The sequence below is a fragment of the Neorhizobium galegae bv. orientalis str. HAMBI 540 genome, assembly GCF_000731315.1.
Classification (GTDB): Bacteria; Pseudomonadota; Alphaproteobacteria; order Rhizobiales; family Rhizobiaceae; genus Neorhizobium; species Neorhizobium galegae.
Genome location: NZ_HG938354.1, coordinates 911,247 through 966,510 on the forward strand (window position 1 = coordinate 911,247; position 55,264 = coordinate 966,510).

Annotated in this window: 57 protein-coding genes and 6 pseudogenes (2 of these 63 only partly in view); 38 read left to right on the forward strand and 25 right to left on the reverse strand. The window is 60.3% G+C overall.

What is annotated here, in order from left to right; translation table 11 throughout:
* Positions 1–101, reverse strand: the 5' portion of a protein-coding gene (locus tag RG540_RS26805) for a hypothetical protein (protein ID WP_244446782.1). Its footprint begins 82 nt before the window's first position; 101 of the gene's 183 nt are visible here — the first part of the coding sequence; the start codon lies at positions 99–101; the stop codon falls past the left edge of the window.
* A gap of 129 nt (positions 102–230) precedes the next feature.
* Positions 231–860, reverse strand: coding sequence for a GntR family transcriptional regulator (locus RG540_RS26810; RefSeq protein WP_041365044.1), 630 nt, complete (start codon positions 858–860; stop codon positions 231–233).
* Between the two features lie 119 nt (positions 861–979).
* On the opposite strand from RG540_RS26810, the gene RG540_RS26815 reads away from it, so the two are divergent.
* The 7 genes from RG540_RS26815 (at position 980) to RG540_RS26845 (ending at position 8,180) form a co-directional block, all read left to right on the forward strand.
* The gene (locus tag RG540_RS26815) at positions 980–2,404 is read left to right on the forward strand and encodes a M20 family metallopeptidase (RefSeq protein ID WP_155414810.1); all 1,425 of its coding nucleotides are present in this window, start codon (positions 980–982) and stop codon (positions 2,402–2,404) included.
* Positions 2,397–4,079, forward strand: a complete 1,683-nt coding sequence (locus tag RG540_RS26820) for a M28 family peptidase (protein WP_041365048.1) — start codon at positions 2,397–2,399, stop codon at positions 4,077–4,079. The genes RG540_RS26815 and RG540_RS26820 overlap by 8 nt, the downstream gene beginning before the upstream one ends.
* A 49-nt stretch (positions 4,080–4,128) precedes the next feature.
* Positions 4,129–4,974 carry a transporter substrate-binding domain-containing protein gene (locus RG540_RS26825; RefSeq protein ID WP_041365050.1) on the forward strand — a complete coding sequence of 282 codons (846 nt, stop codon included), beginning with the start codon at positions 4,129–4,131 and terminating at the stop codon, positions 4,972–4,974.
* Between the two features lie 93 nt (positions 4,975–5,067).
* Positions 5,068–5,787: an ABC transporter permease gene (locus RG540_RS26830; protein ID WP_041366421.1), complete on the forward strand. Its 720-nt coding sequence runs from the start codon at positions 5,068–5,070 to the stop codon at positions 5,785–5,787.
* A complete protein-coding gene (locus tag RG540_RS26835; RefSeq protein WP_041365052.1) occupies positions 5,787–6,509 on the forward strand; it encodes an ABC transporter permease in 723 nt (240 codons plus the stop codon). Before RG540_RS26830 ends, RG540_RS26835 begins: the two co-directional genes overlap by 1 nt.
* A complete protein-coding gene (locus tag RG540_RS26840) occupies positions 6,506–7,288 on the forward strand; it encodes an ABC transporter ATP-binding protein (RefSeq protein ID WP_041365054.1) in 783 nt (260 codons plus the stop codon). Before RG540_RS26835 ends, RG540_RS26840 begins: the two co-directional genes overlap by 4 nt.
* Before the next feature lie 43 nt (positions 7,289–7,331).
* Positions 7,332–8,180, forward strand: coding sequence for a transporter substrate-binding domain-containing protein (locus RG540_RS26845; protein WP_041365056.1), 849 nt, complete (start codon positions 7,332–7,334; stop codon positions 8,178–8,180).
* A gap of 54 nt (positions 8,181–8,234) precedes the next feature.
* Here RG540_RS26845 and RG540_RS26850 read toward each other — a convergent pair whose 3' ends face one another.
* A complete protein-coding gene (locus tag RG540_RS26850; RefSeq protein WP_041365058.1) occupies positions 8,235–8,672 on the reverse strand; it encodes an Lrp/AsnC family transcriptional regulator in 438 nt (145 codons plus the stop codon).
* Between the two features lie 116 nt (positions 8,673–8,788).
* Between RG540_RS26850 and rocF the strand changes: the two genes are divergently transcribed.
* From rocF to RG540_RS26870, 4 genes are all read left to right on the forward strand, one after another.
* Positions 8,789–9,709, forward strand: a complete 921-nt coding sequence (rocF, locus tag RG540_RS26855; RefSeq protein ID WP_041365060.1) for an arginase — start codon at positions 8,789–8,791, stop codon at positions 9,707–9,709.
* Complete coding sequence (locus tag RG540_RS26860) at positions 9,709–10,773, forward strand: ornithine cyclodeaminase (protein WP_041365062.1); 1,065 nt, start codon at positions 9,709–9,711, stop codon at positions 10,771–10,773. Before rocF ends, RG540_RS26860 begins: the two co-directional genes overlap by 1 nt.
* 116 nt (positions 10,774–10,889) lie before the next feature.
* On the forward strand, positions 10,890–11,093 hold the full coding sequence (locus RG540_RS26865; RefSeq protein ID WP_040125038.1) for a cold-shock protein: 204 nt from the start codon (positions 10,890–10,892) through the stop codon (positions 11,091–11,093).
* Between the two features lie 367 nt (positions 11,094–11,460).
* Positions 11,461–11,937 (forward strand): DUF4142 domain-containing protein, encoded by a 477-nt coding sequence (locus RG540_RS26870; RefSeq protein ID WP_157884695.1) that lies wholly within the window; start codon positions 11,461–11,463, stop codon positions 11,935–11,937.
* A 97-nt stretch (positions 11,938–12,034) separates the two neighbouring features.
* Here RG540_RS26870 and RG540_RS26875 read toward each other — a convergent pair whose 3' ends face one another.
* Entirely contained in the window at positions 12,035–12,361 is a 327-nt protein-coding gene (locus tag RG540_RS26875; protein ID WP_051909825.1) for a hypothetical protein, read from the reverse strand.
* A 201-nt stretch (positions 12,362–12,562) separates the two neighbouring features.
* Here RG540_RS26875 and RG540_RS33290 point away from each other — a divergent pair, with 201 nt between their 5' ends.
* Positions 12,563–12,781, forward strand: coding sequence for a hypothetical protein (locus tag RG540_RS33290; protein WP_041365066.1), 219 nt, complete (start codon positions 12,563–12,565; stop codon positions 12,779–12,781).
* 296 nt (positions 12,782–13,077) lie between these two features.
* On the opposite strand, the pseudogene RG540_RS26885 reads toward RG540_RS33290, so the two are convergent.
* The 5 genes and pseudogenes from RG540_RS26885 to RG540_RS26910 all read right to left on the reverse strand — a co-directional run.
* Positions 13,078–13,436 (reverse strand): annotated as a pseudogene (locus RG540_RS26885) (CBS domain-containing protein); the annotation flags it as partial.
* A 113-nt stretch (positions 13,437–13,549) separates the two neighbouring features.
* Positions 13,550–14,777: pseudogene (chrA, locus tag RG540_RS26890) on the reverse strand (chromate efflux transporter).
* Between the two features lie 516 nt (positions 14,778–15,293).
* A complete protein-coding gene (gene xth / locus RG540_RS26900) occupies positions 15,294–16,091 on the reverse strand; it encodes an exodeoxyribonuclease III (RefSeq protein WP_041365071.1) in 798 nt (265 codons plus the stop codon).
* Positions 16,088–16,297 carry a hypothetical protein gene (locus RG540_RS26905; protein ID WP_041365073.1) on the reverse strand — a complete coding sequence of 70 codons (210 nt, stop codon included), beginning with the start codon at positions 16,295–16,297 and terminating at the stop codon, positions 16,088–16,090. The genes xth and RG540_RS26905 overlap by 4 nt, the downstream gene beginning before the upstream one ends.
* Before the next feature lie 45 nt (positions 16,298–16,342).
* Positions 16,343–16,543: a DUF3606 domain-containing protein gene (locus tag RG540_RS26910; RefSeq protein ID WP_167551703.1), complete on the reverse strand. Its 201-nt coding sequence runs from the start codon at positions 16,541–16,543 to the stop codon at positions 16,343–16,345.
* Positions 16,544–16,784: 241 nt separating this feature from the next.
* Here RG540_RS26910 and RG540_RS26915 point away from each other — a divergent pair, with 241 nt between their 5' ends.
* Complete coding sequence (locus tag RG540_RS26915) at positions 16,785–17,045, forward strand: low affinity iron permease family protein (protein ID WP_244446709.1); 261 nt, start codon at positions 16,785–16,787, stop codon at positions 17,043–17,045.
* Positions 17,046–17,080: 35 nt separating this feature from the next.
* On the opposite strand, the gene RG540_RS26920 is transcribed toward RG540_RS26915, so the two are convergent.
* Positions 17,081–17,986, reverse strand: coding sequence for a LysR family transcriptional regulator (locus RG540_RS26920; protein WP_197995279.1), 906 nt, complete (start codon positions 17,984–17,986; stop codon positions 17,081–17,083).
* A gap of 171 nt (positions 17,987–18,157) precedes the next feature.
* On the opposite strand from RG540_RS26920, the gene RG540_RS26925 reads away from it, so the two are divergent.
* From RG540_RS26925 to RG540_RS26960, 9 genes and pseudogenes are all read left to right on the forward strand, one after another.
* A complete protein-coding gene (locus RG540_RS26925; protein WP_041365075.1) occupies positions 18,158–18,865 on the forward strand; it encodes a nitroreductase in 708 nt (235 codons plus the stop codon).
* A gap of 19 nt (positions 18,866–18,884) precedes the next feature.
* The gene (locus RG540_RS26930) at positions 18,885–19,454 is read left to right on the forward strand and encodes a 4-hydroxylaminobenzoate lyase (RefSeq protein WP_046601703.1); all 570 of its coding nucleotides are present in this window, start codon (positions 18,885–18,887) and stop codon (positions 19,452–19,454) included.
* Entirely contained in the window at positions 19,451–19,927 is a 477-nt protein-coding gene (locus tag RG540_RS26935; protein ID WP_041365078.1) for a carboxymuconolactone decarboxylase family protein, read from the forward strand. Before RG540_RS26930 ends, RG540_RS26935 begins: the two co-directional genes overlap by 4 nt.
* A 21-nt stretch (positions 19,928–19,948) precedes the next feature.
* Positions 19,949–20,584: an HD domain-containing protein gene (locus tag RG540_RS26940; RefSeq protein ID WP_041365079.1), complete on the forward strand. Its 636-nt coding sequence runs from the start codon at positions 19,949–19,951 to the stop codon at positions 20,582–20,584.
* A gap of 12 nt (positions 20,585–20,596) precedes the next feature.
* A pseudogene (locus RG540_RS26945) lies at positions 20,597–20,902 on the forward strand (YqaA family protein); the annotation flags it as partial.
* A pseudogene (locus RG540_RS26950) lies at positions 20,902–21,590 on the forward strand (HoxN/HupN/NixA family nickel/cobalt transporter). The pseudogenes RG540_RS26945 and RG540_RS26950, both read left to right, overlap by 1 nt.
* Entirely contained in the window at positions 21,587–22,150 is a 564-nt protein-coding gene (locus RG540_RS26955) for a hypothetical protein (protein ID WP_041365081.1), read from the forward strand. Before RG540_RS26950 ends, RG540_RS26955 begins: the two are co-directional and overlap by 4 nt.
* Positions 22,151–22,266: 116 nt before the next feature.
* Positions 22,267–22,419: a hypothetical protein gene (locus tag RG540_RS33295; RefSeq protein WP_244446710.1), complete on the forward strand. Its 153-nt coding sequence runs from the start codon at positions 22,267–22,269 to the stop codon at positions 22,417–22,419.
* Entirely contained in the window at positions 22,416–23,468 is a 1,053-nt protein-coding gene (locus RG540_RS26960; protein WP_041365083.1) for a Cj0069 family protein, read from the forward strand. The genes RG540_RS33295 and RG540_RS26960 overlap by 4 nt, the downstream gene beginning before the upstream one ends.
* 482 nt (positions 23,469–23,950) lie before the next feature.
* Here RG540_RS26960 and RG540_RS26965 read toward each other — a convergent pair.
* Positions 23,951–24,280 (reverse strand): annotated as a pseudogene (locus RG540_RS26965) (LysR substrate-binding domain-containing protein); the annotation flags it as partial.
* Positions 24,281–24,646: 366 nt separating this feature from the next.
* On the opposite strand from RG540_RS26965, the gene istA reads away from it, so the two are divergent.
* A complete protein-coding gene (istA, locus tag RG540_RS26970; RefSeq protein WP_041365085.1) occupies positions 24,647–26,167 on the forward strand; it encodes an IS21 family transposase in 1,521 nt (506 codons plus the stop codon).
* Entirely contained in the window at positions 26,157–26,951 is a 795-nt protein-coding gene (istB, locus tag RG540_RS26975; RefSeq protein WP_041365087.1) for an IS21-like element helper ATPase IstB, read from the forward strand. The genes istA and istB overlap by 11 nt, the downstream gene beginning before the upstream one ends.
* Before the next feature lie 353 nt (positions 26,952–27,304).
* Here the strand turns inward: istB and RG540_RS26980 are convergent, their stop codons facing one another.
* Genes RG540_RS26980 through RG540_RS26995 form a run of 4 tightly spaced genes read right to left on the reverse strand, consistent with a single transcriptional unit; the run spans position 27,305 to position 30,063 of the window.
* Complete coding sequence (locus RG540_RS26980) at positions 27,305–27,796, reverse strand: ester cyclase (protein ID WP_051909827.1); 492 nt, start codon at positions 27,794–27,796, stop codon at positions 27,305–27,307.
* A gap of 25 nt (positions 27,797–27,821) precedes the next feature.
* A complete protein-coding gene (locus RG540_RS26985) occupies positions 27,822–28,463 on the reverse strand; it encodes a LysE family translocator (RefSeq protein ID WP_080725087.1) in 642 nt (213 codons plus the stop codon).
* 51 nt (positions 28,464–28,514) lie between these two features.
* A complete protein-coding gene (locus RG540_RS26990; protein ID WP_041365089.1) occupies positions 28,515–29,417 on the reverse strand; it encodes a dihydrodipicolinate synthase family protein in 903 nt (300 codons plus the stop codon).
* A gap of 13 nt (positions 29,418–29,430) precedes the next feature.
* Positions 29,431–30,063 carry a LysE family translocator gene (locus RG540_RS26995; protein WP_041365094.1) on the reverse strand — a complete coding sequence of 211 codons (633 nt, stop codon included), beginning with the start codon at positions 30,061–30,063 and terminating at the stop codon, positions 29,431–29,433.
* 179 nt (positions 30,064–30,242) lie between these two features.
* On the opposite strand from RG540_RS26995, the gene pdxR reads away from it, so the two are divergent.
* A complete protein-coding gene (pdxR, locus tag RG540_RS27000; RefSeq protein ID WP_041365096.1) occupies positions 30,243–31,706 on the forward strand; it encodes a MocR-like pyridoxine biosynthesis transcription factor PdxR in 1,464 nt (487 codons plus the stop codon).
* 189 nt (positions 31,707–31,895) lie between these two features.
* On the opposite strand, the pseudogene RG540_RS31895 reads toward pdxR, so the two are convergent.
* Positions 31,896–32,653, reverse strand: a pseudogene (locus RG540_RS31895) (OB-fold nucleic acid binding domain-containing protein); the annotation flags it as partial.
* Positions 32,654–33,333: 680 nt separating this feature from the next.
* Entirely contained in the window at positions 33,334–34,566 is a 1,233-nt protein-coding gene (locus tag RG540_RS27015) for an endonuclease/exonuclease/phosphatase family protein (RefSeq protein ID WP_041366432.1), read from the reverse strand.
* Positions 34,567–35,208: 642 nt separating this feature from the next.
* Between RG540_RS27015 and RG540_RS32580 the strand changes: the two genes are divergently transcribed.
* Positions 35,209–35,385 (forward strand): hypothetical protein, encoded by a 177-nt coding sequence (locus RG540_RS32580; RefSeq protein WP_155414826.1) that lies wholly within the window; start codon positions 35,209–35,211, stop codon positions 35,383–35,385.
* A gap of 1,089 nt (positions 35,386–36,474) precedes the next feature.
* On the opposite strand, the gene RG540_RS27020 is transcribed toward RG540_RS32580, so the two are convergent.
* Complete coding sequence (locus tag RG540_RS27020; protein ID WP_041365101.1) at positions 36,475–36,789, reverse strand: hypothetical protein; 315 nt, start codon at positions 36,787–36,789, stop codon at positions 36,475–36,477.
* A gap of 268 nt (positions 36,790–37,057) precedes the next feature.
* On the opposite strand from RG540_RS27020, the gene RG540_RS32925 reads away from it, so the two are divergent.
* The 3 genes from RG540_RS32925 to RG540_RS27030 all read left to right on the forward strand — a co-directional run bounded on the left by RG540_RS32925 (position 37,058) and on the right by RG540_RS27030 (position 40,076).
* Positions 37,058–37,207, forward strand: coding sequence for a hypothetical protein (locus RG540_RS32925; RefSeq protein WP_167551697.1), 150 nt, complete (start codon positions 37,058–37,060; stop codon positions 37,205–37,207).
* A 102-nt stretch (positions 37,208–37,309) separates the two neighbouring features.
* Positions 37,310–38,464, forward strand: a complete 1,155-nt coding sequence (locus RG540_RS27025; RefSeq protein WP_244446711.1) for an HlyD family secretion protein — start codon at positions 37,310–37,312, stop codon at positions 38,462–38,464.
* A gap of 1 nt (position 38,465) precedes the next feature.
* Positions 38,466–40,076: a DHA2 family efflux MFS transporter permease subunit gene (locus tag RG540_RS27030; RefSeq protein ID WP_051909828.1), complete on the forward strand. Its 1,611-nt coding sequence runs from the start codon at positions 38,466–38,468 to the stop codon at positions 40,074–40,076.
* A gap of 146 nt (positions 40,077–40,222) precedes the next feature.
* Here the strand turns inward: RG540_RS27030 and RG540_RS27035 are convergent, their stop codons facing one another.
* Both RG540_RS27035 and RG540_RS27040 read right to left on the reverse strand, forming a co-directional pair.
* Positions 40,223–42,217: a protein-L-isoaspartate(D-aspartate) O-methyltransferase gene (locus tag RG540_RS27035; RefSeq protein WP_041365103.1), complete on the reverse strand. Its 1,995-nt coding sequence runs from the start codon at positions 42,215–42,217 to the stop codon at positions 40,223–40,225.
* Between the two features lie 100 nt (positions 42,218–42,317).
* Positions 42,318–42,569 (reverse strand): YMGG-like glycine zipper-containing protein, encoded by a 252-nt coding sequence (locus RG540_RS27040; protein WP_041365105.1) that lies wholly within the window; start codon positions 42,567–42,569, stop codon positions 42,318–42,320.
* 309 nt (positions 42,570–42,878) lie between these two features.
* On the opposite strand from RG540_RS27040, the gene RG540_RS27045 reads away from it, so the two are divergent.
* From RG540_RS27045 to RG540_RS27070, 6 genes are all read left to right on the forward strand, one after another.
* Positions 42,879–43,379, forward strand: a complete 501-nt coding sequence (locus RG540_RS27045; RefSeq protein WP_041365107.1) for a sigma-70 family RNA polymerase sigma factor — start codon at positions 42,879–42,881, stop codon at positions 43,377–43,379.
* A 198-nt stretch (positions 43,380–43,577) separates the two neighbouring features.
* Complete coding sequence (locus RG540_RS27050; RefSeq protein WP_244446783.1) at positions 43,578–44,030, forward strand: (2Fe-2S)-binding protein; 453 nt, start codon at positions 43,578–43,580, stop codon at positions 44,028–44,030.
* Positions 44,027–45,064 (forward strand): FAD binding domain-containing protein, encoded by a 1,038-nt coding sequence (locus RG540_RS27055; protein WP_041365111.1) that lies wholly within the window; start codon positions 44,027–44,029, stop codon positions 45,062–45,064. The genes RG540_RS27050 and RG540_RS27055 overlap by 4 nt, the downstream gene beginning before the upstream one ends.
* Positions 45,058–47,322, forward strand: a complete 2,265-nt coding sequence (locus RG540_RS27060) for a xanthine dehydrogenase family protein molybdopterin-binding subunit (protein ID WP_041365113.1) — start codon at positions 45,058–45,060, stop codon at positions 47,320–47,322. Before RG540_RS27055 ends, RG540_RS27060 begins: the two co-directional genes overlap by 7 nt.
* Before the next feature lie 74 nt (positions 47,323–47,396).
* On the forward strand, positions 47,397–47,702 hold the full coding sequence (locus RG540_RS27065) for a DUF982 domain-containing protein (RefSeq protein ID WP_051909830.1): 306 nt from the start codon (positions 47,397–47,399) through the stop codon (positions 47,700–47,702).
* A 247-nt stretch (positions 47,703–47,949) separates the two neighbouring features.
* Positions 47,950–48,252 (forward strand): hypothetical protein, encoded by a 303-nt coding sequence (locus tag RG540_RS27070; RefSeq protein WP_041365115.1) that lies wholly within the window; start codon positions 47,950–47,952, stop codon positions 48,250–48,252.
* Between the two features lie 78 nt (positions 48,253–48,330).
* Here the strand turns inward: RG540_RS27070 and RG540_RS27075 are convergent, their stop codons facing one another.
* Positions 48,331–48,729, reverse strand: a complete 399-nt coding sequence (locus tag RG540_RS27075) for a response regulator (protein ID WP_051909832.1) — start codon at positions 48,727–48,729, stop codon at positions 48,331–48,333.
* A gap of 183 nt (positions 48,730–48,912) precedes the next feature.
* Between RG540_RS27075 and RG540_RS27080 the strand changes: the two genes are divergently transcribed.
* Positions 48,913–49,626, forward strand: a complete 714-nt coding sequence (locus tag RG540_RS27080; protein WP_041365117.1) for a Crp/Fnr family transcriptional regulator — start codon at positions 48,913–48,915, stop codon at positions 49,624–49,626.
* A gap of 6 nt (positions 49,627–49,632) precedes the next feature.
* Here RG540_RS27080 and RG540_RS27085 read toward each other — a convergent pair whose 3' ends face one another.
* The 3 genes from RG540_RS27085 to RG540_RS32585 all read right to left on the reverse strand — a co-directional run bounded on the left by RG540_RS27085 (position 49,633) and on the right by RG540_RS32585 (position 51,551).
* Entirely contained in the window at positions 49,633–49,878 is a 246-nt protein-coding gene (locus RG540_RS27085) for a DUF6894 family protein (protein WP_051909834.1), read from the reverse strand.
* A 73-nt stretch (positions 49,879–49,951) separates the two neighbouring features.
* Positions 49,952–50,668, reverse strand: a complete 717-nt coding sequence (locus RG540_RS27090) for a Crp/Fnr family transcriptional regulator (RefSeq protein ID WP_157884697.1) — start codon at positions 50,666–50,668, stop codon at positions 49,952–49,954.
* A gap of 529 nt (positions 50,669–51,197) precedes the next feature.
* Positions 51,198–51,551, reverse strand: coding sequence for a hypothetical protein (locus RG540_RS32585; RefSeq protein ID WP_157884698.1), 354 nt, complete (start codon positions 51,549–51,551; stop codon positions 51,198–51,200).
* 300 nt (positions 51,552–51,851) lie between these two features.
* Between RG540_RS32585 and RG540_RS27105 the strand changes: the two genes are divergently transcribed.
* Positions 51,852–52,157, forward strand: coding sequence for a hypothetical protein (locus RG540_RS27105; protein ID WP_040125076.1), 306 nt, complete (start codon positions 51,852–51,854; stop codon positions 52,155–52,157).
* 24 nt (positions 52,158–52,181) lie between these two features.
* On the opposite strand, the gene RG540_RS27110 is transcribed toward RG540_RS27105, so the two are convergent.
* Complete coding sequence (locus RG540_RS27110; protein ID WP_041365125.1) at positions 52,182–53,090, reverse strand: LysR family transcriptional regulator; 909 nt, start codon at positions 53,088–53,090, stop codon at positions 52,182–52,184.
* 219 nt (positions 53,091–53,309) lie between these two features.
* On the opposite strand from RG540_RS27110, the gene RG540_RS27115 reads away from it, so the two are divergent.
* On the forward strand, positions 53,310–55,264 hold the 5' portion of the coding sequence (locus RG540_RS27115) for a hydantoinase/oxoprolinase family protein (protein ID WP_051909836.1). The gene runs 109 nt beyond the window's last position; only the first 1,955 of its 2,064 coding nucleotides appear in the window; it begins with the start codon at positions 53,310–53,312; its stop codon lies off the right edge, out of view.

Below are 55,264 nucleotides of genomic sequence, written 5' to 3' on the forward strand. Positions count from 1 at the left end.
GAAGGATCGACTTTGAACCGAATTTGATCGCCTCTTCGACCCTTGAACCGCGGTTCAGCTCTGGCTATGACAGTCTGATTGCCGATAATGGCCGTGACCATGGTGTCCGGGGCCGTCGGCTCCACGACGTCGATCACTCCCTCAAGAGACGTCGATCACTCCCTCAAGAAAAGCGTCCTCGGTCTCGACGACCTTGAGCTCCTCCGCGGTCTAGGATCTGCTAAAGACCTTTATCTCTGTCGGATGTGCCTTTCAATCAGCGCCTTCAGCTTGCTGGCGTTGCCCGCCTCCAGAAGATCGATCATCTCGTGATGCTCCCGAGCCGATTGCTCGATTCGCGCCCGCGTCTTCCACTGGGAAACGGGAGCGGAAGACGTGCGCTGGCGAAGTTCGGCGATAATCCCGTCCAGTTCGCCGTTACCGGACAGCTGGACGAAGGCGCGATGGAAGTTCAGGTTGGCTTCATATAGCTCCAGCACGGTGCCGTGCAGGATGAGACTTTCGAACCGCTCGGCCAGGACGCGCAGGTTGCTGATATCGTCGGCCGTCGCCGTGGCCACAGCTTTGGGGACCACCCCGGTTTCCAGTAGGATGCGGATCTCGGCAATGTCGTCCGCTTGCTTTCCGTCAGCCTTGTAAACGTGATAGCCGCGGTTCGGCACATGCTCGACGACACGCTTCTGTGCCAGGCGGTCGAGTGCGCGGCGGATCTCATTGCGCCCGCGCCCGTAGCGCGTCTCCAGATCGACCTGCTTCAGCCATGTGCCCGGCTGAAGTATTCCGGATTGGATATCCGTCAGGATAAGCTGGGTGGCATCGGGTTCGCCGTCTGCGATGGGTTCGTCGAGCAGGGTATTCATCCGTTTGACCTCAGGCGGCCGCGAGGCGATTTGCCTAATCACTAGCCACAAATTTCATTTGCCGAAAGAAGAATCTTCCCATAAATTGGTACCAATTTTGGATGAAATGTGTAGGCAAAATGAAAAATTTCGACAACGTCTGGGAGATCGTTGACGGCAAGGCACCCCGGTTTGCCGAGCTCAGCGACTATGTCTGGGAGGTTCCGGAGACCAATTACGAGGAGTTCCGCTCCTCCGCGGCGCATGCCGAACTGCTGGAAGCCGAGGGCTTCAGGGTCACGCGCAATGTCGCAAACATCCCGACGGCCGTGATGGGCGAGGCCGGCGAAGGCGGTCCGGTCATCGCCATTCTCGGCGAATATGACGCGCTGCCCGGCCTCAGTCAGGTCGCGGGCCTTGCCGAGGAAAAGGCGGTGGTCGAGGGCGGCCATGGCCATGGCTGCGGGCACAATCTTCTCGGTTCCGGCTCCATGCTGGCCGCCGCCGCCGTCAAGGATTACCTCAAGGCGAACAATCTTCCAGGTCGTGTTCGCTATTATGGCTGCCCGGCCGAAGAGGGCGGCTCCTCGAAGGGTTTCATGGTCCGTGCCGGCGTTTTCGACGATGTGGACATCGCCATTTCCTGGCACCCGGCCGCATTCGTCGGCGTCAACAATCCGGTCTCGCTTGCCTGCAACGAGCTCAATTTCCACTTCTCCGGCCGTGCGTCGCACGCCGCTGCGTCGCCGCATCTCGGACGCAGCGCACTCGACGCAGTCGAGCTGATGAATGTCGGCGTCAATTATCTGCGCGAGCATATGCCGTCCACGGCGCGGGTCCACTATGCCATTACCGATACGGGGGGCCACGCGCCGAACGTCGTGCAGGCGAAGGCCTCGGTACGTTATCTCGTCCGGTCGCGCACACTTCCGGAACTTTTGGAACTCGTGGCCCGAGTGAAGGATGTGGCGGCCGGCGCTGCCCTGATGACCGGTACCTCCGTGCGCAGCCAGATCGTCAGCGGCGATGCGAACCTGGTCGGCAACACGCCGCTCGAAGCGCTGATGCACAACCATATCGAGCGCGTTGGCCTGCCGCCTTTCGACGAGGCGGACAAGGCGACCGCCGCAAAATTCCAGCAAACCTTCAGCCAGGCGGATATCGCCACGTCCTTCGGACGGTTCGGGCTGAAGGTCCGCAAGGGCGTGTCCCTCTGCGATGTCATCTTCCCGCCGGAAAGCGGCGACGGAACGCTCGTCGGCTCCACCGATGTCGGGACGGTGAGCTGGGTCGTACCGACCGTCCAGATGCGCGGCGCCACCTATGCGATCGGCACGCCCGGCCATTCCTGGCAGCTCGTCGCCCAGGGCAAGCTGCCCGCCGCGCACAAGGGCATGACGCATGCGGCCAAGATAATGGCATCGACCGCGGTCGACCTCATCCTGAAGCCGGAACTGATCGCGGAAGCGAAAGCCGATTTTGCTGCACGGCTCGAAGGCACTCCCTTCATCAACCCGATCCCCGATGACGTCCAGCCTGACATTCGGGAGAAGCGGGATGTCTGAGGCGCCCCTCCAGCCCGACCGCCAGATCCTGATGGGCCACATCCACGAGTTTGGCAAACGGGTGAAACTTTCGGGCACGGCGGAAGAGCTGGAGAGCTTTCGATATCTGGAAAGGCAGATAGGCTCCTACGGCTATCGGACGCAGCTTATCCTGCACGATGCCTATGTTAGCCTACCGGGCAAGGCTGCTGTCGAAATCGATGGCAACGCCATCCGCTGCATTACCCATTCCATGTCGGTCTCGACGCCTGGAGAAGGCATATCGGCGGAGGTCATCTATGTCGCAGAAGGCACTGAAGCCGATTTTGAAGGTATCGACGTCAAGGGGCGCATCATCCTTGTCGATGGCATTGCGACCGAAGACGTCGCGGCCCTTGCAAGTACCCGCGGCGCGATCGGGCAGCTCCATGTCAGCCCCAACGAACACCTCTACGAAATGTGCGTGTCGCCCGTCTGGGGCAGCCCGTCACAATATACGCGCACGCAGCTGCCAAAGACGGCGATATGCACGATTTCCCGCGACGACGGCGAGCGGCTCCGTCAGGCCTGCCGCGCAGGTAAGGCGCCGATTGCCCGCCTGACGACGGAGGTCGATACGGGCTGGCGCAAGACGCCCATCCTGGTCGCGGAGCTTTTCCCGGACAATCGGCCGGATGCACCTTTCATCCTGTTTTCCGGCCATCACGATACCTGGCACTACGGCGTGATGGACAATGGCGGAGCCAATGCCACGATGCTGGAGGCCGCGCGCCTCCTGGCCGAGCGACGTGATACCTGGCAGCGGGGCCTGCGCATCTGCTTCTGGTCCGGCCATTCCCACGGCCGATATTCCGGGTCCGCCTGGTATGCGGACGAATATTGGGACGAGTTGGAACAGCGTTGCGTGGCGCATGTGAATGTCGATTCCACCGGCGGTGCAGGCGCGGACATTCTGACGAACTCGGCCGTCATCGATGAATTGAAGGCGGTCGCGGCAAGGGCCGTCGAAACGGTGACCGGCCAGGTGCATCGCGGTCGCCGTCACGGGCGCGCTGCCGACCAGTCCTTCTGGGGCGTCGGCATTCCCTCGATGTTCGGCAGCCTCAGCCATCAGCCCCCAGGGCCTGTGAAGATGCTGACGGCGCTCGGGTGGTGGTGGCACACGCCACACGATACGGAAGAGCATATCGATCCGGCCAATCTTCAGCGCGACACCGAGATCGTGTTGCGCGTGCTCGGTGAACTGCTCGATGCCCGCGTTCTGCCGCTCGACTACACCGCCTACGCAGCGTCTCTCAAACATGAACTCGACGGCCTGGCCGCGGATCTGGCGGGACGGATGGATATGAACGTCCTGACGTCGGTAGTGGATGAACTGCGCCAGCGTGCCGAGGCGATCAACCGTGTCGCGCAGCAGGAAACCGATCCTGTTCGCGCCGAGATCATCAACGACCGCCTTCGGCGGGCCTCCCGCCTCCTCGTTCCATTGAACTACACGTTCGGTGACCGTTTCCATCATGACAATGCGCTTCCGCATCCGGCCTGGCCGTCCCTATCAGGGCTTCGCGAACTGGCCGCCCTGCCGGAAGGGCATGCCGATATCCCGTTCTTCGCGGTTCATGCGCGCCAGACGCGCAACCGCATTCTCTCCGTCCTGAGACAGGCCTGCACGGTGCTTGCCCTCGGCGGAATATGACATCGCAACCGTCCTCTCCAACGCAACGAACAAATAAGGGAACAACCACATGAAAACCGGGAAACTCTGGGCGGCCGTGCTGGCCGCCAGTCTCACCATCATGGTGCCGGGCGCAGAAGCCAAGGACTGGACGCATGTGAAGGTTGGCATCGAAGGCGCCTTCCCCCCATGGAACGCACTGGATTCCAAGGGCAACCTGACCGGCCTCGATATCGACCTCATCAACGACCTGTGCCAGCGCGCCAAGGTGGAGTGCGAGCTGATCGCCGGTGAGTGGAGCGCCATGATCCCCAGCGTCAATGCGGGCAAGTTCGACCTTATCATGACGCTCGGCATCAATGAAAAGCGAAAGGAAGTCGTCGATTTCACGGTGCCTTATGCAAGCGGCGTGGCGACCTTCATCACACTGAAGGACAGCCCGGTCAGCAAGCTGCCGATGACCGGCGAACGGCTGAACCTCAACGACAAGGACAAGGCCGATCCCGTGATGAAGACGATCGGCGGTGTTCTTTCCGGCAAGACGATCGGCGTCGTGCAATCGACAAGCCAGGAGCAGCTGATCAACGCCTATTTCGGCAAAAGCGTCACCGTTCGCACCTACAAGAATTCCGGCGAGCGCGATCTCGATCTCAAGGCCGGCCGCATCGACGCCGGTTTCGATAGTGGCGTCTATGGCACCACCGCACTTGCCAAGCCGGGGAACGAGGATCTGACGATGGTCGGACCACTGATGAAGGGTGCGATGCTGGCGACGGAAGTCGCCATGGGCATGCGCAAGGGCGAGACCGATCTGAAGGAGAAGTTTGACGCAGCCATCAAGTCGGCGGCTGCGGACGGCGTCATCAAAAAGCTCTCCGAAAAGTGGAGCAAGCTGGACCTGACGCCATCGTTCTGACCCGGCGGACCCGGCGAAAGGTGCGCAAGTCGCGCCTCGTGCCGTGACGCCAGGATCTGGACACGAACAAACCTCCATATGGATGAGGTCTCCATGAACCAGCCGACAATACTGGATCTGATCGGAACCGGCCCGAATGGCTGGGGCATGGCGCTTGCCGCGGCCACCGTCATGACGGTCCTGATCGCCATTGCCGGTTTCGCGATCGGTGGCGTGATCGGCGTCTTCGGTGCCTGGGCGAAAGTCTCGGGCGGTCCGGTGACGCGCGGGATCGCGGGTTTTTACACCACCGTTCTGCGCGGCATTCCCGATCTTCTGGTCATTTATCTCTTCTATTTCGGCGGCAGCGCTGCGGTGACCGCGATCGGCAGGTTGTTCGGCGCTGACGGCTTCATCGGTTTTCCGGGCTTCCTGGCCGGCGCGCTCGCCGTCGGCATCACCTCCGGCGCCCAGCAGACGGAGGTCTTTCGCGGCGCCTATCGGGCGGTGCATTCGGGCGAGCTTGAGGCGGCGATCGCCTGCGGCATGTCACACTCCTTGCGGTTTCGCAGGATCCTGGCGCCGCTGACGCTCTGCCACGCAATTCCCGGCATGGGCAATGTCTGGCAGGTCGTATTGAAGGAATCCGCGCTGGTTTCGATCACGGGTGTCGTCGAACTCCTTCGGCAGTCGCAGATCGGCGCCGGCTCGACCGGCCTGCCCTTCGATTTCTACGTCATCGCCGCTGTCATCTACCTGGCCATCTCCACGGTTTCCGGCGGTTTCCTGCAACTCGGCGAAAAGCGCTTCACGCGCGGCGTCAGGAGGGGTTGATGGATCTGCCGTTTCTCTACGAGACCTTCCTCAGCCTGGTTGCAGCCGTGCCGCTGACGCTGCAGCTTGCCGCGAGCGCGATCGTATTCGGCGCATTCCTGGCCCTCGGCCTGGCGCTCTGCCGGCTGTCCGGCATCCTGCCGCTCGACTGGTTCGCGAGGGCCTATATCTTCGTCTTCCGCGGTACGCCGCTGCTCGTCCAGATCTTCCTGATCTATTACGGCCTTGGCCAGTTTCGCGAGGTCCGCCAGAGCATGTTGTGGGTCGTGCTGCGCGACCCTTACTGGTGCGCTGTCATTGCCCTGATGCTGAACACCGCCGCCTATTCCGCCGAGATCATCCGCGGCGGACTGCTCTCGGTCCCGTTCGGCCAGATCGAAGCGGCACGCGCCTGCGGCATGACCCGTTTCATGGCCTTCCGGCGCATTGCCCTGCCGCTCGCGATCCGCCAGGCCCTGCCCGGTTATTCCAACGAGATGATCTCGATGGTGAAGGCGACGTCGCTTGCCTCGATCATCACCATCATGGAGGTGACCGGCGTCGCGGCCAAGCTGATCTCCGAGACCTATCGGGCGATCGAAGTCTTCGTCGTCGCCGGTGCCATCTATCTCGCCATCAACTTCATCCTCACCCGGCTTGTTGCCCTCGCCGAATATCAACTGAGCCCGCACCTGCGCCAGCCTGCGGCCTTGCCCAGCACATCCACGGGAGCCGCAAGATGACGCCTTCGACCAATCCACCCGCACCGGCGGCCATCACCGTGCGCGGGCTTCGCAAAAGTTTCGGTCCCGTCGAAGTGCTGAAGGGCATCGACATGGAGGCGCGCGAGGGCGAGGTCGTCTCGATCCTCGGCTCCTCCGGTTCCGGCAAGTCGACCATGCTCCGCTGCATCAATATGCTCGAGACGCCCGATGCCGGCGAAATCACCGTTGCCGGCGAAACCATCCGCATGAAGCCGACCGGCTCCGGCAAGAGCCGCATTGCCGACCGCCGCCAGGTGGAGCGCATCCGCTCCGAACTCGGCATGGTGTTCCAGAGCTTCAATCTCTGGTCCCACAAGACCGTGCTCGAAAACGTCATGGAGGCGCCGCTGCACGTGCAGAAGCGCTCGCGCGCCGAATGCCTGGAAGAGGCGGAAGCCCTGCTTGCCAAGGTGGGTATTGCCGACAAGCGCAATCACTACCCGGCGCATCTTTCGGGCGGCCAGCAGCAACGTGCCGCCATCGCCCGCGCGCTTGCCATGCGGCCGAAGGTGATGCTGTTCGACGAGCCGACCTCGGCGCTCGACCCGGAACTCGTCGGCGAAGTGCTGCGCGTCATGCGGGCGCTTGCCGAAGAAGGCCGCACCATGCTGGTCGTCACTCACGAGATGGGTTTTGCCCGCGATGTCTCGAGCCGCGTCATCTTCCTGCACCAGGGCGCCATCGAAGAGGAGGGCCGGCCGCAGGACATGTTCACCAATGCGAAGTCCGAGCGCTTCCGGAAATTCATCAGCGGCTGAGCCGCTCCACCATCCTACCCAGACAAAAAGAGGGAACTGACAGATGGAATTCATCAAGACGGCGATCGCCGCTGCTTTTACCGCCATGACGCTGATGGCGACGGCCGCTACGGCGCAGGACAAGACGGAAATCGTCATCGCCACGGAGGGCGCCTTCCCGCCCTATAACCTGACCCGTCCGGATGGCACGCTGGACGGCTACGACATCGAACTCGGCAAGAACCTCTGCGAGCGCATGAAAATCAAGTGCACGTTCGTCGCTCAAGCCTTCGACGGCATCATCCCGGCCCTCAACGCCGGCAAGTTCGATGCCATCATGGCCGGCATGTCGGCCACCGAAAAGCGGAAGGAAGTCATCGACTTCTCCATGTCCTACGGCAGCACCGGGCAGTCCTTCGCCACACTGAAGGACGGCCCCCTGGCAAAGATGCCGATGAAGGATCAGCTTTTCTCGCTCGCCTCCAACGAAGCCGGCGCCCGCAAGGCCGTCGAAGAGCTGAAGCCGCTACTGCAGGGCAAGACGGTTGGCGTCCAGACGGCTTCCATCGCCGCACGCTTCATCGACGAGTACCTGAAGGGCGTCGTGCAGGTTCGCGAGTACAAGACCACGGAACAGCATGACCTCGATCTCATTTCAGGCCGTGTCGATTTCGTCATGGCGTCGATGGGCTACCTCATGACCGCCGCGCAGAAGCCGACCAATAGCGACATGACGATCGCCGGCCCTCGCTTCCAGGGTGGCTTCCTCGGCGCCGGCAGCTCGGTCGGCCTTCGCAAGGCGGATACTGCGCTCAAGCAGAAATTCGACGAGGCGATCGCGGCCGCCAAGGCGGACGGGACGACGAAAAAGCTGTCCACGAAGTGGTTCGGCTTCGACATGACCCCGCAATAATCTTTAAATCATCCGAATATCAGAAGGCCGCGGCATCCGGTGCTGCGGCCTTTTCTATAACCGGGCCTTGGTGCTACGGGGGGTCGCAAGCACGAGGCTGGTTTCCGTCGCCGTAATCCCCGGCACCAGACGGACCCGCCGCAGCACGGTGTCGAATTCGGCCAATGTCGTGGTACCGAGTTCAACGATCAGATCCCAGCGACCGTTGGTCGTGTGGATTTCCGAAATCTCCGGAAATCCGCCGAGGGCTTTGATGACCTGGTCCGCTGCCCTGCCCTCGATCTCCACCATCATGATCCCGCGCACCGGCAGTTCGACAGCGTCAGCCCGCAAAATGACCGTGTAGCCGAGAATGCCGCCGGCCTTTTCGAGCTTCTCCATGCGTGTACGAACGGTGGCGCGTGAGGCCCCGAGATCCGTTGCGAGGTCGGAAATGCTCCGCCTCGCGTTGTGACGCAATAGCGTCACGAGTTTGCTGTCAAAATCGTCCATGCTCAAACCGGCTATCGAAGATCTCGTTTTGATAAGCCAATTCAAATAATTTGGCAAATTGAGTTGTTCAATCTGCCGGGCCTTCGTGTTCCAATCATCATAACGGAGAACAAGACATGCATTGCAAACTCATTGGCATCCCCCTGCAGGACGGCGCGGTGCAACTCGGCTGTGAAATGGGGCCAAGCGCACTCAGGACCGCAGGTCTCGAAACGGCGCTGAGGGAGCTTGGCCATGAGGTGACCGACCTCGGCAATGTCGGCATTTCGAAACTGCCCGACGTCACGCATCCGAACACCGCGATCCGACGCCTGCCACAGATTGTCGCCTGGATCGAACTGCTGACGGAACTCGCCTATCGCGAAAGCGGCGAAGGCATGCCAATTTTCCTCGGCGGCGATCACGCCGTCTCCGCCGGCACGGTGGCGGGCCTTGCCCGCCGGGCCGCCGAAGCCGATCGGCCGCTCTTCGTTCTGTGGCTCGATGCGCACACTGATTTCCACACGCTCGACACCACGACAAGCGGCAACCTGCATGGCGTGCCGGTCGCTTACTTCACTGGTCAGCCGGGTTTCGAAGGTTATTTACCGAAACTCTCCCATCCCGTCGATCTGGCCCGCGTCTGCATGATCGGCATCCGCAGCGTCGATCCGGCCGAGCGCGCGGCGCTGCGCCAGAGCGCGGTGACGGTTCACGACATGCGACTGATCGACGAGCATGGCGTTGCGGCGCTGCTGCGTGCTTTCCTTGAAAAGGTCGAGGCGGCCAACGGCCTGCTGCATGTCAGCCTCGATGTCGACTTTCTCGAACCCACCTTTGCTCCGGCCGTCGGCACGACGGTTCCAGGCGGCGCAACCTTCCGCGAGGCGCATCTGGTTATGGAGATGCTGCACGACAGCGGTCTGGTCACCAGCCTGGACCTGGTCGAACTCAACCCGTTCCTCGACGAGCGCGGGCGCACCGCGACGCTGCTGGTCGATCTCACCGCCAGCCTGATGGGCCGCAAGGTCATGGACCGCCCGACAAGGAGTTTTTGATGTCTGTACCCGCCAACCTGAACATCGTGCCGTTCATCAGCGTCGAGAACATGATGGATCTCGTCGTCGCAACCGGCGTCGAAAGGTTTCTGGTCGAGTTGGCGGGTTACATCGAAGATGATTTTCGCCGCTGGGAAAGTTTTGACAAGATCCCGCGCGTCGCCTCCCATTCGAGGGATGGCGTGATCGAGCTGATGCCGACCAGCGACGGAACGCTCTACGGCTTCAAATACGTCAACGGCCACCCGAAGAACACCAATTCCGGCCTCCAGACGGTCACGGCTTTCGGGGTTCTCTCCGATGTCGAGAGCGGTTATCCCCTGCTTTTATCGGAAATGACCATCCTGACGGCGCTGCGCACCGCCGCCACCTCGGCGATCGCGGCAAAGTACCTGGCGCGCAAGGAGGCGCGCACCATGGCCTTGATCGGCAACGGCGCCCAGAGCGAGTTCCAGGCGCTCGCCTTCAAATCCTTGCTCGGTATCGACAGGCTGCGGCTTTACGACATCGATCCCGGTGCGACCGCCCGATGCCGCCGCAATCTTGAGAGATTTGGCTTCGACATCGAAACCTGCATCTCCGCCGAACAGGCCGTCGAAACAGCCGACATCATCACCACCGCGACCGCCGACAAGCACAATGCCACTATACTGACCGACAATATGATCGGCCCCGGCGTGCATATCAACGGTGTCGGCGGCGACTGCCCCGGGAAAACGGAGATGCACCGCGACGTCCTGCTTCGCGCGGACATATTTGTGGAGTTTCCGCCGCAGACACGGGTTGAGGGCGAAATCCAGCAGCTTTCATTCGACCATCCGGTGACGGAACTCTGGCAGGTCATCACTGGCGAAAAGATGGGGCGCTCGTCGGAAAAACAGATCACGCTGTTCGATAGCGTCGGTTTCGCGATCGAGGATTTTTCTGCGCTCCGCTATGTCCGCGACCGGGTGAGCGGCTCGACTTCCATAAACCAGCTCGATCTGCTGGCCGATCCGGACGAGCCGCGCGATCTGTTCGGGATGCTGCTTAGGCGCCAGGCGCTTCTCGCCTCCGCCTGCTGACTTCCTGGACATCGGCGGGCTGTGCGGCTTAGAGCTCTTGCGCCCATTGATCGCTCGGCGATTGCGCTATAGATTTGCGCCGCGGCAAGCGGCCGCGCAAGCGATCAGGAGTTCTCATGCCGACTGGTACTGTCAAATTTTTCAACGACGACAAGGGATTTGGTTTCATCACTCCGGAGAACGGAGGGGCGGATGTATTTGTGCACGTTTCTGCTCTGGAGCGGGGCGGTTCTCTGAAAGAGGGACAAAAGGTAAGCTACGAGATAGGCCAGGACCGCAAGACCGGAAAATCAAAAGCCGAAAACGTTAGCGCGCTTTGATCAAGCTCGCGCGCTCATCCTAAAATCCGTCTAGCGCTGCCTCTAAGACCGTGCTCACCACTTGCCGGATAGGATGATTGCAGGCTCGATGTCGTTCTACAAAGGCTTCAAAGCAAAGTTGCGGACATAGGGATCGCGACCAGCACCTTCGATAAAGTTCGCCCCGAATTTTCCGAAGGTGTCACGCAGCCCGCTCGAATCGGAACGCGACCGTTTTTCCGGTCGCTTCCAGACTATGCCGATAGAGCGCCTCGGCGCCATGCCTTCACGATGATGTAATCGGATCGGAACAACTCTTCTCTCAAGTGAGTTTAGGGGTGTGGTGCCTTGTCAAGAAACATGAGGTGCAGCGATGCCATATAAATTCATGTTTGCCGGCCTGATATTAGCGATCGGCTGTACGACGGCGGCCGCCGCCGTGGCCAAGAGCGACAAGGAATTTCTGAGCGACGCGATCAAAACCGACAATTCCGAAATCAGACTCGGTGACCTCGCTACGAAAAAGGGCGGCAGCGACGGTGTACGCTCATTCGCTCAGACATTGATCGACGATCATCGCAGAGCCAAGGACGATGCTACGGCTCTCGCCACGGATCTTGATGTAAAGATAACCGGCATTGTGACGACCGAGGCGCAAAACGAGATCGAAAAGCTTCAAAGCCTAAGTGGCCCCGAATTCGACAAGGAGTTCGTGAACTATATGGTCTCGGCCCACGAGAAAAATATTTCCGAATTCGGCGAAAAGGCCGCTGAGGGCGGCAGGCCGGTGCCGGAACTTGCAAAGAAGACGTTGCCGACGTTGCAACGGCACCTCCAACTTGCCCAATCGCTAAGCGGGCATTGATCGCATGGCTGCTCGCCCGACCGCTTCGGCTTGCTGAAGCGGTCCGGCGCCGTTTTCTTATGGTCGGGGCCCAACACCAACTCCAGTTTAGCCATGCTCACCGCTGCCTTTGCGGAACCTCGTCCGGCCGGATTACAGGTGTATTGCCGACCGGCGGAGCCGGCTCGACGAAATCGCTATCGCCCGTCGAAGGTGGCTTTAAAACGCCATTGCAATCGGACAATTTTTCTGTGGCGGATTTATTTGCCGGTCGTGAATTGTCTTCTGTCGTCATGTTCTGGTTCTGCTGCCGATCCAGCGCCTGGCAGCGATCCGGCTGTTTGGCGGAGGCCTGGGCAAAAGCCGATGCCGGCAGAAGCCCGATGGCACATAGTACGCATATCCGCTTGGCCCAATCGAAAACCCTTGTCTCAACGGAGAGCATCTGTCCCTCCTTTGTGTCACTTCCGATAAAACCTATCGGAGGCGGTGATGTTCCAGACTAAGCGTTCGGGCACCATTCTTGACGTCGCTATCGAACGCTGATCCTAATGCTGTTCACGTTAGAGATCACAATTCCGTAGAAAGCCGGTTGATCTGCAGTTTTGGCCGCTATCTTCCCGGAGGAAGCCGCAAGGAGGCAGCCATGGACCTATCTTCTGAAAACGTAATCGCCGTTCTCGGACCCGTCGACGAAACCTTGGTTGCCGATATCCTGGCGACAGGGGCTTCTGTTCGCGATCTGGCCGAAGCCTGGGCTTGGGTGAATGCTGACGAAGCGCTGATGAACGAAGGACGAAAACTGCCAACGGGAAAGGTAGCGGAGCTGGTCGATCTGCTGGAGATCGACGATGAAAGCCCTTGATCGTCGGACGCCCATCGATTTTGGCTGACCTTTGAAGTGGAGCACCTCCCCCGCCCTTGCCTCCTCAGTTTCGGCCATTTTGGTTTTAGGCGGCTCGTCATTCTCATCCGGATTGGGATTCGGCTCTTCGTCGGGCAAACGGTCTGGTTCAGGCTCCTTGATGGGACGTATCGGCGTGACTGGTGGTGGCACCGGAGGTACAGGGTTGGGAATGGGTTCGACAGGATCTTGAGCCATTGCAAATCTCCTTTCTGGCCCAACCGAAAACCTGTAATTGGGTTCCAGTGCGGAGGCTCTCATTGATGTCTGCGCAAGTGGCCAAAGCGAAAACCGCCTGATACGGCGGCACGAACCATCATCATTTCTCCGATCGCATCATGCGTCATGAGGCCTATGAGATGATCCGCACCGTGTACAACGGCAATGGCCGGCACATTGCCCTGCTGCATCAATCGCAAGCTCTCTTCCAGGCTTTTGCGATAGTGGATTTTTGGAATATCGACCCGCATCGCGCTTGCGACAGGCGTGTCCGGACCTTTGTCCTTCAAGCTGCGGATCATGTCGTCACGCGTCAGAAGACCTTCAAAACGGCCGTCGGAATCGACCACCGGAATTCACGTTGTGTAGTCGCAAGCAGCATATCAATTGCATCGTCCTTCCCTGTTGCCGCTTAACCGATATGCCAGGCTGCGGCTCGAACCGTCGGCGATACCTAAAGCCGGCTATGCCATAACCGCTGCGGATGCCGCGCTGCTGCAGGCGTTTCGGCTAGAAGAAGGCAAGCCCGATGCCAGCCATCCCCACTGCAATGACCACCGTCCAGGGTGGAGCCTTCCAGACGGTCAGAAGAACAAAGCCGGTCAGAGCCAGCGCGAAGTCGTGTGGGCGCAGGATGGCGCTTGTCCATACCGGACTGTAGAGAGCCGCACCAAGGATCCCGACCACAGCAGCGTTAGCCCCCCGCATGGCGGCCTGCGCGCGCGGACGTCTTCGGAAATCGTCCCAAAAGGGAAGTGCTCCGATCACAAGGAGGAAGCCCGGCAGAAAAACCGCAATGAGCGCGATCACCGCGCCGACAGCGCCATTCGGGGCGGGTCCCATGACTGCGCCCAGATAGGCCGCGAAGGTAAACAGCGGGCCCGGCATCGCCTGGGTGGCGCCATAGCCAGCCAGGAAGGCATCGGCGCTGACCCAGCCGGAATTGACCACCTCCGCTTGCAGCAGTGGCAGAACGACGTGTCCGCCGCCAAACACGAGGGCGCCGGAGCGAAAAAAGGCATCGAACAGCAAAAAGGTCCTGTGATCCCGTGGCAGATGCTACAAATGGCAGAAGGGCGAGCAGCGTAAAAAACGCTATCAGGCTGAGAACACCGACCCAACGCGGCACCCTGAACGACAGGTTGCCGGCACTACTAGATTGGCCGTTGCGACAAAGCAGAAGTCCGGCGACGGCACCTAGCGCGATCGCCGCGATCTGCCCGATCGCACTGGAAAGAAATACCACCATGAGCACGGCGGCCAGGGCAATGCTGACGCGCTCCCGGTCCGGCGTCAGGCTGCGGGCCATTCCCCACACCGCCTGCGCAACAACAGCGACGGCAACGATCTTGAGCCCATGAAGCAATCCCTCGCCTATCGGCCCGCTGAACGCTGTAGCCGACATGGCGAAGATGACGAGCAGAAGCGCGGATGGAAGCGTAAATGCCGCCCAGGCGGCAAGCGCCCCCAACGGCCCTCCGCGCAGCAAGCCCAGAGCAAAACCGGCCTGGCTGGAAGCCGGACCTGGCAGGAACTGACAGAGCGCGACGAGGTCTGCGTATCCCGACTCATCAATCCATTTCCGGCGGATCACCAGTTCGTTTCGGAAGTAGCCAAGATGGGCAATCGGTCCGCCGAACGAAGTGAGGCCGAGTTTCAGAAAAACGAGGAACACTTCGCCGACTGTGCCGCGCGATCGTCCGTCGATCTCGGAGATTGTTTCCGTTGACGACCTCACGAAAAAACTCCTCGGTTCTTTCCCCGGCCCGTTCGAAGGCGGTTACTCCGCAAGGAGTCCAAAGGCCGTGCGGATTGCTTCGGCGGCATAGGCAGGACATGGAGCCGGAGAGAAGATCCCGATGTTCCATTCCTCACCAGACGATGGACCATCTCCGGGAAGATATCGAAAAAGTCGATGAACCTCAGCTGAAGGCGATGTTCGAGACATCGGCGGAAGTACTGGGCGGTCTGAAGAAGGCATTCTCCGACTATGAGCAAAAAAACGAAGCCGCGTGGCAATGACTGCGGATGATCATCTTCGAATCTGATGTTGCGGCAACGGCGCTTCTGGTCGGGAACCTAAGCCGGTTTCCCAAGTTTCGGGTGCTTGCGCAGGAATCTTCGGAGGCATCCCTTGGCTCAAGCACAGCGCGCCGTTCCTGATGACGAAACGAACCGCCCCACCGATCCCGAAGACAAGAACCGGGAAAGAGAAGCGCAGGCATCCGATCACAAGGAACACGAAAAGAAGCCCTCACTCATCCGCCGGCATCATGGGTTCGTCGTGCAACTCGATCCAGACGGGAGCGTGGTCGCTGCTGTGATCCCATCCGCGGACGTGCTTTTCGACCTCAGCCTTTGCGAGGCGGGAAGCAACTTGCGGGCTCAGAAGGAAGTGGTCGATGCGGAGTCCGGCGTCGCGAGCGTACGCGTTACGGAAGTAGTCCCAGAAGGTGTAGATGCGCTCGTCCGGATGAAGGTGGCGGAGTGCGTCCGTCCAGCCTTGGTCGACAAGATGCCTAAAGGCATCCCTCACTTCGACGCGGAAGAGCGCGTCGTTCGTCCAGCGTTCCGGCTTGTAGACGTCGAGTTCGGTCGGCATAACGTTGTAGTCGCCGACGAGGACGACTGGCACTTCCAGCTCGAGCAGCTCTGCCGCGTAGTCGCGAAGGCGCTTGAACCAGCGGAGTTTGTAGTCAAACTTCGGTCCTGGACATGGATTGCCGTTCGGGAGATATAGACCCCCGATGACAATCCCGTCGACGATGGCCTCGATGTACCGGCTGTGCTCGTCCTCCGGTTCGCCGGGAAGACCCTTCCGCGTCAGATGAGGCTCCTGCCCCCTCGCGAGGATGGCCACACCGTTCCAGGATTTCTGCCCCTGCCAGATGGCTCCATAGCCGGCACCCTCGAGCGCCTTGATTGGAAACTTCTCCTGCGGCGCCTTCAACTCCTGCAGGCATAGGACGTCGGGCGACGCTTCTTCGAGCCATCGCAGGAGGACTTCAAGCCGGCCGTTGATGCCGTTGACGTTGTAGGTGGCGACCTTCACGTGCCGCCGCCTTCGAGTTCCGTCTCCTCCTCGATCGCAGATAGTCTTGCATTTGCAGCGTCCAGCACTGCGGTGAGGAATTCCACACGGGTCCATCCGACGAGGTGCGCCTCCTCCACAAGGAGCTGGATGGCATAGTCGACGGTCTGGTCGAGCTCTACCTTGCGCTCAGGCGTACCGGCGCTGCTGGTGGGCGGGTCGATCATAGTTCCTCCGTCAGGCCGACGGCTTCGTGTTAGGATGGGCCGCAATTATGCAGGCGGCCTACTTTTCAACTCGTTTTCGACCTTGGAACGCGAGTTGCCGAGCTTCTTGACGGTGTCCTTGGCTTTGGATCTCGAAACACCTTCCTTCGAGGCCTCGTACCGAACCTCGTGATCCTGACCGCCGGCCACCTCTGCGCGATTTTGTGCGCGACCTCTGGATGTGGTTGCTATGCCTTCTCTCCTCATAATCCTGGTTTCGATCACTGAAAACGGGCGTCGATTCAAAGAGTTCCCAGGCGGCCAGCAAACTTGGTACCGGCGCCGGCGGTGAGGTCTGCTCTTGAAGCGAAGGAACTTCGGGCGGCAGCCAAGGTTCGTCACGAGCGAGAAGGCGTCACGAGCGAGAAGGGAGCAACCGATGCGCTAGCGTTCCTGGCTTACCGACCTTGGCACATGGACTGCCCGTCCGTATGATTTCGCTGTTGTTGTGATCTACGGGATTTCGTGGCTCGTCCTCAGTCGGGAGAGCCTCGAATGGCACGGCGTGGCGACGCTTGCGACATGGCTGATGACGCTTTTCATCCAGAAGGCGGAGCATCGCGACACTCAGGTCATCCATGCCAAGCTCGACGAACTTCTCCGCGCTCATGGCGATACAAAGAACGAGATCACCCAGCTCGATCAGAAGGAGCCGGACCAGATCGAAAGCTTCCGGGAAGGCCAAACGGCTGCTGGCGAAGAACCTTGAAGCGCGTCCTCAATGTTGTCGTCTAACCAGTAGGTTCACCGCAAGGAGCTCGCCCTTTCGAGCTGAGAGCGTAGCCAGAGATTTGCGGGATCATGATCAAGGCGGCTATGCCACACTATCTGAACAGCAGTTGGCGGTGCGGTCCAGGGCAATTCCGCGAACCCGACGGCACCTGACCGCCGGAAGACGTCTGCGAGCCTTGCCGGGGCGATCGCGGCTGCTGAAGTTCCGGCCAGCAGCGCGGGCAGCGCCAGGAAGTGCGGCTGAACTACCTTCAGATTTGGCGTTGTGCCTATCTTCGCGAACTCAGCTTCGAGGGTGGAACGATCGAACATCTCCATCCGCCGGGTCAGTCCCCGCTCGGAAACCTGCCCGTCTTCAATGCCACCTGCCGAAACGACGAATAGAGGCAGTCCGGCAAGCTGCTGGACGGTGATGGGGTATCCAGCCAATGGATGATCGGGCGCGAGGAGAACCACGTCCCTTTCATTAAAAAGCAACCGGGCGCGAAGTCGATGGGGAATGTCCCGGAACGACCCGAGAGCGATATCGATACGGCCGATATCGATTTGCGCGGTGAGGTCGATCCTTGTCGCAGGCAGGATGGTTACATCGATACCTGGTGCTTGCTCGGTCAGGATTCGAAGGAAATTCGGAACGACGACCGCCGTGATGTAGTCCGTCGCCGCGATGCAGAACTGGCGCACCGACGTCTCGGGGCGAAAAACCGGTGAGCCTATCGCCCGCTCGACGGACGCAAGTGCATCCCGAACCAGCGGCCCCATCTCGACCGCCCTCGCCGTCGGCACCATTCCAACCGCTGTCCGGACAAAAAGCTCATCGTTCAGAAGGCTGCGAAGGCGCGATAGCGCATGGCTCACTGCCGACGGGCTGAGCCCGATCACCTGCCCTGCACGCAGTACGTTTCGCTCGCGCATCATGGCGTCGAAGACGGTCAGGAGATTGAGGTCGAGGTTTTTCACGGGCGTACGGGCAAGGTCATGCGTCAACCATAATGCATGGCATGCATTTTCAGATTGTCAATATTGCACTTCCTGAGACCCGCTTCGGGGAGGATGATCCGTGCATCCGATAACAGACGGACAGAGATCATGGACAGCAACGTGGGAAGTGTTTCAGATACGGCGTCCATAGTGGATGGCGTCATGCGGGGTCGATTTGCCAACCGCTACTATCTGGATCGGCAACTCGATCGTGCGGCGGTCAGGCAGATCGTTGATGTGGCCCGCCATGCCGGGACGGGTGCCAACGTGCAGCCCTGGCACGTGCATCTGGTGGCGGGTCATGCCAAGGACAGTTTGATCGAAGCACTCCGTATTGCGCACGAAAGCGAGGCGGGCGCCCATACATCCGAATACACCTATCTCGCCGCAGATCTGCCGGAGCCCTACGCGTCGCGTCGACGCGAGTTCGGCGCTGTCTTCTATGGAGCGCTTGGCATCTCAATCGAAGATCACGCGGCCCGCGCGTTGCAGACCTCCCGGAACTACCGTTTCTTCGACGCCCCGATCGGCCTGATCTTCACGATCGATCGGCGCCTGGAGACAGGGAGCTGGCTCGATCTTGGCATGTTCATCCAGAATGTCATGCTCGCAGCCGTCGCGCGAGGTCTGGACACCTGTCCGCAAGAATTCTTTTCCCGATATCACGCCGTCATCCGCGATGAACTCTCGCTGCGGCCTGAGGAACTTGTCGTGTGCGGCATGTCGATGGGGTTCGGTGATCCCGAATGGGCCCGGAAACGCCCCCACATGCCAAAGGCGCCTGTCGAAGATATCGCCTCCTTTCACGGCTTTTGAATCCAACTGGAGAATGACAATGACCGAACGCGACGAACTGATAGACGCGGCTGTCGCCTTCATCGAAACGATCAAGGACAAGACTCCTGGCGAAGAGGTGGAGCTGTGGCTGAACGAGATGCATGGGCCGGGAAGCTCCGTCTATGAAGACCTGGCGGACCGCGTAAGGCGCGGTGTCGAGCAGGGCTGGGCCGCCACCACCGAGATAACCGGGCGCCACTACCGTCGCAGCCGACTTCTCGAACCTTGCGAGCGATCGCACTTCTTCAGCTTGACGACTGTCTATATGGACAGCCCTACCCTGACCAAGATTGCTGAACATGACCGCGTCTTCCGGGGCGACTATCATCTTCACCCCTACGGGGAGTTCAATTTGGTCGTGCCGCTGGAGCCGACGGCAGAACTGATGGGGCCGCTGGGATGGCGGCATGCGGGATGGACTGCGCCAGCACCCGGCAGTCACCACTATCCCGAAGCAAGGGGCGGCGCGCTCATCGCGTTCTTCTTCCTCCCTTCCGGACGCATTTCCTACGACATCGAGGCACCGCGGATTGATGAACACGTCGCCTCCAAGGAGAATATGCAATGACACAACGTCTGGACTACAACGCGGCCTCCCCCAACGGAATGAAGGCGCTCGCTGGCGTTTATGCCCATATCGGCCGATCGAGTCTTCCGAAGTCCCTGATAGAGCTTGTCTATCTCCGGATTTCGCAGATCAATGGCTGCGTCTACTGCATCGACATGCATTCCCGCGACCTGTTGACAGGCGGAATGGAGGTCGAAAAGCTTGTCCTCGTCCAGTCCTGGCGCGAGGCCGGCAGCCTGTTCAATGAAGGCGAGCGTGCGGCTCTCGCGTGGACCGAGACCGTGACCCGCGTGGCACAGACCGGTGTCCCCGACGAAGACTTCGAAGCAGCCTCGGCGGCGTTCGACAGCCAGGAGCTTGCCGATCTAACCATCGCGATTGGACTGATGAATGCCTACAATCGCATGGCCATCAGCTTCCGAGCACCGCCCGCCGCTGTCCAGCGTGCCAGCGCCTCAAACAGCGCTGAGTGAACAAAAGGAGCCGATTAAGCTATGACCAACACCGGTATGAAAATCCCAGACAGCAAGCTGGCGCGCGACGTGACGCAGTTCATTCGCGATACCGAGAGCGAACTCCTGTTCCTACATTCCAGCCGGGTTTTTCTCTGGGGTGCCCTCATGGGAGAACGAACGGGTCTGAAGTTTGACCCGGAACTGCTCTACGTTGCGGCCATGTTCCATGACATTGGCCTGACCTCCCATTATCACGAAAGTCAGCGTCGCTTCGAAGTCGATGGAGCCTTTGCCGCAAGCGACTTCCTGCGAGCCTACGATATTCCTGAACGGGACGTCGAAAAGGTCTGGAATGCCGTGGCACTTCACACGACGCCCGGCATTCCCGAGCACATGCACCCGGAAATCTTCCTCGTCCAAGCGGGCGCCGGAATGGACGTGGCGGGGCGAGGTTACGAAGGATTCAGCGATGAGCAGCGTCACGAGGTTGTCGCCGCCTATCCCAGGGGTGAAAACTTCAAAGACAGGATGATTGACGCATTCTACGACGGGATGAAGCACCGTCCCCACAGCACGTTCGGGACCTTCAACGACGACTTCCTTGCCTTCAAGGACCCGACGTTCCAGCGGGCGGATCTCTGCAGCATTATCCACTATTCGCCTTGGGATCACTGAAGAGATCCAAGCGCCGTCGCGAGCTTGGGCAACGTGCTCGGCGCGCTGGCGAACTGGCTGCTCGGCCGGGGCATCGAACGCTTCAGGGAAAAGCGATGGTTTCCGATCGGCCCGGCAGCGCTCGATCGTGCGCAAGGCTGGTATCGCCGCTTCGGAAAGTGGTCGCTGCTCGCAAGCTGGCTGCCGATCGTCGGCGATCCGATCACTGTGATGGCCGGCGTCCTGCGGGAGCCGCTGCCGACCTTCCTGCTGCTGGTGGCCATCGCCAAAGTAGGGCGATATCTCGTGCTTGCAGCAGCGACGACGGGGCTTGCGTAATGTTCCAGCAGATCGTCTACGTCCAGCGGGACATCTACCTCGCCTTCGCCGGCCACATAAAGGATTTTGCCGCGGGCGGCGGCTGGACCTCGTTCCTCGCCTTCCTGCCGATGGGCGTCGTTTTCGGCGCCGTCCATGCAATGACCCCCGGCCATAGCAAGTCCTTCTTGCCACCTACCTTGCAGGATCCTCCACCAGGGCGCACCGGGCGCTCCTTGTATCGCTCGCGCTTTCCTTCACGCACGTCACGATGGCAGTCCTCATCGCGCTTCTCGCCCTGCCGCTGGTGTCGCATTCCTTCGTCGACGCGGGATCGTCTCCGACCCTCGAACTCGTCAGCCGGGCCTTACTGGGCGTCATCGGCCTCTGGATGCTGGCGTCGGCTCTGTTCCGGCACGATCACGCGCATGCGCAGGGCGAAGGGTTGTTCATGGGGATAGCAGCCGGGCTGGTGCCGTGCCCGCTCACCCTGTTCGTGATGACCTTCGCCATGATCCATCAGGTCGTCGTCACCGGCCTGCTGTTCGCCTTCACCATGATGATAGGGGTCGGGCTGACTCTCTCCGTGGTCGCCCTTCTGACGGTGGTTTTCCGCGACCGCATCGCCTATCTGATGAGGACATGGCCGCGGCTACTGGGTTCCGTATCCCGCGCGACGGGCGGCCTCGCGGGGCTGGCGCTAGGATGAGGGCATTGCTGCACCGAACAAGAATGGCGCTGGTTGGCGCGACTGCGGCGCTGCTGGCGTTGGCAGGCATGGCTCAGTGCGAGGAGACGAGCTCGCCGTTCCAGCGGTTCGCCGAGCGGTGCCTCGAACACGGGCCGCGCTACGACCAGACGGTCGCACTCGCCAAGGAAAGCGGCTGGCCGGATCTGGCGGACGACATGACGATGGGCATTCAGCCCCTCGGGGAACCGGCGACCTTCCAAGGCTGGCTTGTGAATTCGGACGGCACTTCTCCTTTCGAGGCGGTGGTGGTCGCACGTGGGGCCGTAGGTCCAAAGACCGTCGAGAGTTGCACCATGGCGTTCGCCGGGACCGACGCGGCCGCATTCGAACGAAGTTTCGTGTCGACAGGAGCAGCGCGGGCTTCTGAAGAGCAGAAGGGACAAGGGCGGGTGCGGAAGTTCTTTGCGATCGAGCGCGAGGGCGTGAAGGAAGCGCTAACGATCGACCTTCCAATCTATCCGAACGGAACCGACGAGGTTGTGGCGAGCGTCGTCGCCGAGCAGCAGATTGAAAACTGAAGCCGCTTGACAGGGCGGCCCTGCTTTGAGAGTTTCGGGTCATGGGGCAGCGATCGCCCCACGAGGCTACGGCCGAAGAATCGCGTCCTTAAACCCGCACCAACGGAGGACGCGCCATGCCGTCATTTCTTGATACCACACCTGAAAAGCTGAATCGGATCATCGGCACCTCAGGCCCCCAGACGCTGATAGACGTCCGCTGCCGGCAGGGACGCAAGCTCAGCCGAGGCGTCTTCGCCTATCGCCTGTCGTTGGAGTGGCTTCCATGACGAACGCGCCCCCACGGATTGCGATCGTCTGGCGCGGCGACCGGGACGCCCGGCGCGCGGCGACGCCGCAGAACAACCGCTTCCACCGGATCTTCGAAGAACTCGCGGCCGTGGGCCTTGCGCCGGAACCCGCCGTCTTCGACGAAGAATTCGCCGACGAGGTCCTCGAACAGCTCCTTGCAGTCGACGCCGTGCTTGTCTGGGTGAACCCGCTCGACGACGGAAAAACAAGGAAGATCCTCGATCCGCTTCTGCGACAGGTGGCGGTAACCGGTCGATTTATAAGTGCGCATCCGGACGTGATCCTCATGATGGGCGTCAAAGAGGTGCTCTACGAGACCAGGCATATAGGCTGGGGCGTCGATACACGTCTCTATCGCACGGCCACGGACTTCCGCCAGGCGTTCGTTCCAACGTTCCTGGCCGCCGGGCCGCGCGTGTTGAAGCAGAACCGCGGCAACGCCGGGCAAGGTATCTGGAAGGTCGAACTCATTGGAGCGCCCGCCGACGGTGAGACCTTGATCAGTGTGCTGGAAGCGAAATCAGGCAGTGTCCCTGAAGCCATCGACCTGTCCGACTTCATTTCCCGCTGCGAGAGCTACTTCACCGAGGATGGCTGCATCGTCGATCAGCCGTTTCAGTCCCGTCTGCCCGAGGGCATGATCCGCTGCTACCTGTCTGGAAGCAGGGTCGTGGGCTTCGGACAGCAGTTGGTCAAGGCGCTGGTGACGCCACCGTCGGGACCGGGTCGGGAACCGCTTCAGCCCGGTCCACGCATCATGAATCCAGCATCCGCAGAACCTTTCCAGACCTTGAGGACAAGAATGGAACGTGAGTGGACGCCGGAAATGATGTCGACTCTTGGGATCGAAGCAGCGTCGTTGCCGATCATCTGGGACGCCGATTTCCTCTACGGGCCACCAGACGCTTCAGGCAACGACACCTACGTTCTCTGCGAGATCAACGTCAGTTCCGTCTTCGCCATTCCTGACGAAGCCCCTGCGGAGATTGCACGCGCGATGGCGTCGCGACTTATCGGCCCGCAGTGACTCTCGCGCCGAAGACTGAGCGCCGATACGAACGATGGGTCTTGACGCGACTGATACAGCGGTTCCTTTTTCGTCGCTTGAAAACGAGAACGCGGTCAGATTCCGGCGGTCGAATGTCAACCTCAAGGCCCGAACTTCTTGAGCCATTTTGTGGACTGATAAATCAACTTTTGGACTGCTCTAGTATGACCGAACCGTATGGTGACAAGTGCGAGACTGTGTGCTCGACATCGAACTGAGCGCCTTTGTTGCCGCGCTCGACGCCCACGCCGACAGCCCCCTCGTCTTCCGCTACGACGGGTGGGGTCGAAAGAGGATGCTTGGCACGAATTGTCGCTGCGGCGGTCATCGATACGGGGTGTGACCGATAGATGAGCACGGCATACGACCAATGCAAGCTACCGGAGCCCGTGCTCGGCGAATGGCAGCTATGCGTTGCCTGGCAGTGGTCCGATCACCATATGTGCGGGATGGAATGACTTCTAAGAAGGAAGGCCATGCTCCTCTGCAACGTCACCGATCAGAGACCGAAGCCAACGGTGCGCCGGATCGCTGCGGTAGCGGACATGCCAGGCCAGGTGCACCGGGAACATGCCCAGATCGACGGGGGCTGGTAGAACCTTCAGCCTTTCGTCCCGCGCGAGACGCTGGCAGATCAAGCGCGGCAGCGTCGCGCAGTAGTCGCTGACGGCGACCATTTCCGGAACGGCAAGAAAATGCGTCACCGATACGGCGACGTCACGCTTAAGGCCCTTCTGCTGCAGCGCCTGGAACAGGCCGACCCGCATCCTGCCGGGCGGGAGAACGATTAATATCATGAGGGAAATCGATGCTCCTTCCAAGGCATTGGGTTGGTCACGTTCTTTTCAATTTCCATCGAACAGAAATTAGCTCCGCTTCGACCCGCATCTTCGGTATTGGGGTCGGAAAAAGAATTGTTTCCGCAGGCGCCACGCCAAGAAGGGCCGTAGGCGGTGCCAACTCATGATGAGCCTGACACCTCGTGCCACCCGCCGCGCAACGATGAGCGACTTCAGCGTTGATCTTCTAGGTATATGGCCAGCTCTGTTGGTTTCCACGCAGAACTGAGCCGGTTAGGCGCATAATTTCCATTGAGAATTGAGCCATGTGAACCTTCCCCCAACGCGGAGAGCGACGGGGGCAACGGAGTGATCCACATGGGACTTTTAAACATCATCCGTCGGATGGCGCTGCGCGAGAAGCAGTCGATCCGCGAGATCAGCCGGCGCACTGGGCTGTCACGCAACACGATCGCAAAGTATTTGAGTGCCGGTACGATCGAGCCGACGTTCACGGTACCGGAACGACCGAGCAAGCTTGATCCTTTTGCCGACAAACTGGCTGGCTGGTTGAAGACCGAGGCCGGAAGGTCGCGCAAGCAGCGCCGAACGCTGAAGCAGCTTCATGCCGATCTGGTGGTTCTCGGCTTTACCGGCTCCTATGGCCGGGTCGCCGCGTTCGCCCGTAACTGGCGGACTGAGCAGCAGACAGCGGGCCGCGGCATATTCGTTCCGCTGTCTTTCCGCCCAGGTGAAGCATTCCAGTTCGATTGGAGTGAGGACTATGCCGTAATCGGCGGCGAGCGCACGAAGCTTCAGGTCGCCCATATCAAGCTATCACACAGTCGCGCCTTTCTGGTCAGAGCTTACCTGCTGCAGACGCACGAGATGCTGTTTGACGCTCACTGGCACGGGTTCCGCGTGTTCGGCGGCGTACCTGGTCGCGGCATCTATGATAACATGAAGACCGCGGTCGATCGTGTTGGCCGCGGCAAGGAACGGCAGGTCAACGTCCGCTTCCAGGCGATGACGAACCACTACGTCTTTGCGCCCGAGTTCTGCAATCCCGCCGCAGGCTGGGAGAAGGGACAGGTCGAGAAGAACGTTCAGGATGCCCGACCGCGGCTGTGGCAACAGATGCCGGACTTTCCAGATCTACCGGCGTTGAACGCCTGGCTGGAGCAGCATTGCCAAAACCTGTGGCACGAGACACCGCATGGCACTTTGCCCGGCACGATTGCAGATGCTTGGGCTGATGAGCGGGCGGCGTTGATGGCATTGCCTACCGCGTTTGACGGCTTCGTCGAGCAGAGCAAGCGGGTCTCACCGACATGCCTGATCACCTTCGAGCGTAATCGTTACAGCGTGCCTGCGTCTTTTGCGAACCGGCCCGTCAGCCTGCGGATCTATCCCGAGCGGCTGGTCGTTGCGGCCGAAGGAAATATCCTCTGCGAACATCCGCGGGTGATCGAGCGCAGTCACGACAAACCACCGCGAACGATTTACGACTGGCGGCATTACCTTGCGGTCATCCAACGCAAGCCCGGTGCCCTGCGCAATGGGGCGCCCTTCCTGGAATTGCCATTGGCCTTTCGGCAATTGCAGGACCAGATGCTTCGCCGCCCTGGTGGTGATCGTGAGATGGCCGATATCCTTGCTCTCGTTCTTCATCACGACGAACAGGCCATCCTCCGCGCTGTGGAACTGGCCCTGGATGCGGGCGTGGCGACCAAAACGCATGTGCTGAACCTGCTGCACCGGTTGATCGACGGCAAGACGATCGACGGTCCTGACATCGATACGCCACAGGCGCTGACCTTGCTGCGCGAACCCAAGGCCAACGTCGAGCGCTACGATGGCTTGCGTGTCCAGATCGTGGGAGGTCGCCATGCGTCATGATCCCGCCAGCGCCGCCGTCGTCATCATGCTCCGGAGCCTGAAGATGTATGGCATGGCCCAGGCTGTAACGGACCTGATCGAGCAAGGAGCTCCGGCTTTCGAGGCGGCCGTGCCGATCCTGTCCCAGTTGCTGAAAGCCGAAATGGCCGAGCGAGAGGTTCGTTCGATCGCCTATCACATGAAGGCCGCCCGTTTCCCGGCCTACAAGGACTCCTCAGGGTTCGACTTTGCCGCGAGCGAGATCAACGAGGCGACAGTGCGCCAACTGCACCGATGCGAGTTCATGGATGGAGCGCAGAATATCGTGCTCGTCGGCGGGCCGGGCACAGGAAAAACACATATCGCGACCGCCCTCGGCGTCCAGGCGATCGAGCATCACCGCCGAAAGGTCCGCTTCTTCTCGACCATCGAACTGGTCAACGCTCTCGAGCAGGAGAAGGCCAAAGGCAAGGCAGGCCAGATCGCCGAGACGCTGGTTCGCCTCGATCTGCTGATCCTCGACGAACTCGGATACCTTCCGTTCAGTGCTTCAGGCGGAGCGCTGCTCTTCCATCTGCTGAGCAAGCTCTACGAGCGCACCAGCGTCATCATCACCACCAACCTCAGCTTCAGCGAATGGGCGACCGTCTTTGGCGATGCCAAGATGACGACCGCTCTGCTCGACCGTCTGACCCACCGTTGCCATATCCTGGAAACCGGGAACGACAGCTTCCGCTTCAAAGCCAGCTCGGCCGCCGCGGCACAAAAGAGAGGAGAAAAGGCCAACCCATTGACCAAAGCCTGATCAGAAAACCATACTTAGAGGTGGCTCACTTCTCGGTGGAAAAACCGGCTCAGTTCCGCGTGGAAACCAACAGACACAGCCAGCCTATAGCCTTTCGCGACGTTCCCGATTGAAGCGACACCTGTTTTCCTGACTTTTGGTTTTGCGATGCCGGGCATCTCTGCCGTCGGCGCGAGGCGGTCTAGTGAAAGTTCCGGCTCTTCACCTTAAGCGTATCGATATGCAGGTCCCGCACTTATCCCGAGCCCGAGACTATGCCGAGTCCGTTCCCCAAAGCCCGCGATTTCCGGTAAATCCGGATGGTAAGCCCGGCATAATATCGATGCTCTTCACCCGAATGTGCCGAGAGCTGACTACACCGATGTTTTGAACTCAGCGACGTTCGACGCGCCATCCTTCAAGCGGTCGATCAGGCCGTGGATGTCACCGAGAACCCAGAGGTCCTTCACTTTGTCGCCGTCGAACGTGAAGAACGGCGCGCCGTACCACCAGACATGCCGACCTGTAGCGGAGATGCCGAACAGTTCCTTCCTATGGATGCCATGGAAGCGCAGTTTAGCCGACGCGGACTCCCCGTCTTCCACCATTGCCAGAATGTCCGACGTGTAGGTTCCGAAGGTATCGGTGACCCACCGGACATAGTCTGCGAACTGCCTGTGGCCGACCATGGTGGGGCCGAGAGAACCGCGGAACGTGAAGCCCTCGTGGAAAATGTCCGGGATCAGGCTTAGGTCCGCATGGTCCCACATGTCCTTGTAGAACTTGCGGACCACTTCCTTCCGCGGACTGAGCGTCACCCCATCGAACGCCATTGCAGGTTCCCAGGTCGGATCGGGGGTGGTCATGCCTATCTCCTTCTGCTTCGCGAGGTCAGGAAACAGGACGTTTGGCCAGCAGCAGTCCGCACCCAAGCAATATCATCGCGCCACCCGATCCCTCCCGAAGACGGCGGATGACATTCGGGCGCGAAGCCGCGCCGTCGCGGAGTCTCCCGGCTCCGAACGCAACGACGATGTCCGCGAGCGTGTTGAGGGATACGGAAATTGCTCCGAGGATCACGAACTGCAGTGCGACATGATCCGAAGTCGTGTCGACAAACTGCGGAATGAAAGCCAGGAAAAACGCAGCCGTCTTTGGGTTCATCACTTCCACCAGAACGCCATCCCGAAAGGCCCTCTTCCCGCCGACGGGCGACTCGGCGTTACCCAGGGAGCGATAGTCGAGCCTCGCATGGCGAATGGTCCGATAGCCCATCCAGACCAAGTAGAGCGCGCCGACTACCTTGAGCGCAGTGAACAGCTCGGCGCTCGCCAGCACGATCGCCGAAACGCCCAAACTACCGGCCGCGACGTGAAACAGTCCACCAAGACCGTTTCCAAGACTCGAAGCTATTCCCTCCGAGCGGCCGCCGGAAAGGGTTCGGGCAGCGACGTAGAAAATTCCCGGACCTGGAGTGATCGCCAAAAGGAATGCCGTGAAAAGGTAAACGGTGAAGGCGTTGGAAATCAGCATCGATTCTTCCTAGTGAAACCTGTCTGGCCCAGTTGAATGGGAGGGGTGGAATTAATTGGAAAAGCCATCGTTGAGGCGGTCGAGAGCGGCGGCGACGCGCTGTCGCACCTCATCACTCAATGGAAGAACGGGACGTGGTGGATCAACGTCGCAGAGGTTCAGAACCTTGGCGATTACGTACATGACCCTGAAGCTGCCGAACTCCTTGAACAGCGCCCATAGCGGTCCGAAGGCCGCGTCCATTCGCTCGACGGCCATGGTGTCGCCAGCTTGCGCCGCCCTGGTCAGAGCCAAGGCCTGCGAAGGCAAAAGGCCTGCGACGACGGAATACCAGGTATCGCCCCCGGCCAGCAACGACGGTGCGCCGCCCCAGTCACCGCTGTAGCCGATCCTGAATGCCGGCCCGGTGATAGACCGGAGAGAGGCGAGTTCGGAACCGAAGTCTCCACCCGAGGGCAGTGGCATCTTTACGGCCTCGATGTTCGCGATCTTCGACAGGCGGGAAATGAGGGCCGGGCGAAAGGTGAACTTGGTGGTACTGGGGTTATTGTAGATGCACAGCGGCATTTGGCCCGCATTGGCGACGGCGGCGAAATGTTCGAACACCTCGTCGTCGAATAGGGGCGTATAGGAAATCGGAGCGAGGAGCAGACCGTCGGCACCCGCAGCCTTCGCGTCTCGAGCGAGGGCCACCGCATCGTTAGTCCGGATCGCACCGACGCCGACGATGACAGGGATTTTGCCGCCGACGGTGTCCATCGCCGTTTCGACCGCGCGCCGACGCTCTTCTCGCGTGAGGAAAGCGTAGGCTCCGGTGCTGCCGAGCAGACCGATGGAGTCCGCCCCGGCCTCCGCGATGCGCATGAGGAGACGCGCGAGGACCGTGGTGTCGATCCTGCCGGAAGCGTCGGCAGGCGTGATCGGGAATGCCGAGAGGCCTTGAAAGATAGACATGACAGGAAGACCTTCAGATGTGGGTCAGGAGAAGCTTCAGTCCAGCGAACCCGAAGAATACGGCCAGCGTACCTTCGATCCAGCGGCGCGCCCGCCTATACAGGCGGATCATGGGAGCTGTCGAAAAGACGATGGCGTAGCCGCAGAAAATCGTCACACTCAGGATCGCACAGCCCAGGAGGATCACGACGACCGTGTGAGGCGACGACCCAGGACCGAGCCCGAGCGTCATCAACGCGATCCATGCCAGGATCGACTTCGGATTGGTCAGGTGCATTAGCAGTCCTCGCTTGTAGAGCGTGGCTGCTGTCGCCTTGCGTTCGTCGGACGGCCGAAGCTGGTCCTTGTCCGAAGACAGTGCGGCTTTGCCCGCTCTGAAGGAGAGATAGAGAAGATACAGTCCTCCAAGGACCTGCAGGACGACGAGAGCTTCCGCGTATCGACTGAGAACCGCCGATACACCTGTCGCCGCCATCAGGCCCCAGAAGATCGAGCCGCTTACCACGCCCGACGCGATTGCCAGCGCGGCCTTGCGGCCGTCGTTCATGGCAACGCCCATGATCCGCATATTGCTCGGGCCGGGACTCCCGGCGGCAATGATATAGGCGGTGAAGACGATCGCGAGTTGGTGGATGTCGGCCAGCATTGTTTTACTTCTTCGGGACGGCGTCGTGCAAACTGGCACCCTCAATACCTTCTCAACTGGCCCTGACATAGAGCCACTTTTACCTCAAAAAGTCTGGTCCAGTTTCCATTAAATCCTTGGCGGACGAGTCTTCTCGGTTTATCTGGATCAACGAAAACCTCTCTACGTAGGGAGTAGTGATGGTCCAGTTGTCCACCCGTCAGCAGAATTCGTCACCGGGGCTGGGGGCGCGCGGAATCTACGACAGCCTGCGACAGCAGATCGTGGCGGGCGTGTACGGCCATGACGGCGTCCTTCCATCGGCCCGCGCCCTGGCAGTTGAACTTGGCGTTTCGCGCACAACCGTGACGTCCTCATACGAACAACTAGCCGCCGAGGGGTTCGTGGTCATTCGACATGGAGCTCGACCGCGGGTCGCCATCAAGATCGCAGACGGCAAGACCGGAGAAGCCCTTCACGAAGCCGGAGAGCCGCATAGCCTCTCCGCTTTCGGAGAAAGGCTTCGGTCTCGGGCGATCCCGATGCGTGTCCCATCCGAGAGATTGGTCGCGGACTTCCGCTACGGCGACATGTCGGCCTCTGACTTCCCGACCCTCGCTTGGCGGAACGCCATGAACGACGCGGCGCTCCGCCGGCCGCCCAAGCTATTCTACGACGATCCCCGCGGCTCTATTCGCTTGCGCGCCGCCCTGCAGGGCTATCTCTGGCGAGCACGGAGCATCAGATGCGAGGTTGATGAGATCGTCATCGTCAATGGCTCCCAGCAGGGTCTGGACCTGTGCGCGCGTCTCTTGCTCGACGCGGGCGACAGATTTGTCATCGAGGACCCGTGCTATCCGATGGCGCGAAGCATCTTCGAGATGACGGGAGCCATGGCGGCCCCGGTGGACGTGGATGTCGAAGGCATCAGGGCGGACTTGCTGGCGGATGTAGACGCGCGGCTGGCCTACGTGACGCCCTCACATCAGTTTCCCATGGGAAGCGTGATGTCCATCGGACGACGCCAGCAGTTGCTGAGGTGGGCGGAGGAGAAGAGCGCCTACATTGTCGAAGACGACTACGACAGCGAGTATCGGTTCGACATGAATCCCGTGCCACCGCTACGCGCGCTCGGAGGTGCGTCGAACGTCATCTATGTCGGTACGGTCTCAAAGACGCTGTCACCGACGCTCCGGATTGGCTACGTCGTCGTGCCGCGGGAACTGCAGGAAGTGTTCGCGCACGCAAAGCGCCTGACGGACCGGCATGCCCCCATCCTGGCACAGGAAGCGTTGGCGACCCTGCTGGAGTCTGGCGTCTACGAAAGTCACGTGCGTAAGGCCCGTCGTCACAACGCCCGCAGACGCGCAGCGCTCCTCGACGCGCTGCAAGTCGAATTCCAAGATGCGGTCGGGATCGAAGGCGCGGAAGCCGGGCTGCACGTCGTCGCCTGGTTCCTCGACCTGTCCCCTTCGATGGCGACGTCATTCATCGAGAGGTCTTACCATCTTGGAGTTGGCATCTACTCCATCACCCCTCACTACTTTGGCCAGGGGCTGGATTTGAAATGCCTCGGCCTTGTGATGGGTTATGCAGGTCTCACCGAGCAACAAATCGATAGGGGCGTAAAGCTCCTGCGCAATGCTTACGATGGTGTACTTTGACGCGGCGCTATGATGTCTGGCCGTCGTTCGTACGGTACCAGAGTATCAAGAGACCAGCCCACAACGCTTCGATGCCGCGGCAACCCGCCGCCAGAGCGCCGCGTTCTCCAATCGCGTTGTAGTCATTGATGTCTCCACTTGGTTTGTAACAGCGGAGGCTGGATATTATGCCGAGCTTACCGTTCGGATTTACCGGAAATCGCGGGCTTTGGGGAACGGACTCGGCATAGTATCCGGCTCGGGATAAATCCCGTTATGCCGAGTTCGGCATAACCGCACGAAGATGTCCCTCGCCTGCGGCACCGGCTTCGGCCTCTCGCGTGGGTCCGGACTTCCCGGCGATCCGTGGGCGAACTCGTCCCCGCAGCCGGTCGGCAGCTTGAAGTCCATCTCTCGGTCGGTCAGCCCTGAAAGGTCTCCCGACAGATCGAAAAGCTGCTGTGCCACGAGGTGGACGACGTCGCCCTCCCTCTGAATGCGGCCGTTCATCGCCATCATGGAGGACCCAGCACGACGCGGCGGCGCCTCTCAAACAAGCTCGGCCAGACCACGATGTTCGCAGGACCGGTCTCGTCTTCGATCGTGATGAACATGACGCCCTTCGCGCTGCCAGGCTTCTGGCGGACGAGGACGAGACCTGCGGTCATCAACCACTGGCCGTCGCGAGCGCTCATGGCGTCGGTGCAGGTGACGATGTTCCGCTTCCGCAGGTCGCGACGGAGGAAGGCGATGGGATGCTCCCGGAGCGTCAGACCGACGTGTCCGTAGTCCTCCACCACGTTGTGGCCTTCCGTCATCTGCCGCAGCACCACCTCCGGATCCTGTTGCTCCGGAATGACCACGCCCCCCCGTTCGGCGGCGGCTGCAAAGAGCGGTAACGGCTCGTCGCGCAGCGCTTTGATCGCCCATAGCGCATCGCGGCGCTGGTGGCCAAACGACGCGAGGAATCCGAACGGTAGGTAGGCTCTCTGCTTCGCGGCACCGCGCTCCAGAGCGGAGATGCGGTCACGAAGCTCGGCAAGCACTTGCTCGCGGACAGCCGGCATCGACACGAATCCTTTGGAAATCGCGGGTGGAAAGGCACGACATCATGTCGCTGGAAACTCGAATGTTCTTTTTCTGTTCCTTATGGTCAGCGGCGTCAAGGCGTCTCGGAAACAGGAATCTAGTCCTAAGAATTAGCATTGACGCAGATTCACGGAGCGAAATCAAAATGGTAGGCAAGACTCGTAAGTCGGCGTCATCATTCAAATTATTTGTTATCGTCGCTGCCACTCTGTGGATTTCACACCGGATAGCTACGCCGCTCTCGCCGGAAATGGCATCGGAGACGGCGCGGGATAGCATTGGGCGGCGACACCTTTGCATATCTCCCCCGCGAACTCCGGCAGCGCCGGAGCAGACGGTGACGCCTGAACGACAAGGAACCTTCTCCTCAGTTGTCGCTTTGGATTGCTAGAGCATCAATAACGGTTCTACCCCTAGCCGAGATGCCCAACTCCGATGGGCTCGTTCACCGCGAGCCTTTTTTGTTTTGAAGAAGCCCGACCATTGGCGACCGCGCCTCTTTTCCCGAGGAAGGACCAATGGAGCGACGCCTCTTAGCCTTTTCGACCGGTCTTGCAGGTCAGAGATTGAGACGGACTACCAGCGGACAATGATCGGAGATCGCCAGTACCTGGTCAGTGCCGTCGTCTTTCTGCCTCGTCATCCCCAGTCGACGTATAGACGTGTGTTCGGCCGGTGCGGTCGCCTCGATGCCAGGCCCGATCAGAATATGATCGAGGCCAACCGGGTTCCTGCATCCCAGATAGTTTTGAGAGGCAAGCAAGTCGCTCTCGGCTGTATCGAGGTCGCGGATTTCAGAAAGGGTGCAGAGAACGGCCCCCACCTCGTTGGTCTGGCAATGTTCATTCACGAGCCGGAGATCGGTGGTGAACGGCTGGCCATCGAACACCTCCTCGATAAGGGAACGCGACAGCACGCCAGAGGGCCGAATTCCGCTCGCTGCGCTGCCGTCTGTTCTAACCGGCGACTGATCACGAAGCTCATGCCAGAGATTCCGATTGAAGTCGCCGAGCATAACGACCTTGGCTCCGTCGGACGTCTCTCGCTCGACCCAGCTCTCGATGGGGTCGATCTGCTGTTGCAGTATCATGCAGTTGTTGCCGTTGCCTTCCAGCTTGCCGCCGTCGAACGGTGAGACGCAGCTCGACTTCAGATGCACATCGAGGATGCGCACTATGGCGCCGCCGAGGCTCAACGTCAGAGACAGCCCCGGTCGAGGACGCTTGCTGTCAGGGTTTGCGGGGAGGCTCAAGGAGTCCTCCACTTCACACGATACTTTGGTGCCGAGCGACTTCTTCCACGCGATGACCAGACGCTGAACCTTGTATCCTGAGAAGCCGCAAAGGTCATAGTCAGCACCGGCTCCGGGCAGGACTTCCTTCACAGCCTGTTCGCCGCTGACTTCCTGAAATGCGATGATGTCGGCGGGTACGGAGCGCGAGATGAAGTTGGCGATCTGCTCCTGCCGTTTCCGATAGGCGTCCACATTCACGCGGACCACGCCTCGGTAGGCGTACGCGTCGCAGACCGGCAATACCGCCGTGTCCCAATTCTCGATGTCGAATGTGTTCGGGACATCCCAACCTTGGGTGGCGTTTGAATCCGTCGAGGGGACCCAGCGACCAATCCCCGCGTCCTCGACGTAAGTCTTTCCGCAGGCTTCAATCCATCGCTGGGCGGTCGCGATGTCCATGTGCCAGCCCAGGTTCCAAGTTGCGATCGTAACCTGCCGGGCGGACGTCTCGGATGAAATGAGAAAAATCGTGACGACTGCAACCAGTATCCTGAGCATGACATTCCCCTCGCCCGTTGGTTGATCCATGGACTAAAATACACTCTTCAAACTTATGCAAGTTGTTCTCAAAGCCAGTCGAGCTTTTGGAAACCCGAAGCTCGAGCCGTTCTCTAGACCTCTCGATCTTCGGGAGGGGACGTTCATTCGTTCGTTCGGCAATGCTGAGTTCGCAAAACGAAGGAGCATCAGAGAGATAAGGAAATCGGCCCGCATTCAATCACCCTTCGATATCCCCGTCCATCGACGCCCGTTTATTCTGAATGAAGTTGGTGCTCGTTGGACAAATGAACGATGACAAAGACGGATTGGGTAATGTTGGTGGCTGTGGCAATCCCGGTTTTGCCGCCTCTTTTGAAGGAAGCCCGCCTTTGGTGGGAAGCCTCGCGGAAATATCGACGAAGCGATCGCCGGCGGATCGCCCGGCCGCCAGGCTAGTCGGCGGGCCAACTTGATAACCGCTCGATCTTGTGAGTATATTTCATCCGCACATTCGATGGCGGACCTAACGGGCTTCCTTTGCCTTCACGGGCGGGGAGGCCTTTTACTTTCTGGGTCACCCAACACGGCACACCCTTCAAAAGCCGCAAGTTGCATCGCGCTGAGTCTTTGCTACCATCCTGAAGTTGGGCGGGGTTCTACATGGGCGAACTGAAGAAGATCATTGAGCATCTACGCGGTCTCATTGAGATAGCGAAACGCGACCGGCCATTGATGATGGTCGTTTATTTTTTAGAGATGGCGCTCGTTGAGGCGGAGGAAGAGATGGTTCGTCGGTTCCACCAGGATTCACCCACCGATGATGCCGACGGCGATTAGGAGGTGTCCGACCACACCGACGCCGACAAGCGCAAACGCGGCGGCCATGATTGTCACAGCAGCCCATTTACGCAATCCATCGCTCATAGCAGCGGTGGTTCCTCTTCAGTTGGCTTTGCCGGCAGCTCTACGATCACCAGCATGTTCCCCGTGGGTTCCGTCGTCCGGAAGCCGAAGGGCTCATATTCGAACCCGCCCGCTACGGGCTGACTTTAGAAATAGCATTGGGGTCTTCGCCCGCCGGGCCGGCTATACGCCGATCGCCCACCACACAAGCGACCATTCCTCATCACATCGTAGGGACAGTCGCACGAACCGACAACGGGATTGCGGATTGCTTCTCCGCTCCGGTCCGAGCGTGGTCTTGCTGGGGGGCCGACTGGCAGTTGAGATTGCTCTGGTTTGAATGCTGCTGCGGGGACCGGTTTCGTGGCAGTGAGGAGGTCTCCTCGAATCCAACCCGAATAGCCCGAAACGGTAATGTAGTGCCATTCATTCTCTCGCCGAAGAGAGAGCACGTCGATGCCGGCAGGCGCTGTCCAGACTACAGGCGCGGCGGTCGACGGGCTTCCTCTCAGGCGGACATTTGTGGTAGTGAAAAAACGGAGTGGTGTGGCCTGCTCCTCCTTCGCTGTCGCCTGCGAAGGAGGGGCAGGCCTGGACGAGGCGGGGGCTGGAGCAATCGGGGCTGAATTCTTCGGAGCTGTCGGCGCCCATGGCGAAGTCGATTGCGGCTTGTGCGTCTCTGTTGGCGCGTCAGGTTTTGGATCGCCAGAGCTCAGCCAGCCGAGCACAAAGGTCCCCGCGATTATCCAGCCAGCAACACCCTTCTTGCCCATTCACTCCCCCAAGTAGAGGGAATAATGCCACAACCTGAGCAAGAGTCGAGTGATCAGCCGGGAGTAGATCGCGGTGGTGCGGCGTCCGTTCTCCCGGAAAAGTTCCCGGCCGCTCGCAGGTATTACGCGACGTGGAGTTTTCCCGGCCTCCTAGTCATGTCCCAACTCCTCTGACGCGGAGCGGTTCCCGCTCGAGGAGCAGTGATGGGGCAGTAAGCGACGGATGAGTGTGTTAGGCGCCTAGGTGTCTCTACTTACCGCTCTGAATTTCCGTCCCCGTATCCAGTACGATATGCAAGTCCCGTATCATCGCCGCGGCGTTAAGCAATACCGCCTTGACCTGCTCGTCGGTTCTCCTACCGAATGGAACTGCCGCTGCCACAACTTGAATCTCGACGACGGCGTCGCCGGCAGTGCGGGTGGTCGGGATGCCGGTTTGCTCTCGCATTTCCCGCACGACCGTCGCGGCACGATCCAGCAGCCGGTTCTTTTCCAGCGCCGTCAGCTTATCGATTTGATTGGCAGCTCGGATCAATTCGGCAATGAAGTCGTTCGTCGAACTCAATGCAGTGTGTCCTTATCGGGAACTATGCCCGCCGAGTTCATATAGTCTGCCAAGGTATCGGCACTGGCTTGCGGTAGGCCGCAAAGGGGCTCGCCCCGGAAAACCGCAGTACGGCCATTGGTGGTGTCGAATATCTCCCAGGTATGTTCGCCGTCTTTGCGGAGGTCGAAGCGGTGGCGTCTGCTCATGCCGGGAAACTGACACGAAGTTACAGGGAGTCAAGAACAGGTAGCGGTGAACGTCTAGGGCGACTGACCCGCCGGGGACGATGGACCATCTCTGGGAAGATATCGAAAAAGTCGATGAACCTCAGCTGAAGGCGATGTTCGAGACATCGGCGGAAGTGCTGGGCGGCCTGAAGAAGGCATTCTCCGACTATGAGCAAAAAACGAAGCCGCGTGGCAATGACTGCGGATGATCATCTTCGAATCTGATGTTGCGGCAACGGCGCTTCTGGTCGGGAACCTAAGCCGGTTTCCCAAGTTTCGGGTGCTTGCGCAGGAATCTTCGGAGGCATCCCTTGGCTCAAGCACAGCGCGCCGTTCCTGATGACGAAACGAACCGCCCCACCGATCCCGAAGACAAGAACCGGGAAAGAGAAGCGCAGGCATCCGATCACAAGGAACACGAAAAGAAGCCCTCACTCATCCGCCGGCATCCCTGGCGGATCATTTTAGCGGCCATTGCGCTGATCGCGCTGGTGTTCGCGGCGTATTTCGTCTGGCTGATCTATTTCCATCCCTATGAGACGACCGACGATGCCTTTGTGGACGCCCGCAGCTTCTCGCTGGCAGCCAAGGTTTCCGGTTATATCGATGAGGTTACCGTCCGTGACAACCAGCATGTCGCTGCCGGCGCGGTGATCGCCAGGGTAAACCCGCGCGACTATCAGATCGCCGTCAATCAGGCCAAGGCCCAGATCGAATACGCAAACGCCGCGATCGCCAATGCCGCTGCCCAGATCGAGGTCGCAAACGCCGCCGTAGACGAAGCGCGCGCACAAGAAGCCTCCACCGTGGCCGCGCTGCAATTTGCCCAGGACGAGGCGACCCGCGAGCGCCGGCTGGTGCAGGGCGGAGCCGGCAGCCAACAGGCCTCGCAGCAGGCTGAGGCGAACCTGCGGCAGGCTCAGGCCGCCTATAATCAGGCGCAAGCGCGCGTCACATCGGCAATGAAGAACAAAGTGGCTGCCGAGGCCCAGCGCAATAGCGCCGCCGCTAGCCTCAAGCAGGCGGAAGCTCAACGGGAAAGCGCCGAACAGAACCTTAATTATGCCACGCTGACCGCAGCCCAGCCCGGTCGCGTCGTGAAACTGAGCGGCTCGAAGGGCCAGTTTGTCGAAGCCGGCCAGGCGATTGCCATGTTCGTTCCAGACGAAATCTGGGTGACCGCGAATTTCAAGGAAACGCAACTCGCCGACATGCGACCCGGCCAGCCGGTCGATCTGACGATCGATGCTTATCCGGACCACGTCCTGCACGGCAAGGTGGACTCGGTCCAGCCGGGTTCGGGCACGGCCTTCTCTCTGTTGCCGGCAGAAAACGCGACCGGCAACTACGTGAAGGTAATCCAGCGCGTGCCGGTGAAAATCGTTGTCGACCAATGGCCGACGGATGTGGGGATCGGACCCGGCATGTCGGTCGTACCGACAGTGACCGTGAGGCCAAGGAACTGACATGGCCAATGCAGCGACGACCGGCGGCGCTGGCGAAGAACGTGTGGACCGCAGCACCAATCCATGGCTGGTGGCGGTGGTCGTTGCTCTCGCCGTCTTCATGGAAGTGCTGGACACGACGATCGCCAATGTTGCGCTACGCTATATTTCCGGCGGCCTGGCGATCAGTTCCGACGAAGCTTCCTGGGTCGTCACGACTTACCTCGTTTCCAATGCCGTCGCTCTGATCGCTTCGAGTTTCGTCGCCCAGCGTTACGGCCGCAAGCGCTTTTATCTCATCTGCCTTGCGCTTTTTACCATTGCCTCGATTCTCTGCGGGCTCGCCTGGAACCTGCCCTCTCTTCTGATCTTCCGGATGATCCAGGGTTTTGCAGGCGGCGGCATGGTCCCGGTGTCGCAATCGATCCTGAGCGATTCCTTTCCGCCGGAAAAACGCGGTCAGGCTTTTGCGGTCTTCGGCATCGCAGTGGTCGTTGCCCCGGTGATCGGCCCAACCCTTGGCGGTTACATCTCCGACAACTTCTCCTGGCACTGGTGTTTTCTGATCAACGGGCCTGTCGGCGCCTTCGCCCTTGTGCTCGTCTATCTCCTGGTGCAGGAGCCGGAAGCGCTGCGCAAGAAACGCGAGGAAATGCGGCGTCAGGGTATTCGTTTCGACGTAATCGGATTTCTCCTGGTCGCGACTTTCCTCGGGGCGCTGGAGCTGGTGCTTGACCGCGGCCAGGTCGAGGACTGGTTTGACTCGACCTTCATCATCGTCACCTCTGTGATCTGCGTCTCTGCCTTGCTGGCCTCGATCCCATGGCTTCTGACGGCGAAAAATCCTGCCGTCGATCTCAGGCTGCTTGCCACCCGGCAGTTCAGCTCCTGTTTTATCGTCATGCTGGCGACCGGCGCAATTCTGATTGCCACGACGCAATTCGTGCCGCAGGTGCTGCAGCAAAACTACGGGTACACCGCCACTTGGGCCGGCCTGGCGCTGTCTCCCGGCGGTTTCGTGACCATGGTCATGATGTTCGTTGCCGGCCAGTTGAGTTCGAAAGTCCAGCCAAAATACCTGATCGCCATCGGCGCCGGCATTATTGCCTTCGCGATGTATGACGTGACGCGCTTGAACCCCGACCTGAATTTCGGTTTCTTCGTCTGGTCCAGGCTCTATCTCGGGCTCGGCCTGCCGCTCATCTTCATTCCGATCACCTCGGCGTCCTATGCCGGGCTCAGGCCGGACCAGACGGACCAGGCTTCGGCGCTCATCAATGCGGCGCGCAACACCGGCGGCTCGATCGGCGTATCGATCGCATCCAACGTGCTCGCCCATCGTGAACAGTGGCACCAGAGCCGGCTTGTGGAGCACGTCGTTCCCTCCGACCCGGCCTTCATCGAGACGATGCGGAACCTGCAGCATTTCCTCATGGAGCGCGGCTCGCCCATGGCGGATGCGCAGAACCAGGCAGTTGGTCTTATCGGCGAGCAGGTACGGATGCAGGCGAGTTACCTCGCCTATATCGATGTCTTCCATGTGCTTGCGGTCATCTCTGCCTGCGCGATCCCGCTGGCGCTCATCCTGCGCAATATAGATTTGAAGGCCGGTGGCGGCGGTGGGGCGCACTGACGCCGTTCTGCGATCGATGCAGGGTTCATTGCTGTCGCCCAAGCTCATCGCGAAGTAGCTGGTCGATATGGAGACGATTAGCGGTGCTGCCATTCTTCAAGAAAAATCGAAGATTACGTCGAGGGACGACGTCGCAAAGCAACGCTCTATTCACCGAATGGATAGGTTTCCGGCATGCCGCGATGATGCTCGGGGCCGAGCGGCGTCACCGCTTGGGTCTCGTCGAACCAGACATAGGCATCGAATTGCTCGGGAAGGACCGCCTGACTGTAGTGGCTCCACAGCTCTGTGTCGGGCCGGTAGATGACGCCGATGAAGCGCTCGAGCCGCGGCTCCGAGAGGCGGCGTCTCAAAGGCTCGTGCTTGCCAGGCGACAGGTCGAGGAGGAAGCGGTGCTTATCCGCCTCATGGCACAGGCGCTCGTAGCTATCGTGGCGAGAGGGATTGACACGCATGACTTGCATGTCGCCATCCCAGTCGTTCGCGGCGGCCACCGTGCCGGTATGGGTGCCAAAGCCGATGAGGGCCGCCTCGCCTGCGAAAGCCTCTCGGCAGAGCTGGCCGATGTTGAGCTCATCACGGGTTGCGCCCATATCGGTAAAGCGCGCGTCGCCGATATGGCTGTTATGCGCCCAGACGACCGCCTTGGCATCCGGTCCCTTCGCGTCAAGCAGGTGCTGCAACGTTTGGAACATATGGTTGTCGCGAAGGTTCCAGCTTTCGGCTCCGCCATAATACATGATGCGGTAATAGCGCTCCGCGGATGCGATCAGCCGCGCGTTCTGAGTGGCATCGAGAAAGGCGTCGCCGTCGTTGTTGGCATAGTCGAGCTGCTTGCGCAGCAGCGCCTGGCACTGCTCGATCACCGCTTGCTCGCATTGCGCATAACCGCGGCTGAGCGCCGCCCGGCCGTAGGTCGCGGGGTTCTTCTGCCAGGGCGTCAGACAGCCATAACGCTCGCGCGCCACAGCCGCCGCCTGCGGATCGACCCGATCCAGATAAGCCAGCACGGCCCCGATCGAGCCGGACATGTTGTAGATGTCGAGCCCGTAGAAGCCGGCCCGATCCTTAAGGGCATCGAGACCCGCATTGTGCTCCCGAATCCATTCGGTCAGTGCCCGAACTTCCGTGTTGCGCCACATCCAGGTTGGGAAACGTTGGAACGGAGGCTCCTCACGTTCGGACGCGGTCCGGTGTCTGACATATCGATCAACTCTCGCCGCATCCGGCCAATCTGCCTCGACTGCAACAATCGTGTATCCCCGATGGGCGATCAGGTGGCGCGTGACCGCCGCACGGGCTCGATAAAATTCCGCCGTCCCGTGGCTCGCTTCGCCCAGCAAAACCACGCGTCGGTCGCCGAAGCGGTCGAACAGGCGGCCGAAGGCGGGGGCGTCGAAATCCGGCAGGTCCTCGGCCGCTTCGGCAATCATCTCCGGCAGGCTCTGCTTGCGCGATGCGCCGGGCTTGTGATTGCTCGCGGCGCATCGACCATCCTCGGACCATCTCTGTTCCCCGATCAGGGGCACGAATATGACCGCCCCGAGGTTCGATTCTTCATATTCGGCCTCGGTGCGGCGGATGACCTTGCAGAGGATCTGGCTAAACTCCTTTCCCACGGGGATCAGGAGCCGCCCGCCCACCGCGAGTTGCTCCTTCAGCGCCTGCGGCACCGCCGGACCGCCTGCGGCCACCAGGATAGCGTCGAAGGGTGCGTGCTCCAGCAGTCCGCGTGTACCGTCGCCGGTGATCACTTCAATATTGTCGTAGCCGAGATCAGTCACGCGCTGTCTTGCGGATGCGGCCAGGGCTTCATGCCGTTCGATTGCATAGACGCGCTCGGCGATTTGACCGATCACCGCCGCCGCATAACCGGAACCGGCGCCGACCTCGAGCACGCGGTCACCCGGACGCACCTCCGCCGCCTCGATCATCGCAGCGACGATAAAGGGCTGAGAGATGGTTTGCCCCTCCTCGATCGATAGCGGGGTGTCCTCATAGGCGAATTCTGCCATGCCTTCGGCAACGAAATGTTCCCTCGGCACGGTGCGCATCGCGTTCAGGACATGCTCATCCCGTATCCCGCGCCGCTTTATGTGGACCTCGACCATGTGATCGCGCATGCGCTGGTAGTCGGCCATCCTGGCCTCCGCTTTTTCCCACCTTCCCTGTCGGCGTCGAACCTGTCACCTCCTGTCACAGGACCGGTTCAAGCCCTTGCCGACAAGGACTGGGAGGCGCTCAGCATCGATCGACATAGCGGTTTCCGTTGCTGTCGCGGTAGTAGCAGCGGCCGGGTTGCCCGGCGACATTTCCGATCAGGGCGCCGGACACGCCACCCACGGCCGCACCAACCGCGGCGCCGCGAACATTACCCGTCGCCACGCCGCCGACGACGGCACCCGTGGCAGCGCCGATCCCGGCACCCTTTTCTGTTGACGTGCAAGCTGTCAGGCACAACCCGACACAGCCGATGAGGACGAACTTCTTCATTTGGATCTCCGTTCCAGTTGGCCCCCCGAGAGATTGGCTTGTTTCCCTGGCCGTCATGGCACGCGACAGGCCGCGCGTCGGCTTTGACTGGACCGTCACGCCGAATTTTCTAAACCGAGACGGCTGCCCGAAGTTCCAAAGCAATTCAAGATGGCTTCAATGGGCCTGATGCTGCCAATGCATAGTTGGGCGGCTCATGCTCATCCGGGTCGGGATCTGGTGGCCAACCGGAGACGTTTGAATGTCTCAGCAACCTCGGAACAATTGCCCATCACGGCAGTTCCGTCGGTTGTCTTGTCAGGAGGCCCCATGGCGGTCGATCGTTCCAGCTCGCATATTCGTTCGGAGGTCGTGGATCTGATACCAGCGCTCCGATCCTTCGCGCGGCGATTTCACCGGACGTCGACCGACGTCGATGACCTCGTGCAGGAGACCCTTCTCAGAGGGCTGGCGAATATCGACAAGTTTCAACCGGGGACCAGCCTGAAATCCTGGCTCTTCACCATCATGCGGAACACGTTCTGCACGAAGTTCGGCCTTGCCAAGCGGGAGGTGATCGGTCTGGGAGAAGGCATTTCACCACAGCCATCGGTCCAGGCGCCTCAAGAATGGTCGGTTCGTGCCCGGGAACTCGAGAAAGCATTTTCGCAGTTGCCCGCTCACTATCGCCAGGCTCTGGATATCGTCCTGATCCAGGGGGAGAGCTACGAGGTTGCAGCACAACGTTGCGACTGCCCGCTCGGGACCATCAAGAGCCGAGTGAACCGTGCCCGCATCCAACTTGCTACCCAGCTCGGAGAAAATATCTAGTCCAATATCCGCGCCCCCGCCGCGGAAGGAGACGCCGAGGGGGCCGCAAGGAGCACAGGAACAATCCCTACCCCCTGCCGTTAGGCCCCTATTCAAACGCCGGATCCCCAACGAAAGGCAGCCCCGATGGACAAAGGGACCTCAAGCTCCGCCCTTCCGACCTGCGCAATCTCGCTCAACATCAACGGCACGAACCGCATGCTCGATATTCATCCATGGGTCACCCTGCTCGATCTGCTGCGTGGTCCAATCGAGTTGACGGGCACCAAGAAAGGCTGCGACCACGGCCAGTGTGGCGCCTGTACGGTCCTCATCGACGGCGAACGGGTGAACGCATGCCTGAAGCTCGCCGTGTCGATCGACGGCGCTGCGATCACCACGATCGAAGGGCTGGGAACGCCGCAGGACATGCATCCGATGCAAAGGGCCTTCGTCGAGCACGACGCCTTTCAATGTGGTTACTGCACGGCCGGCCAGATCTGTTCCGCCGTCGGTCTTGTCGCCGAAGGCCACGCTCACAGCCGCGCCGAAATCCGGGAGCTGATGAGCGGCAATCTCTGTCGCTGCGGCGCCTATACCAATGTCGCCGATGCGATTGAGAAGGTCCTTGATCAGGAAGGTGTGAAACCCTTGCGGGAGGCTGCGGAATGAGACCGTTTTCCTACACCCGCGCCGAAACCGTTCAGGATGCCGTTATCGCGCTTGCGGCGGATCCGGGCGCGCAGCTTCTGGCCGGCGGCACCAATCTGGTCGACCTGATGAAATACGACGTCGCGCACCCGACTGCGATCGTCGATATCAACCGGCTGCCCCTGAAGGAGATCGAGGATCTGCCCGGCGGCGGCTTGCGCATCGGAGCGCTCGCCAGCAATTCGGCCGTCGCTTATGACGGGCGTGTTCGGGAGCGTTATCCACTGCTCTCAAGCGCCATTTTGGCCGGCGCCTCTCCCCAGCTTCGCAATGCCGCCACCACCGGCGGAAACCTGCTGCAACGCACCCGTTGCTACTATTTCTATGATCCCTCCACCCCCTGCAACAAGCGCGAACCGGGCTCCGGCTGTTCCGCGATTGGCGGAACCAACCGCATTCACGCCATTCTCGGCGCAAGCGACAAGTGCATCGCCACCCACCCCTCGGATATGTGTGTGGCGCTCGCGGCGCTGGGTGCAACGGTGGAAGTCGAGGGACCCGACGGACGGCGTGATCTTGCCATGACAGACTTTCATCGGCTTCCCGGCGATCAACCTGAGCGCGACAATACCTTGGCCCCTGGTGAGATGGTGACGGCCATCCGCCTCGAAGGCAATCACTTCGCCCGCCACCATACCTATCTGAAACTGCGCGACCGTCTTTCCTACGCGTTCGCACTTGTCTCGGTCGCGGCTGCCATCGATATCGCCGAGGGTGAAATCGTCGACCTGCGCGTGGCGCTGGGCGGGGTCGCCCATAAACCTTGGCGGGACACGTTGGCGGAAGCCGAGTTTGCCGGACAGCCTGCAAGCGAGGGTACTTTCCACGGCGTCGCCGGGCGGCTTCTTGCGGCAGCCAAGGGCCAGGACGGCAATGATTTCAAAATTCCGCTCGCGGAAAAGGCGATCGTCCGTGCCCTGAGACAGGCCGCCTCCGGCACACCCGCAGGACCAGGTCGTCAAAGCCGTACAGTGAGGAGGCAAGACCAATGCTGAATGAAACCAAAGTCGTCGGCCTTCCGCTTTCGCGTATCGACGGACCGCTGAAAGTCAGCGGCGGCGCCAAATACGCCGCCGATCATGGTGGCCACGGCATGCTCCATGGCTACGCAGTCCCCGCGACCGTCGCGACCGGCCGGATTGTCGAAATTGAAACCGGTCTGGCGGAACGCTTCCCCGGCGTCATTAAGATCTATACCCACGAAAACCGGCCGAAGACATCCGAGGACGACGACAAATGGAAGGACGCGGTCGCCCTCCCGGGTCATCCCTTCCGGCCGCTTGAAAACGATCGTATCCTCTATGACGGCCAGCCGATCGCCCTGGTCGTCGCCGAAAGCTTCGAGGCCGCACGCGACGCGGCTTCACTGGTGCGCGTGCGCTACGTTGCCGAAGAGCCGCATACGGATCTCGGTCGGGAACAGAGGCGCAGCTACGTTCCCCCTCAGCCGCGCAAGGAGGAGTTCGTTCCGCCCGAGCCGCGCGGCAATCCGCAGGGCGCCTTTGCCGACGCTCCCTTCAAGATCTCCAGCGAATACAGGCTGGAGGGCGAATATCATAACCCGATGGAACTCTTTGCCTCGACGGCGCTGTGGGAGGAGGACGGCTTTCTCACCATCCACGACAAGACGCAGGGCTCGCAGAACTCGCATGATTATGTCTGCAACGTCTTTGGGCTCGATCCGGAAAAGGTGACGGTGAAGAATAGTTTTGTGGGCGGCGCGTTTGGCTCGGGCCTGCGCCCCAAGCATCAGCTTTTCTTTGCCGTCATGGCAGCTCTGGATCTGAAGCAGTCCGTCAAGGTGGAGATGAGCCGGCGCGAGATGTTCTATCTCACCTGGCGGCCCGCGACGATCCAGACCGTCTCGCTGGCCGCGGACCGGGAGGGCCGGCTTTTGTCGGTCATGCATCACGCGCTGCAGGCGACGTCTCGTTACGAGGACTATCAGGAAAACGTCGTCAACTGGGCGGGCCTCGCCTACAAATGCGACAATGTCAGGCTCTCCTATGAGCTGGCCGAACTCGATGTCTCGACACCGGGCGACATGCGCGCGCCGGGAGCCGCGACCGGGGTTACTGCCCTCGAAATGGCGATGGATGAACTCGCCTACGAAGTCGGCATCGATCCCGTCGAACTTCGACTGCGCAATTTCGCCACGCGAGACCAGAACCAGGACAAGCAGTTCACCTCCAAGGCGCTGGACGCGTGTTATCGCGAGGGCGCCGCGCGCTTCGGCTGGAACAGCCGTTCCTTCACGCCACGCTCGATGCGCGACGGCAACGACCTCGTCGGTTGGGGCATGGCGACCGGCATCTGGGAAGCGACAATCATGCCGGCGGAGGCCAAAGTCCGGCTGTCGGCAGGCGGCAAGGCCGCTGTTTCTGCTGCTGCATCGGACATCGGCACCGGCACCTATACAGTTCTCGGCCAGGTCGCCGCCGAGGTACTCGGGGTGCCGCTCGACGATGTGACCGTCCTGATAGGTGATTCCAGCCTGCCGAAAACCGGCGTCGAAGGAGGCTCATGGACCGCAGCCTCCAGCGGTTCGGCTGTTCAGGCTGCCTCGGGTGCCGTGCGCAACACGTTGTTGAAGCACGCCAAGTCGATGCCGAATTCACCCTTCGGACAAGCTTCGCAGGATGAGGTCACCCTTGCGGAAGGCCGCCTCGTGCTCGATCGAAATCACCAGGTGGGCGTCTCGATCGGCGACATCATGGACGCCGCGGGCGTTTCCTTCATCGAGGAGCATGGCAAGGTCGCTCCCGATCAGGAACAGGCCAAGAAATTTATCAGCTACACCCATTCCGCCGTATTCGTGGAGGTGAAGCTGGATGAGGAACTTGGTGTCACACGCGTGACCAGGGTTGTCTCGGCCGTCGCCGGCGGCCGCGTCCTCAATCCCAAGACGGCCCGCAGCCAGATCCTTGGCGGCGTGGTAATGGGTATCGGCATGGCGCTGCACGAGGAAGGAATGGTCGACCATCGCACCGGTCGGATCATGAACCACAACATCGCCGAATATCACATGCCGGCCCATGCGGATGTCGAGGACATCGAAGTGATCTTCGTCCATGAAGACGATGACAAGGTGAGCCCCCTCGGCGCCAAGGGCCTCGGCGAGATCGGCATCATCGGCGTTGCCGCAGCGGTCTCCAACGCGATCTTCCACGCGACCGGCAAACGCATCCGTCATTTCCCGATCACGATCGACAAGATCCTGGAAGCCAACGAAGAGGCCAGGCGATCCGCATGACCTCTTGAATCTCGGCGGCCAATAACCAAATCGATTCTGCTTCTTTTTCATCCGGCATGTGAAAGGAGGAGATCATGAACATTCCGGAAATGCCGTTTCGCGCCCCGGTGCACATCCGGCTGCCGAACGGCTTGGATCATACTTTTCACAACGTCTACGACGCGTTGGACTTTCTGGAGAACGAATGGCCGCTCAAGCATGGGGAGCGGTACGACCGCGCCGTCCACAGATGTCGAGCGGCACTGAAGAGAATAGCGCCAGTCGAGATCGCACGCGAAGCCTTCATTGCCGCATGCCTTGAAGCCGGCATGCCGATGGTGGTGGTTGCAGCTGGAACGTCCTCTTCGGCGAGGGCGCATCCGATGGCTGTTTGTGCCTGATCAGCCATCCGGGGTGGGGCGGCTGGTTTCCGCAGCCTCCCCATCCCAACCATTTCGGATTGGCCGACATTTTCGTTGGAAATGCCATTCTGGCGCGGGCTTCAGCACCTGTGTCAGGATTGCCCCATCCGAGGCGAATTCAACCTCCTTTGTACGCTATCTGACCAAAGTCTTCGATGCGTCATTTTTTATTTCAGGCGTGCCTGAACGGGCATAGAATTCGTCTGTCGGCTGCAGGAGGATTGCAATGCAAGCCCGAGAATTCGACACGAATGTGATGACCATGCATGACGTCGACGTCATGCGCGAGGCGGTCAGCATGGCCGTTTCTTCTCCCGAAACGGCGGATGTTGATCCGGAAGCCATTGCGAGGATCGTGTTCTGGTTTTATCGCCGCGGGCTGACGGATCCCGAAAAGCTTAGCGACATCGCCATTTATCTGACACGCTCCCGCGCTTTTTTCCGATCCGATAGCCGCCCCCGCCGGGGTCACCATTTGACTGGCGGAGTGCAGAATGATGTGCGGGTTTTACTTGAATCTATTCTGTGAAAAAACATGCCTATCTTACTGATTCCTCGTGTAAACAGCCATCTTGCCGTGAGTCTTTCACGCGCGGGGACGTGACCATCACCCGACGTTTGAGAAATGCATTTCGGCGGCCGGGAATGTGCACTCCTTCACCGCTTTGACGAACTCGTCTGGATCGCAGGGTTTGTCGAGCCATTTGCATTTGGTTCCCATCAATGGATGGTTTCTGCCCTCGTCCCGCTCTACGGAGTGCACGATATAGGGGACGCCGCGGTCTGCGAGCATTTCAGCAATGCCGTCGCATGGCTCGTCCCGCAGCCGGGTTTCGATTATGGCAAGCTCGGGTGTATTCTCCTGAAGCCACTCGATCGCTGCAGCGTATGATGAATGGGTGCTGATGCTGTCAAATCCGGCCTCGTGAAGCAATTCCTCCATATACATCGCAATCAGAGCTTGGTCTTCCAGCAGCAGAACCGGCTCGTGTCCCCCGTTTTCCATTTTTTCTCCTCCCGAATGAAGAGCGCTCAAATTAGCCTTTTTGAATAAAAAGGGTTGGAGGGTCTGCCAGCGTACCCAAAAACACCGGGAACAACAGGATGCTATAGAATCGCCAACCGTCTGATGGAATTCAGGGCATGGCGGCTGGAAGTTCTGCACTTTCGCCCGACGTCAGCGAGAGCCATGTCCGCCGCAGAGCCCCTAGAAAAGCGAAACCGACTGCTAGCTCTGTTGCCGGAGAACGAGTTCCGAAGTGTCCGCAACGGTCTCGAACCGGTCGATCTGACAAGAGGCTTTATCATCGTCGAGGCGGACAGGCCCATCGACTATGCCTATTTCCTCTCCCGCGGCATAGGATCGGTCATCACGATCTCGTCGGACGGCCAGCGGGCCGAGGCCGGCATGTTTGGCCGGGAGGGTTTCTCACCAACCTCGGCCGGTGTCGGTGGCACGATCAGCGTGCACGAGGTGCTGATGCAGGTGGAGGGGCACGGCTTTCGCATGCCTCTGCAAGGCCTCACCAAGGCTCTCCCGGAGAACCCCATTTTTGCCAACCTGCTGGCTCGATTCATCCAGACATTTGCCTCGCAAATATCCTACACGGCCCTTTGCAACGTCACCTATCAGGTCGACGAACGTCTGGCGCGCTGGCTGCTGATGTGCCACGACCGTGTGGATGGGGACGAGATCGCCATCACACACGATTTCATCTCCCTGATGCTCGGGGTCCGCAGGCCCAGCGTCACTACCGCGTTGCATATCCTCGAAGGCCGGAAACTCATCCGTGCAGAACGCGGCCGTATCACCGTCCGAGACCGTAAGGGAATGGAGGAATTCGCGGGCAATGCCTATGGCAAGCCTGAAGAGGAATACCGTCGCCTTATCGGTGAGTTTTGAGCCCGGTCAGCGCTTGAGTTGACCTTCAATCACCTCGTGGAAAGAGATGATCAATCGCAGCGCGTCTGCTTCGTCGCGCACTTCCATGTGCTCGTTCAATATTATCAGCCCGCTTTTGATCTTGGCTGCCACCAACTCACGGACTGCCTTGACTGCATTGGTCCGAGCGTCATCGAGGCTGGCAAATTCGTCCCCTTCGTGATCGAGGACAGTCTGGCCACTCTGGCTGATATGGAAGAAGTAGCGTGTCATGCCGGTCCGTTCGGTGACTGCTTTGTCGTCTCGTACCGAACTTCGCCTGAAGTCGGTCTAATACGGTTACGCGTCAGAAAATGTCCCTCATCAAACGTCGATACTCCTCCTCCGGTCTGCCGTAGGCGTCATGCGCAAACTCTTCGAGAGCTGGCCGGTTCCGGATGGTGATGGTGCCTCTTTCGGACTTGATGAACCCGTTGCCTTCCAGCAAATGCAGAGAGGTCGTCACGCTTGGCCGCCGGACCGCCAGCATCAGCGAGATAAAATCATGGGTGAGGTTGATCTCGTTGCCGGGAACCCGGTCATGACACATCAATAACCAGCGCGCCAATCTTTCGGTGACCTCATGAATGGCGTTCGATACCGCCGTGTACGCCAGCTGGATCGCAAATGCCTCGCCTGAGCGCAGCATCACCTTGGAAAGACTTCTATTCCGGTCCATCCAGCCGCGGAACACAACATAGTCCATCCTGTACGCTTCCGCGTCCAGCTGGACGCCGACGTCATGCGCGTTGATTTCCACACCGGCGACGGCCGAGGTGGGAACGTAACCATCGAAACCGAACAGGCCTGCTTCGGCTCGGTGACCTTCAGGCGTCGTCGCGACGATCGAACCTATTCCGGCTGTGAGAAAATAGACATATTCGATGGGCTTTCCCATTACGCCCAGTGGGGTGCCTCTCGGAAGAACGACATGAACCAGGTCCGGCGCGATCATCTCGTAGTCGGCTGGAGGCAGCAAAGCCAGAAGCTTGTTCGGCATGGTTGCCTGAAGAGGAGTTGTCACGATGCGCTTCCGCTTCCCATCAGTCGGGGCAAGAGCACATGATAACCCTCAGTCGTCCGCGCCCTGTTCAGCTAGCGGACGATGGGCCAAACTTACTCCTTTGGTGCGTGCCGGGCAAGCTCGGTACGTTGACGTCCCGAGATCCCGAAACGCGGCCTTTTGGAAGGGTGGGATGCCATATCGGCAGCACATCCCTTTGTCCGCTACCGTACGGGAACGACATGTCCGACGATCGGATTATTCTGCGCAGGAGGGAGCTGTGAATGACTATCATCCCGAACCTGCCGGACCCGAATATGCAGGAAGACGGAAGTCCTCGGATAGATGACCTCGCCCCGGATGTCCACCGCATGGCGCGCCGATTTCTTCACTCCAAGAAGGGATCAGGAGATCTTGCCGAACGGGTCATCTTGCGAGCGAAATGCGAGCTTCCTCCAGGGCAAGACCACGGCGTTCTTAGGCTTCACGTGTTCAGGATAATGTGTGAAATATTCATCGCCGATGTTGCAGCGTCGCGAGGCCGGAAACCCTAATGTCTGACGCCGCTGTCGTATTGCCGAAGCAGTTCCTCGACGATCTCTTTGATATGCTTTGGCTTGGGACCAAGCACATAAGAACCTTTACACTCTGGTCCCTGCTGCTCCGTCACGACAAAAAGAAAAGGAACCGAAGCGGCCTCAAGCTGCTCCGATATCCGGAACATCGGATCGGCATCTTCGGTGGCATCGATCAGCACGCCATGGGCGGCATGCACAAGCCGCATTTCGAAAGCAGGCGGTAACACCGGTCCTTGCAACTCAATTCCTGCTCGTTCCCAGGCATCGCGAGTGCTGGAAGAAACAAGGTTCTTGTTGCCGATGACGATCATCGTGTACTGGCTCACCTGCTATCCCGCTTTACCTGTCGCCCTGTGCAACCCCGTTCCGCCGCAAACTGTGGGGAAGACAGGAAGTTCGCTGCACAGGCACACAATTTTCGCAGTTCCGCAATCGGCGTGCAGCGCGGCCTGACCGCGCGGAGATTTTAAATTTGGCCGCTTTGAATAATTTTGACCCATAGGCACGCCTTTCGGTCTGGAAAAGTCTCTGACGGATTTGAGATCGTGTGCCTCCGCAAAGTTTGAGTTGACGGCTTTCGATGGCGAGGCGACAGTTGCAACCGGCAGCAAGGCAGGAGAAAAAGGATGGACGAGACGGACCGCTGGCGCCACATGGCAAGCGCACCGAAGGATGGCAGTCGGATCCTGGTTACGATCCGCCCGTCCGAACAGGGGCCGGCAGAAGTTGACCTCGCCTATTGGTCGAATGGCGACCAGTTCGGTGGAGAAGGCTGGCGCGCTTCTGATTCCTCGCCCGGGCACATCATCGAATATGCCGAGCCGGAATTGAAGTGCTGGATGCCGATGCCCTCGGCCAACCTTAACCGGTTTTCGATGCCCTCCCCCTGGGAAGGCACCGACGGACAGCAGTTCGACGGGTCAGGGATCTAGAGATTTGGGGGAAAGCATGTCCCGTTAACCGGGCGCCTGATGTCTTGAGCGAAGGAAATCCATCAAGTCACTGGCAGGCTTGGACAAAGGGCGGCGGATTGACGCTATCTGCCGTACGTCGAAGCTCAATTCATCTCCGGCCAGATCGACCTTGACCAGCTCGCCGCGCTCGAGATCAGCCGCTACGCTTCGTTCCAGCGAACAGGCAATGCCGACACCGGCAACAACGAACTCGCGCAGGAACTGGTACTCGGTCGCCTGCGCCGCGACCTTCACGTGGCTGATACCCGCATTCGCCAGGAGCTTCGAGACACCGCGCCCAAACAACGAAGAGGGCGGAGGACCTACGAAGTCATAACGTGCCACGTCCTGCGGCTTGACGCGCTTGCGGTGGGCAAGGGGGTGGTTTGGCGAGGCGATGAGAACCAGCTTCTCCCGGCCAATGGTTTCAGCCCGGACGCCGCGAAGGTCTTCATTGCCCAGAAAGCAGCCGACGTCGGCCACGCCGTCGCGAACTTCGGAAAAGACATCCTCCTGTTTGCCGATCCTCAGAACGAGCTGGATATCCGGCCGCGCTATTGCGAAGCCCGTCAGATCTTTTCGCAGAACAAAATTGGCGAGGCTTCGCTGGCAAGATAGAATCACCTGCTGACCGGTCTCGCCTCGGATTTTCACGACATCTGCGCGCATGTCGTCGGCCTCGGCCAGGAATTCGCGCGCATGTTGCAGCACGCTTTGGCCGATCTCGGTCAGCAGCGGCTTGCGGCCCCGGCGCCGCACGAAAATCTGCCCACCGATTTCCTTCTCGATTGCCATGATATGGGCACTGACCGAGGGCTGTGCGATGCCGAAACGATCCGCGGCGGCCGCGAAGCTCCCCTCCTCGACCACTGCAACCAGGACTTCCATGCGCCGGAGCGTGATATTGAACATGGCGATAACCTATAGCCTATAGGCTATCAAACCTAAAGCCCCCGAACCCGTTGCTAGTTACCTTTCGAATGGATCAAATGCTGTTCGAGGATGAGGAATGACATGAACAATCTGACGCTTTAACGTCAGCCGGAGTGTTCCTGCCACCGCTGCCGAGGTCTCGGCCCAATCCGCAAAGATACAGCATTCCGCATGGGTTCCATGCGGACAGGAGGACGCATGAATATTGTCGGAATTGATATTGGCGGCACGTTTACCGATCTCGTCGGTTATGTCGACGGCAAGATCGTAACGTCGAAGACCTCGACCGTGCCGGCCGATCCGACCCAGGGCATCGCCCGCAGTCTCGAGCTTGCGAATTGCGATCCCAACCAGCTCAATGAAATTCTTCACGGCTCGACGATCGCCATCAATACGGTGCTGGAGCGCAAGGGCGCCCGCACCGCACTGATCACCACGAGCGGTTTCCGCGACGTCTATGCGATCGGTCGTTCGAACCGCATTCAGGCTTTCAACCTGTTTTTCAAACGTCCGCAGCCGCTGGTGCCGCGCAGCCTGACCTTCGAAATTCCGGAGCGTATCCTTGCTTCCGGCGACGTGTTGGAAGCGCTCGACGAAAAGGCGGTCGCCGCCGTCATCGCCGAGATCGAGGCCGCCGGTGTCGAATCCGTTGCCATCTGCCTGCTGCATTCCTGGGCCAATCCGGACCACGAGCGTCGCGTCGGCGACATGCTGCGCAAGGCGCTGCCGAATATCTTCGTGACGCTGTCGCACGAAATCTTACGCGAATACCGCGAATACGAGCGGTCCTCGACTACTGCGCTCAACGCCTTTGTCGGCCCCCGCGTCGAAGGTTACCTGAAGCGCCTCGAAACCTATCTCCGCTCCGGCGCCTTCGACGGCAAGATCCATATCATGCGGTCGAACGGCGGTGTGATGTCGATCGGCCAGGCACAGGAACAACCGGTCTCGATGATGGAATCCGGCCCGGTTGCCGGTATGATCGGCGCAGGGCGTCTCGCCAGGCTGCTCGGTCTCAAGCGCTGTATCGGTTTTGACATGGGTGGCACGACCGCCAAGTCGAGCCTGATCACCGATGGAGCGCCTGCGATCGAAACCGGTTACGTGATCGGCGAAGAAGCTGACGGCCAGCCGATGCAGTTGCCAGTTGTCAACATTGTCGAAGTCGGCGCCGGCGGCGGTTCGATCGCCTGGGTCGACAATGCGGGCGGTCTGCACGTGGGTCCCCAGAGCGTCGGCGCCGATCCTGGCCCCGCCTGTTATGGCAAGGGAGCGGACTTGCCGGTCGTCACCGACGCCGACCTGATCCTCGGCCGCATCAATCCGCAGCGGTTCCTGAACGGCGGCATGCCGCTCGACAGAGCGGCCTCCGAACAGGCAATGCTGAGCAAGGTGGGCAACACGCTGAAGCTCAACCCGGTTGAGGCGGCGCTCGGCGTCGCGAAGATCGCCGATAGCTCCATGTCGTTGTCGGTGCGCGCCGTCTCGATCAACAAGGGTATCGACCCGCGCGATACGGCGATGATCGCCTTCGGCGGCGCCGGTCCGCTGCATGCGATCGCGATTGCCCGCGAGATCTACATTCCGCTGGTGATCATCCCGAAACTGCCAGGCACGTTCTCGGCGCTCGGTATGCTCATGGCCTCCTGGCGGCAGGATTTCGTGCAGACTTTCATCGGCCGCGTCGGTGAACTTTCCGAGGCCGGCGTCGAGAAGGTCTATGCCGAACTCGTCGCCAGCGGCCGCGAGCAGATGAAGCGGGACGGCATCGCCGAGAACGACGCGGATCACCGCTTCTTTGCCGATCTGCGTTATGTCGGCCAGGAACATGCGATCTCGATCCCGATCGAGAACACCGGCATGCTGTCCGGCGATACCAGTGAGGTCCGCCACCGTTTCGATACCGAGCACGACCGCCGCTACAGCCAGTCGGCACCGACCGAGGCGCTGGAAATCGTCAGCCTGCGCCTGGTCCTGACCGCCGCCCGCACCGACAATGTTGCCGAGGAATGGCTGTCCCGCCCGTGGGAGCCGGAAGCGGAATCCGAGGTCAGCAGCCGCGATGTGGTGTTCGACGATCCGGCAAAGCCGCTCAAGACGGCGATCTACTGGCGCCCGGCGCTGCCGGCTGGCTTCAGGCTCACTGGCCCTGC

Bases quoted from the DNA above. Each gene is read 5' to 3' on its own strand.
- RG540_RS26810 (WP_041365044.1), bottom strand. From the start codon at position 860: ATGAATACCCTGCTCGACGAACCCATCGCAGACGGCGAACCCGATGCC.
- RG540_RS26815 (WP_155414810.1), top strand. From the start codon at position 980: ATGAAAAATTTCGACAACGTCTGGGAGATCGTTGACGGCAAGGCACCC.
- RG540_RS26820 (WP_041365048.1), top strand. From the start codon at position 2,397: ATGTCTGAGGCGCCCCTCCAGCCCGACCGCCAGATCCTGATGGGCCAC.
- RG540_RS26825 (WP_041365050.1), top strand. From the start codon at position 4,129: ATGAAAACCGGGAAACTCTGGGCGGCCGTGCTGGCCGCCAGTCTCACC.
- RG540_RS26830 (WP_041366421.1), top strand. From the start codon at position 5,068: ATGAACCAGCCGACAATACTGGATCTGATCGGAACCGGCCCGAATGGC.
- RG540_RS26835 (WP_041365052.1), top strand. From the start codon at position 5,787: ATGGATCTGCCGTTTCTCTACGAGACCTTCCTCAGCCTGGTTGCAGCC.
- RG540_RS26840 (WP_041365054.1), top strand. From the start codon at position 6,506: ATGACGCCTTCGACCAATCCACCCGCACCGGCGGCCATCACCGTGCGC.
- RG540_RS26845 (WP_041365056.1), top strand. From the start codon at position 7,332: ATGGAATTCATCAAGACGGCGATCGCCGCTGCTTTTACCGCCATGACG.
- RG540_RS26850 (WP_041365058.1), bottom strand. From the start codon at position 8,672: ATGGACGATTTTGACAGCAAACTCGTGACGCTATTGCGTCACAACGCG.
- rocF (WP_041365060.1), top strand. From the start codon at position 8,789: ATGCATTGCAAACTCATTGGCATCCCCCTGCAGGACGGCGCGGTGCAA.
- RG540_RS26860 (WP_041365062.1), top strand. From the start codon at position 9,709: ATGTCTGTACCCGCCAACCTGAACATCGTGCCGTTCATCAGCGTCGAG.
- RG540_RS26865 (WP_040125038.1), top strand. From the start codon at position 10,890: ATGCCGACTGGTACTGTCAAATTTTTCAACGACGACAAGGGATTTGGT.
- RG540_RS26870 (WP_157884695.1), top strand. From the start codon at position 11,461: ATGTTTGCCGGCCTGATATTAGCGATCGGCTGTACGACGGCGGCCGCC.
- RG540_RS26875 (WP_051909825.1), bottom strand. From the start codon at position 12,361: ATGCTCTCCGTTGAGACAAGGGTTTTCGATTGGGCCAAGCGGATATGC.
- RG540_RS33290 (WP_041365066.1), top strand. From the start codon at position 12,563: ATGGACCTATCTTCTGAAAACGTAATCGCCGTTCTCGGACCCGTCGAC.
- RG540_RS26905 (WP_041365073.1), bottom strand. From the start codon at position 16,297: ATGATCGACCCGCCCACCAGCAGCGCCGGTACGCCTGAGCGCAAGGTA.
- RG540_RS26910 (WP_167551703.1), bottom strand. From the start codon at position 16,543: ATGAGGAGAGAAGGCATAGCAACCACATCCAGAGGTCGCGCACAAAAT.
- RG540_RS26920 (WP_197995279.1), bottom strand. From the start codon at position 17,986: ATGATGCGCGAGCGAAACGTACTGCGTGCAGGGCAGGTGATCGGGCTC.
- RG540_RS26925 (WP_041365075.1), top strand. From the start codon at position 18,158: ATGGACAGCAACGTGGGAAGTGTTTCAGATACGGCGTCCATAGTGGAT.
- RG540_RS26930 (WP_046601703.1), top strand. From the start codon at position 18,885: ATGACCGAACGCGACGAACTGATAGACGCGGCTGTCGCCTTCATCGAA.
- RG540_RS26935 (WP_041365078.1), top strand. From the start codon at position 19,451: ATGACACAACGTCTGGACTACAACGCGGCCTCCCCCAACGGAATGAAG.
- RG540_RS26940 (WP_041365079.1), top strand. From the start codon at position 19,949: ATGACCAACACCGGTATGAAAATCCCAGACAGCAAGCTGGCGCGCGAC.
- RG540_RS26955 (WP_041365081.1), top strand. From the start codon at position 21,587: ATGAGGGCATTGCTGCACCGAACAAGAATGGCGCTGGTTGGCGCGACT.
- RG540_RS33295 (WP_244446710.1), top strand. From the start codon at position 22,267: ATGCCGTCATTTCTTGATACCACACCTGAAAAGCTGAATCGGATCATC.
- RG540_RS26960 (WP_041365083.1), top strand. From the start codon at position 22,416: ATGACGAACGCGCCCCCACGGATTGCGATCGTCTGGCGCGGCGACCGG.
- istA (WP_041365085.1), top strand. From the start codon at position 24,647: ATGGGACTTTTAAACATCATCCGTCGGATGGCGCTGCGCGAGAAGCAG.
- istB (WP_041365087.1), top strand. From the start codon at position 26,157: ATGCGTCATGATCCCGCCAGCGCCGCCGTCGTCATCATGCTCCGGAGC.
- RG540_RS26980 (WP_051909827.1), bottom strand. From the start codon at position 27,796: ATGACCACCCCCGATCCGACCTGGGAACCTGCAATGGCGTTCGATGGG.
- RG540_RS26985 (WP_080725087.1), bottom strand. From the start codon at position 28,463: ATGCTGATTTCCAACGCCTTCACCGTTTACCTTTTCACGGCATTCCTT.
- RG540_RS26990 (WP_041365089.1), bottom strand. From the start codon at position 29,417: ATGTCTATCTTTCAAGGCCTCTCGGCATTCCCGATCACGCCTGCCGAC.
- RG540_RS26995 (WP_041365094.1), bottom strand. From the start codon at position 30,063: ATGCTGGCCGACATCCACCAACTCGCGATCGTCTTCACCGCCTATATC.
- pdxR (WP_041365096.1), top strand. From the start codon at position 30,243: ATGGTCCAGTTGTCCACCCGTCAGCAGAATTCGTCACCGGGGCTGGGG.
- RG540_RS27015 (WP_041366432.1), bottom strand. From the start codon at position 34,566: ATGCTCAGGATACTGGTTGCAGTCGTCACGATTTTTCTCATTTCATCC.
- RG540_RS32580 (WP_155414826.1), top strand. From the start codon at position 35,209: ATGGGCGAACTGAAGAAGATCATTGAGCATCTACGCGGTCTCATTGAG.
- RG540_RS32925 (WP_167551697.1), top strand. From the start codon at position 37,058: ATGGACCATCTCTGGGAAGATATCGAAAAAGTCGATGAACCTCAGCTG.
- RG540_RS27030 (WP_051909828.1), top strand. From the start codon at position 38,466: ATGGCCAATGCAGCGACGACCGGCGGCGCTGGCGAAGAACGTGTGGAC.
- RG540_RS27035 (WP_041365103.1), bottom strand. From the start codon at position 42,217: ATGGCCGACTACCAGCGCATGCGCGATCACATGGTCGAGGTCCACATA.
- RG540_RS27040 (WP_041365105.1), bottom strand. From the start codon at position 42,569: ATGAAGAAGTTCGTCCTCATCGGCTGTGTCGGGTTGTGCCTGACAGCT.
- RG540_RS27045 (WP_041365107.1), top strand. From the start codon at position 42,879: ATGGCGGTCGATCGTTCCAGCTCGCATATTCGTTCGGAGGTCGTGGAT.
- RG540_RS27050 (WP_244446783.1), top strand. From the start codon at position 43,578: ATGCTCGATATTCATCCATGGGTCACCCTGCTCGATCTGCTGCGTGGT.
- RG540_RS27055 (WP_041365111.1), top strand. From the start codon at position 44,027: ATGAGACCGTTTTCCTACACCCGCGCCGAAACCGTTCAGGATGCCGTT.
- RG540_RS27060 (WP_041365113.1), top strand. From the start codon at position 45,058: ATGCTGAATGAAACCAAAGTCGTCGGCCTTCCGCTTTCGCGTATCGAC.
- RG540_RS27065 (WP_051909830.1), top strand. From the start codon at position 47,397: ATGAACATTCCGGAAATGCCGTTTCGCGCCCCGGTGCACATCCGGCTG.
- RG540_RS27070 (WP_041365115.1), top strand. From the start codon at position 47,950: ATGCAAGCCCGAGAATTCGACACGAATGTGATGACCATGCATGACGTC.
- RG540_RS27075 (WP_051909832.1), bottom strand. From the start codon at position 48,729: ATGGAAAACGGGGGACACGAGCCGGTTCTGCTGCTGGAAGACCAAGCT.
- RG540_RS27080 (WP_041365117.1), top strand. From the start codon at position 48,913: ATGTCCGCCGCAGAGCCCCTAGAAAAGCGAAACCGACTGCTAGCTCTG.
- RG540_RS27085 (WP_051909834.1), bottom strand. From the start codon at position 49,878: ATGACACGCTACTTCTTCCATATCAGCCAGAGTGGCCAGACTGTCCTC.
- RG540_RS27105 (WP_040125076.1), top strand. From the start codon at position 51,852: ATGGACGAGACGGACCGCTGGCGCCACATGGCAAGCGCACCGAAGGAT.
- RG540_RS27110 (WP_041365125.1), bottom strand. From the start codon at position 53,090: ATGTTCAATATCACGCTCCGGCGCATGGAAGTCCTGGTTGCAGTGGTC.